Source organism: Rossellomorea orangium (assembly GCF_019334305.1).
Classification (GTDB): Bacteria; Bacillota; Bacilli; order Bacillales; family Bacillaceae_B; genus Rossellomorea.
This window is the reverse complement of record NZ_JAHWGH010000007.1, coordinates 1-57,671: the sequence shown is the minus strand read 5'-3', so window position 1 is coordinate 57,671 and position 57,671 is coordinate 1. Positions and strand designations below refer to the sequence as shown.

At 44.4% G+C, this 57,671-nt stretch carries 51 protein-coding genes and 3 riboswitches (1 of these 54 running past the window's edge); of the genes, 48 read left to right on the top strand and 3 right to left on the bottom strand.

Annotated features, from left to right (window positions below; all coding sequences use genetic code 11):
* The 36 genes from KYJ26_RS03290 to KYJ26_RS03115 all read left to right on the top strand — a co-directional run.
* A protein-coding gene (locus tag KYJ26_RS03290; RefSeq protein WP_219165906.1) for an ABC transporter permease crosses the window boundary here: on the top strand, positions 1 to 243 show its end. The gene continues 513 nt to the left of window position 1, outside the view; 243 of the gene's 756 nt are visible here — the last part of the coding sequence; the start codon falls outside the window, past its left edge; it ends in the stop codon at positions 241 to 243.
* 168 nt (positions 244 to 411) lie between these two features.
* Positions 412 to 606, top strand: coding sequence for a hypothetical protein (locus KYJ26_RS03285; RefSeq protein ID WP_219165904.1), 195 nt, complete (start codon positions 412 to 414; stop codon positions 604 to 606).
* Between the two features lie 84 nt (positions 607 to 690).
* On the top strand, positions 691 to 1,236 hold the full coding sequence (locus KYJ26_RS03280) for a transposase (RefSeq protein WP_219165902.1): 546 nt from the start codon (positions 691 to 693) through the stop codon (positions 1,234 to 1,236).
* 436 nt (positions 1,237 to 1,672) lie between these two features.
* Positions 1,673 to 2,251, top strand: a complete 579-nt coding sequence (gene hpf, locus KYJ26_RS03275) for a ribosome hibernation-promoting factor, HPF/YfiA family (RefSeq protein ID WP_257474867.1) — start codon at positions 1,673 to 1,675, stop codon at positions 2,249 to 2,251.
* A 118-nt stretch (positions 2,252 to 2,369) separates the two neighbouring features.
* On the top strand, positions 2,370 to 3,479 hold the full coding sequence (locus KYJ26_RS03270; protein ID WP_219165901.1) for an aminopeptidase: 1,110 nt from the start codon (positions 2,370 to 2,372) through the stop codon (positions 3,477 to 3,479).
* A 14-nt stretch (positions 3,480 to 3,493) separates the two neighbouring features.
* Positions 3,494 to 4,330, top strand: coding sequence for a DUF1028 domain-containing protein (locus tag KYJ26_RS03265; protein WP_219165899.1), 837 nt, complete (start codon positions 3,494 to 3,496; stop codon positions 4,328 to 4,330).
* Between the two features lie 130 nt (positions 4,331 to 4,460).
* Positions 4,461 to 5,576 carry a YecA family protein gene (locus KYJ26_RS03260; protein ID WP_219165897.1) on the top strand — a complete coding sequence of 372 codons (1,116 nt, stop codon included), beginning with the start codon at positions 4,461 to 4,463 and terminating at the stop codon, positions 5,574 to 5,576.
* A gap of 383 nt (positions 5,577 to 5,959) precedes the next feature.
* Complete coding sequence (gene secA, locus KYJ26_RS03255) at positions 5,960 to 8,470, top strand: preprotein translocase subunit SecA (protein WP_219165896.1); 2,511 nt, start codon at positions 5,960 to 5,962, stop codon at positions 8,468 to 8,470.
* Positions 8,471 to 8,827: 357 nt separating this feature from the next.
* A protein-coding gene (prfB, locus tag KYJ26_RS03250; RefSeq protein ID WP_219165895.1) for a peptide chain release factor 2 occupies positions 8,828 to 9,929 on the top strand; the annotation gives its coding sequence in 2 pieces (ribosomal slippage) (positions 8,828 to 8,899 and positions 8,901 to 9,929; 1,101 coding nt in all).
* Positions 9,930 to 10,339: 410 nt separating this feature from the next.
* Positions 10,340 to 11,212 carry a YitT family protein gene (locus tag KYJ26_RS03245; protein ID WP_061810140.1) on the top strand — a complete coding sequence of 291 codons (873 nt, stop codon included), beginning with the start codon at positions 10,340 to 10,342 and terminating at the stop codon, positions 11,210 to 11,212.
* A gap of 81 nt (positions 11,213 to 11,293) precedes the next feature.
* Positions 11,294 to 11,608, top strand: coding sequence for a cytochrome c551 (cccB, locus tag KYJ26_RS03240; protein ID WP_219165893.1), 315 nt, complete (start codon positions 11,294 to 11,296; stop codon positions 11,606 to 11,608).
* Between the two features lie 564 nt (positions 11,609 to 12,172).
* Positions 12,173 to 12,859, top strand: coding sequence for a cell division ATP-binding protein FtsE (gene ftsE / locus KYJ26_RS03235; protein WP_098351957.1), 687 nt, complete (start codon positions 12,173 to 12,175; stop codon positions 12,857 to 12,859).
* Positions 12,849 to 13,733, top strand: a complete 885-nt coding sequence (gene ftsX / locus KYJ26_RS03230) for a permease-like cell division protein FtsX (protein WP_219165891.1) — start codon at positions 12,849 to 12,851, stop codon at positions 13,731 to 13,733. The genes ftsE and ftsX overlap by 11 nt, the downstream gene beginning before the upstream one ends.
* A 39-nt stretch (positions 13,734 to 13,772) precedes the next feature.
* Positions 13,773 to 15,101 carry a murein hydrolase activator EnvC family protein gene (locus tag KYJ26_RS03225; RefSeq protein ID WP_219165889.1) on the top strand — a complete coding sequence of 443 codons (1,329 nt, stop codon included), beginning with the start codon at positions 13,773 to 13,775 and terminating at the stop codon, positions 15,099 to 15,101.
* Positions 15,102 to 15,245: 144 nt separating this feature from the next.
* A riboswitch (cyclic di-GMP riboswitch) is annotated at positions 15,246 to 15,333 on the top strand.
* A gap of 127 nt (positions 15,334 to 15,460) precedes the next feature.
* Positions 15,461 to 15,697 (top strand): hypothetical protein, encoded by a 237-nt coding sequence (locus tag KYJ26_RS03220; RefSeq protein ID WP_219165887.1) that lies wholly within the window; start codon positions 15,461 to 15,463, stop codon positions 15,695 to 15,697.
* Positions 15,698 to 16,472: 775 nt separating this feature from the next.
* Entirely contained in the window at positions 16,473 to 17,048 is a 576-nt protein-coding gene (locus KYJ26_RS03215; RefSeq protein ID WP_219165886.1) for a class I SAM-dependent methyltransferase, read from the top strand.
* An 18-nt stretch (positions 17,049 to 17,066) separates the two neighbouring features.
* Positions 17,067 to 17,681 (top strand): hypothetical protein, encoded by a 615-nt coding sequence (locus KYJ26_RS03210; protein ID WP_219165885.1) that lies wholly within the window; start codon positions 17,067 to 17,069, stop codon positions 17,679 to 17,681.
* Positions 17,674 to 18,255 carry a peroxiredoxin family protein gene (locus tag KYJ26_RS03205; protein ID WP_219165884.1) on the top strand — a complete coding sequence of 194 codons (582 nt, stop codon included), beginning with the start codon at positions 17,674 to 17,676 and terminating at the stop codon, positions 18,253 to 18,255. The genes KYJ26_RS03210 and KYJ26_RS03205 overlap by 8 nt, the downstream gene beginning before the upstream one ends.
* Before the next feature lie 74 nt (positions 18,256 to 18,329).
* Entirely contained in the window at positions 18,330 to 18,710 is a 381-nt protein-coding gene (locus KYJ26_RS03200) for a DUF302 domain-containing protein (RefSeq protein WP_219165883.1), read from the top strand.
* A 129-nt stretch (positions 18,711 to 18,839) separates the two neighbouring features.
* The gene (locus KYJ26_RS03195; protein ID WP_219165882.1) at positions 18,840 to 19,979 is read left to right on the top strand and encodes a trans-sulfuration enzyme family protein; all 1,140 of its coding nucleotides are present in this window, start codon (positions 18,840 to 18,842) and stop codon (positions 19,977 to 19,979) included.
* 88 nt (positions 19,980 to 20,067) lie between these two features.
* A riboswitch (SAM riboswitch) is annotated at positions 20,068 to 20,186 on the top strand.
* Positions 20,187 to 20,436: 250 nt separating this feature from the next.
* Positions 20,437 to 21,732, top strand: a complete 1,296-nt coding sequence (locus KYJ26_RS03190; protein ID WP_219165881.1) for an O-acetylhomoserine aminocarboxypropyltransferase/cysteine synthase family protein — start codon at positions 20,437 to 20,439, stop codon at positions 21,730 to 21,732.
* Positions 21,733 to 21,930: 198 nt separating this feature from the next.
* Positions 21,931 to 23,004, top strand: coding sequence for a homoserine O-acetyltransferase MetX (gene metX, locus KYJ26_RS03185; RefSeq protein ID WP_219165880.1), 1,074 nt, complete (start codon positions 21,931 to 21,933; stop codon positions 23,002 to 23,004).
* A 153-nt stretch (positions 23,005 to 23,157) separates the two neighbouring features.
* The gene (locus tag KYJ26_RS03180; protein WP_219165879.1) at positions 23,158 to 24,615 is read left to right on the top strand and encodes a S41 family peptidase; all 1,458 of its coding nucleotides are present in this window, start codon (positions 23,158 to 23,160) and stop codon (positions 24,613 to 24,615) included.
* A gap of 249 nt (positions 24,616 to 24,864) precedes the next feature.
* Positions 24,865 to 25,527, top strand: coding sequence for a sugar transferase (locus KYJ26_RS03175; protein WP_307513548.1), 663 nt, complete (start codon positions 24,865 to 24,867; stop codon positions 25,525 to 25,527).
* 30 nt (positions 25,528 to 25,557) lie between these two features.
* On the top strand, positions 25,558 to 26,904 hold the full coding sequence (locus KYJ26_RS03170) for a tyrosine-protein kinase domain-containing protein (RefSeq protein WP_219165878.1): 1,347 nt from the start codon (positions 25,558 to 25,560) through the stop codon (positions 26,902 to 26,904).
* A 25-nt stretch (positions 26,905 to 26,929) separates the two neighbouring features.
* On the top strand, positions 26,930 to 27,709 hold the full coding sequence (locus tag KYJ26_RS03165) for a tyrosine-protein phosphatase (protein WP_219165877.1): 780 nt from the start codon (positions 26,930 to 26,932) through the stop codon (positions 27,707 to 27,709).
* Positions 27,710 to 27,753: 44 nt separating this feature from the next.
* Positions 27,754 to 29,094 carry a lipopolysaccharide biosynthesis protein gene (locus tag KYJ26_RS03160; RefSeq protein ID WP_219165876.1) on the top strand — a complete coding sequence of 447 codons (1,341 nt, stop codon included), beginning with the start codon at positions 27,754 to 27,756 and terminating at the stop codon, positions 29,092 to 29,094.
* Complete coding sequence (locus tag KYJ26_RS24160) at positions 29,081 to 30,286, top strand: O-antigen ligase family protein (RefSeq protein ID WP_219165875.1); 1,206 nt, start codon at positions 29,081 to 29,083, stop codon at positions 30,284 to 30,286. Before KYJ26_RS03160 ends, KYJ26_RS24160 begins: the two co-directional genes overlap by 14 nt.
* Entirely contained in the window at positions 30,252 to 31,400 is a 1,149-nt protein-coding gene (locus tag KYJ26_RS03150) for a glycosyltransferase family 4 protein (RefSeq protein WP_219165874.1), read from the top strand. The genes KYJ26_RS24160 and KYJ26_RS03150 overlap by 35 nt, the downstream gene beginning before the upstream one ends.
* Positions 31,400 to 32,362 (top strand): NAD-dependent epimerase/dehydratase family protein, encoded by a 963-nt coding sequence (locus tag KYJ26_RS03145; protein ID WP_257474865.1) that lies wholly within the window; start codon positions 31,400 to 31,402, stop codon positions 32,360 to 32,362. The genes KYJ26_RS03150 and KYJ26_RS03145 overlap by 1 nt, the downstream gene beginning before the upstream one ends.
* Positions 32,328 to 33,401, top strand: coding sequence for a polysaccharide deacetylase family protein (locus KYJ26_RS03140; RefSeq protein ID WP_219165873.1), 1,074 nt, complete (start codon positions 32,328 to 32,330; stop codon positions 33,399 to 33,401). The genes KYJ26_RS03145 and KYJ26_RS03140 overlap by 35 nt, the downstream gene beginning before the upstream one ends.
* Complete coding sequence (locus KYJ26_RS03135) at positions 33,358 to 34,161, top strand: peptidoglycan bridge formation glycyltransferase FemA/FemB family protein (RefSeq protein WP_219165872.1); 804 nt, start codon at positions 33,358 to 33,360, stop codon at positions 34,159 to 34,161. The genes KYJ26_RS03140 and KYJ26_RS03135 overlap by 44 nt, the downstream gene beginning before the upstream one ends.
* Before the next feature lie 217 nt (positions 34,162 to 34,378).
* Positions 34,379 to 35,140, top strand: coding sequence for an SDR family oxidoreductase (locus KYJ26_RS03130; RefSeq protein WP_219165871.1), 762 nt, complete (start codon positions 34,379 to 34,381; stop codon positions 35,138 to 35,140).
* Between the two features lie 12 nt (positions 35,141 to 35,152).
* A complete protein-coding gene (locus KYJ26_RS03125) occupies positions 35,153 to 35,353 on the top strand; it encodes a hypothetical protein (RefSeq protein WP_219165870.1) in 201 nt (66 codons plus the stop codon).
* Positions 35,354 to 35,374: 21 nt separating this feature from the next.
* Complete coding sequence (locus KYJ26_RS03120) at positions 35,375 to 36,403, top strand: alpha/beta fold hydrolase (RefSeq protein ID WP_219165869.1); 1,029 nt, start codon at positions 35,375 to 35,377, stop codon at positions 36,401 to 36,403.
* A gap of 872 nt (positions 36,404 to 37,275) precedes the next feature.
* Complete coding sequence (locus KYJ26_RS03115) at positions 37,276 to 38,472, top strand: PDZ domain-containing protein (RefSeq protein WP_219165868.1); 1,197 nt, start codon at positions 37,276 to 37,278, stop codon at positions 38,470 to 38,472.
* Between the two features lie 41 nt (positions 38,473 to 38,513).
* Here the strand turns inward: KYJ26_RS03115 and KYJ26_RS03110 are convergent, their stop codons facing one another.
* Both KYJ26_RS03110 and KYJ26_RS03105 read right to left on the bottom strand, forming a co-directional pair.
* Positions 38,514 to 39,731, bottom strand: coding sequence for a dicarboxylate/amino acid:cation symporter (locus KYJ26_RS03110; RefSeq protein WP_219165867.1), 1,218 nt, complete (start codon positions 39,729 to 39,731; stop codon positions 38,514 to 38,516).
* 469 nt (positions 39,732 to 40,200) lie between these two features.
* The gene (locus KYJ26_RS03105; protein WP_219165866.1) at positions 40,201 to 41,064 is read right to left on the bottom strand and encodes a DUF1206 domain-containing protein; all 864 of its coding nucleotides are present in this window, start codon (positions 41,062 to 41,064) and stop codon (positions 40,201 to 40,203) included.
* 200 nt (positions 41,065 to 41,264) lie between these two features.
* A riboswitch (cyclic di-AMP (ydaO/yuaA leader) is annotated at positions 41,265 to 41,404 on the top strand.
* A 134-nt stretch (positions 41,405 to 41,538) separates the two neighbouring features.
* On the opposite strand from KYJ26_RS03105, the gene KYJ26_RS03100 reads away from it, so the two are divergent.
* From KYJ26_RS03100 to KYJ26_RS03075, 6 genes are all read left to right on the top strand, one after another.
* Positions 41,539 to 42,195 (top strand): potassium channel family protein, encoded by a 657-nt coding sequence (locus tag KYJ26_RS03100; RefSeq protein WP_219165865.1) that lies wholly within the window; start codon positions 41,539 to 41,541, stop codon positions 42,193 to 42,195.
* Between the two features lie 2 nt (positions 42,196 to 42,197).
* Entirely contained in the window at positions 42,198 to 43,520 is a 1,323-nt protein-coding gene (locus KYJ26_RS03095) for a TrkH family potassium uptake protein (RefSeq protein ID WP_219165864.1), read from the top strand.
* 199 nt (positions 43,521 to 43,719) lie between these two features.
* A complete protein-coding gene (serC, locus tag KYJ26_RS03090; RefSeq protein ID WP_219165863.1) occupies positions 43,720 to 44,799 on the top strand; it encodes a 3-phosphoserine/phosphohydroxythreonine transaminase in 1,080 nt (359 codons plus the stop codon).
* Positions 44,800 to 44,801: 2 nt separating this feature from the next.
* Positions 44,802 to 45,977 (top strand): phosphoglycerate dehydrogenase, encoded by a 1,176-nt coding sequence (locus tag KYJ26_RS03085; RefSeq protein ID WP_219165862.1) that lies wholly within the window; start codon positions 44,802 to 44,804, stop codon positions 45,975 to 45,977.
* A gap of 325 nt (positions 45,978 to 46,302) precedes the next feature.
* Positions 46,303 to 46,944 (top strand): HD domain-containing protein, encoded by a 642-nt coding sequence (locus tag KYJ26_RS03080; RefSeq protein WP_219165861.1) that lies wholly within the window; start codon positions 46,303 to 46,305, stop codon positions 46,942 to 46,944.
* 36 nt (positions 46,945 to 46,980) lie between these two features.
* A complete protein-coding gene (locus tag KYJ26_RS03075; RefSeq protein ID WP_219165860.1) occupies positions 46,981 to 47,247 on the top strand; it encodes a CsbA family protein in 267 nt (88 codons plus the stop codon).
* Positions 47,248 to 47,311: 64 nt separating this feature from the next.
* On the opposite strand, the gene KYJ26_RS03070 is transcribed toward KYJ26_RS03075, so the two are convergent.
* Positions 47,312 to 49,303 (bottom strand): N-acetylmuramoyl-L-alanine amidase, encoded by a 1,992-nt coding sequence (locus tag KYJ26_RS03070; RefSeq protein ID WP_257474864.1) that lies wholly within the window; start codon positions 49,301 to 49,303, stop codon positions 47,312 to 47,314.
* Between the two features lie 582 nt (positions 49,304 to 49,885).
* On the opposite strand from KYJ26_RS03070, the gene uvrB reads away from it, so the two are divergent.
* The 6 genes from uvrB to KYJ26_RS03040 all read left to right on the top strand — a co-directional run bounded on the left by uvrB (position 49,886) and on the right by KYJ26_RS03040 (position 57,157).
* On the top strand, positions 49,886 to 51,868 hold the full coding sequence (gene uvrB, locus KYJ26_RS03065; RefSeq protein ID WP_219165859.1) for an excinuclease ABC subunit UvrB: 1,983 nt from the start codon (positions 49,886 to 49,888) through the stop codon (positions 51,866 to 51,868).
* A gap of 7 nt (positions 51,869 to 51,875) precedes the next feature.
* On the top strand, positions 51,876 to 54,749 hold the full coding sequence (uvrA, locus tag KYJ26_RS03060) for an excinuclease ABC subunit UvrA (RefSeq protein WP_219165858.1): 2,874 nt from the start codon (positions 51,876 to 51,878) through the stop codon (positions 54,747 to 54,749).
* A 368-nt stretch (positions 54,750 to 55,117) separates the two neighbouring features.
* Positions 55,118 to 55,432 carry a magnetosome magnetite crystal formation protein family gene (locus KYJ26_RS03055; protein ID WP_219165857.1) on the top strand — a complete coding sequence of 105 codons (315 nt, stop codon included), beginning with the start codon at positions 55,118 to 55,120 and terminating at the stop codon, positions 55,430 to 55,432.
* Between the two features lie 22 nt (positions 55,433 to 55,454).
* Positions 55,455 to 56,576: a DUF4097 family beta strand repeat-containing protein gene (locus KYJ26_RS03050; protein ID WP_219165856.1), complete on the top strand. Its 1,122-nt coding sequence runs from the start codon at positions 55,455 to 55,457 to the stop codon at positions 56,574 to 56,576.
* Positions 56,577 to 56,597: 21 nt separating this feature from the next.
* The gene (locus KYJ26_RS03045) at positions 56,598 to 56,801 is read left to right on the top strand and encodes a PspC domain-containing protein (protein WP_219165855.1); all 204 of its coding nucleotides are present in this window, start codon (positions 56,598 to 56,600) and stop codon (positions 56,799 to 56,801) included.
* Entirely contained in the window at positions 56,801 to 57,157 is a 357-nt protein-coding gene (locus KYJ26_RS03040; protein ID WP_098351986.1) for a phage holin family protein, read from the top strand. Before KYJ26_RS03045 ends, KYJ26_RS03040 begins: the two co-directional genes overlap by 1 nt.
* Positions 57,158 to 57,671 lie beyond the last annotated feature (514 nt).

The following is a 57,671-nucleotide window of genomic DNA, read 5'->3' as shown; positions in this document are numbered from 1 at the left end:
ATTGGTTCTACGATCTTTCTGACCTTTTCTGGCAGCACGTTTTTGATGCTGATGAACGAGCGTGGGCTGGAGTGGGGGAGGTATCTGTTGTTTGCGAATACTGACTTGCAGCAGTATTTCTTTGGGACTCCTCCGTTTGAGGGGATGACGTTTTGGTTTTCGGTTGGGGTGATTGTGGTTTATTTGGTTGGGTTTGGTGGATTGAGTTGGTGGAGTTTTGGGAAGAGGGATGTGGATGTTTAGGGCAAGATCCTTTTTGGTTCAGCTGCTGAATAATTGGGGTTTTTCACCTGCTGATAATGGTGTGAAAATCAGCAGCTGAATATCATGATTTTTTCAGCAGTCGATATCTAATCCTTAACTAGATAGAGATGTTGTTACATTCCAAAGCAGAAAGTAGGAGGTGATAGATTGAAAACGTACAAAGAGCTGTCCTACACACAAAGAGCAAAAAGACTAATCATCCCTACCTGCCTGTTAGCATCCTTCATCATCATCCCTCGCTATCCTATTTGGATATATGTGATGGTCATGTCGTTTATGGTCGGAAGCATAGGTTACAATTTGAAAAAACATAGAGAAAGTAAAAAAGATACCGGTCTCTAAGTAGCTGTTAGACTGGAGTTTGCAGGAATTTCAAAAAGAATGTCGAATAACAAATTTACACCAAACAAAAGAAAGGAAGTTGCTATGTATAAGAAGAGAGAATGGTCTCCAGGCTTCATCTACCATATCACTGCACGTGGAAACCGGAAGTATACCATCTTCCGCAATAAGGACGATCGATTGAAATACTTAGAAATAGTGGAAGCCGCAAAAGAAAAATACCCCTTTATCCTACACTCCTATTGTCTCATGACGAATCATGTTCACCTCTTGATCGAAACTCAGAATCATCCTCCAGGAAAAATCATTCACTACATCCATTACCGGTATGCTAGATATTTTAACAAGAAGAACGGCTTTAACGGGCATCTTTTTGAGGGGCGGTTTAAGTCTGTTGTGATAACGAATAACAAACAGCTGATCGACACCAGTTGTTACATCCATCTTAATCCTGTAAGAGCAGGCATGTGTCCCTCGCCTGAAGGTTATCAATGGTCCAGTTACCGATCATTTGTATCCAGCCGTCCCAGCAAGTATGTCGATACAAAAAGGATATTATCTTATATGAGTGACGGTTCTAAGAGTCATTATAAGTTTTATGTAGAGGTTAAATTACATCAATTTTTATGATGGTTTTTGAGTTCAGCTGCTGAATAATTGTTTTTATTCAGCAGCTGATTTTCTTTTGAAATTTAACTGCTGAATATGGAAGGAAATTCAGCAACTGAATTCCACCTATTATTCTCCTGCTGAAAAAACGCCAAAAATCAGCAGCTGAACCATTCACAAATCCGCCCCAAACTCTCCACAAAACCTCCACAACCCCACAGTCTAATCCCCCAAAAAAAGTGAGATAATAATACCATAAAGAGTGCTAGGTGACCCCAAACACTCGCAACCCTCACCTCACTCTTAAAAACCTCCAACCCCTGATATACCAACACCTTCGACACCACATTACAAACTTTACGAAAAATTGACAAAATTTTAAGAAAGTTTAAGAAGGATAAATGAAGGGAATGGAGAATATATAAACATAGCTTTATTTTTAAAAGGAGGAGTTTACATGTTGAACTACAACATTCGAGGCGAGAACATTGAGGTAACTCCAGCGATTCGCGAACACGTGGAGAAGAAGATTGGCAAGTTAGATCGTTACTTTAATGAAACTCCTGATGCAAATGTACATGTTAATTTAAAAGTGTATCCTGATAAAAATACGAAAACTGAAGTGACTATTCCAATGCCGCATTTAGTGCTACGAGCAGAGGAACGCAACACGGATATGTATGCGGCCATTGATCTGATAGTAGATAAATTGGAGCGTCAAATTCGCAAACATAAGACTAGAGTGAACCGTAAGATGCGTGAAAAAGGCAGCCCGAAGGAGTTCTTCGCGGCTCAGGAAGACTTGAATCACGTTTCTCCTAATGGTGCAGCTGCCGTTGAACTGGAGGAAGAGGACGATCAGGAAGTAGTAAGAACGAAGCAGTTCAACCTGAAACCGATGGACAGCGAAGAAGCCATCCTGCAGATGAACATGCTCGGTCATACATTCTTCATCTTCACCGATGCAGAAACAAACGCGACAAACATTGTGTACAAGCGTCGTGACGGTAAGTACGGTTTAATTGAAACAAACTAATTTGATAACCAAGGAATCCTGCGGTCACGATGATGACCGCAGGATTTTTTAATTGATAGGAGGATTTTACCATTTTTTGTCGAAGTTTGAAGGTAGGCAAAAAATAGGGGGAAATGAAATGAGAGATCCACGATTAGAGAAGTTAGCAGAGGTGCTTTTAACCCACTCACTGAAGGTGAAAGAAGGGGAAAAGCTTATGATAACAGGGGAACATTCAACGCAGCCTCTTATAAAGGAGCTCATGAAAAAATCATATGAAATGGGAGTCATTCCTTATTTTGAATTAAGCGACCTTGAACTCAATCGGATTATGGTCAGTCATGCCGAGCCGGAGCAGGTTATTATTCGAAATAAATGGAATATGCAACAGTATGAAGATCTGGATGCGGTCATCCATATTGCCAGCGATGCCAATGACGCAGAAATGAGTGAAGTTCCACCAGAACAATGGCAGGAGCTTATGCCTCATATGAAAGAATCCAACGACTATCTTATCCAAAACAAAAAATGGGTTCTTTTAAACTATCCAAACTTCTCACTCGCCCAGAAAGCGAAGATGAGCTATGAAACGTTCTTCGACTATTTATTGGAAGTCTGCACAGTCGACTACAAACAGATGGAAGAAGCCCAGAAGCCTTTGAAAGAGCTGATGGACAAAACCGATAAAGTGCGCATCACCGGTGAAGGGACGGACCTTACATTCTCCATCAAAGACATTCCGTCTGTCATGTGTTTCGGTGAGCGGAACATTCCGGATGGAGAAGTGTATACGGCTCCTGTGAAGGATAGCGTGAATGGGACGATTACCTATAACACTCCGACACTTTATAGGGGATTTTCGTTTAACAATGTTTCCTTGACGTTTGAGGACGGCAAAATTGTGAAGGCGACTGCAGATAATACGAAGGAATTGAACGACATCCTCGATACCGATGAAGGTGCCCGTTTCATCGGTGAGTTTGCTCTTGGTGTGAACCCGAAGATCAATGAACCGATGCTGGATATTTTATTTGATGAAAAGATTAACGGCAGCTTTCACTTCACCCCGGGACAGGCATATGAAGAGGCAGACAACGGAAACCGCTCCAATGTTCATTGGGACATGGTGTGCATCCAGCGTCCCGAATACGGCGGCGGGGAAATTTACTTCGATGATGTTTTAATTCGCAAAGATGGGTTATTTGTAGTAGAAGAGCTAAAAGGATTGAATCCTGACGCTTTAATCTAAAGGAGGATTTCATCATGACGTATTCCATTGTAGGTTATGACCCGGAAGAGAAAGAATGGGGGATAGCGGTACAATCGAAATTCCTCGGTGTTGGATCGGTTGTGCCTTTTGCAAAAGCGGGTGTCGGCGCAGTCGCGACCCAGTCTTATGCGAACACTTCTTACGGTCCGCACGCACTTCAACTGATGTCACAAGGAAAGACGGCGGAAGAAGCCCTTGAAATCATCACAAAGGACGACCCAGAGCGTCCGTTACGCCAGGTGGGATTGATCGATGCCGGTGGAAACTCGGCCACGTTCACTGGTGAAGGGTGTTATGACTGGGCTGGAGGACAGACAGGAAAACACTTTGCCGCGCAGGGAAATATATTAGTAGATAAGAACACAGTGAAGGCGATGGCGGAATCGTTTGAATCGACGACCGGATCACTTGCCGAGAGATTATTACAGGCTCTCGATGCCGGGCAGGAAGCAGGCGGTGATTCCCGGGGCATGCAGTCCGCGGCACTTTTAGTCGTAAAGGAAAATGGCGGGTATGGCGGATTCAACGATCGGTATATCGATCTGAGAGTGGACGATCACGCCTCTCCAATCAAGGAACTAAAGCGAATCTATCAACTTCATCAGCTCTACTTTAAAGAATCAGATGCCGGCAGAGTGGTATTGCTGGAAGGAGATATTCATAATGAAGTGGAACGGGAACTGACCCGACTTGGCTATGCGAAAGACAAGCAGTCCCTCTATCAGAATCTGAAAGACTATCTTCATACGGAAAACTTTGAAATGCGTGAGCAGGAAGAGAATTATATCGATTTGGACGTATTGGATTATATGAAAAAGCAGGGAAGATAATTGGGAAAAGAACCAGTCGAAAATCGATTGGTTCTTTTTTCTTGTTTTAAAACAGTTTAATGCTTGCTTGAAATGTTATATAATGAACATTTGTGTACGGGACTCAGAGAAGTTGGAGGTAAATACAAACATGAGTACAGTCGGTAGAAATGAACCATGCCCATGCGGCAGTGGAAAAAAATATAAGAAATGCTGTGAAAACGTTGTGAATATAGATACCCTGGTGAATCAGGAGCTGGATGTGCTTCAGGCTCAGCTGTATGACTTTATCGCTACGGCCCAGTCTGCGGAGATGGAAGAGAGCTACCATCACTACTTGTCTAAGATGGACTTGATGCAGGCGGATCCGGATATTTACGAAATGGCATTTGTCAGCTGGTACGGAGCGACTCAGAAGGATGCTGATGGTGTTCGTTTAATTGAACGTTTTGTCGATAAACAATTGAACACGGTGACCCGTCCTCAGACAGCTGAAGTATTGGAATCATGGAAGAACATTCGCGTGACAGCCGGTACGGTTGAGAAGCTGAATGACAATACGCTTCGTGTCGAGGAAGCCATCTCAGGGGATACACTTGTTGTAACGGAGAAATTCGGTAAGCTTGATGAGAATAGCTTTTTCTTAGGTTTACTATTACCAAATGGAGAGAAGTATCTTCCATTTGCTCAATACTTTATTTATCCTGCGATTGAAAAGGCCGCGATGGAATTAGTGAAGATCCGATATGAACAAGGTGAGTTTGAAACTCTACATGATTACTTATCAGGTCAGTACTTGGAAATCGCTGATGTCGGATTTGTTCTTTATAGTGCGGAGAAGAAGAAGGCAGGAAAAGCGACTTCTAAATCAGAAAAGGCAGAAGCAGAACAGGATTCTGATAAGAAAGCCGAAGACTCCATTGAAGGAGTGGAAATCTGGAAGACACCGGAATACAACGAAGCGATTACTTCCCTACAAAACTTCCTGTCTGAAAAAGAGGAAAACAAGAAAGAAAGTGAGCTTCTCGTAGCCGTATTGGAAAAATACTTCTACACAGAACGCCCGACCATCCGCAACCCGAAAATCTACTCAGGGGCAATGGTCGACATGGCGAAAAACATTGACGAAATCAGTATCCGCCACGTTCAAAAAGAACTTGCTGAATACTTCGATGTCTCTGCCAACAGCATCTCAAGACGAAGCAAGCAAATCTGGGAAAGCTACCAGGACACCGTCTACGAACTGCTAAAAACAGTGAACGCCTAACCAGAACTGAAACACTGTCCACAAAAGTCGCCTATCACAGGCGGCTTTTTTTTTGAGGGACGGACCTCCCAATTCATGACCATTTAGAATAGAAAGCTTGATATAATAGCATTCACTTCTTCCAAAGACTGAAAAAGGGAGGTCCGTCCCTCAAAGGCTTAAGTTGTATCCGATATGGGATAGTGGTAAGATTGATAGGGAATATATCGTGTTTTGGTGGGAGGATTATTGCGTTTTGTAGCGAATCATAATGTAGAGTGATGGGGATGGATTTCCTGGGATTTTACAGGGATTTCACATATTTCTCATCGGAATCTCATTTTCTTTCGTTATACTTGTGACGTTTGGCTCTCATTCCAACACAGATAAAGGAGCGTTTATACATGCTTGGTCTATTAAATAAAGTGTTCGATGCAAATAAAAGAGAATTAAAGAGGCTGGAGAAACTGGCCGATCAAATAGAAGAACTGGGCCCCGATATGGAGCGTCTGACGGATGACGAAATCCGCGAAAGAACAGAGCGATTCAAGGAGCGTTATCAAAAAGGCGAAGATTTAGAGGACATGCTCGTTGAAGCATTTGCTGTCGTTCGTGAAGCGGCTCGACGTGTACTGGGACTTTACCCGTACCGCGTTCAGCTTATGGGTGGTATTTCCCTTCATGGCGGAAACATCTCCGAGATGAAAACCGGTGAAGGTAAAACCCTGACGGCTACCATGCCTGTTTACTTGAATGCGATCACAGGAAAAGGCGTTCACGTTATCACGGTCAATGATTATCTTGCCAGCCGTGATGCCGAGGAAATGGGTAAACTGTACAATTTCTTAGGCTTAACTGTAGGGCTCAACCTCAACTCTATGTCCAAAGATGAAAAACGCGAAGCCTATAGCGCAGACATCACGTACGGTACGAATAATGAATTCGGATTCGACTACCTACGAGACAACATGGTTCTGTACAAAGATCAAATGGTTCAGCGCAGCCTTCATTTTGCCGTCATCGATGAGGTCGACTCCATTCTGATCGATGAAGCACGTACACCATTGATCATTTCAGGTAACGCTCAGCGTACGCCTCAGCTGTACATCCAGGCGAATGCGGTCGTACGCACACTGAAAAAAGAAGAGGATTACACGTACGATGAAAAAACAAAAGGTGTTCAATTAACAGAAGACGGAATCAGCAAGGTAGAAAGAGCCTTCCATATTGATAACCTGTTTGATATTTCACACGTAACTCTCAACCACCACATCAACCAGGCGCTGAAAGCCCACGTTAGTATGCACCGTGACGTTGATTATGTGGTTCAGGAAGGCGAAATCGTCATCGTTGACTCCTTCACAGGCCGTCTGATGAAGGGCCGCCGTTACAGTGACGGTCTTCACCAATCAATCGAAGCCAAAGAAGGCCTTGAAATCCAGAACGAAAGCATGACGATGGCAACGATCACGTTCCAGAACTATTTCCGTATGTACGAAAAGCTGTCCGGTATGACGGGTACAGCGAAGACGGAAGAAGAAGAGTTCCGTAATATCTACAATATGAACGTTATTGTCATCCCGACGAACAGACCGATCGTTCGTGATGACCGCGCCGATCTGATTTACGCTTCCATCGAAGGGAAGTTCAATGCGGTTGTGGATGATATTAAAGAACGAAACGATAAAGGACAACCTGTACTGGTCGGTACGGTTGCCGTAGAAACGTCAGAATTGATTTCCAAGCTCCTTACGAAAAAAGGCGTACGCCATAATGTATTGAATGCGAAAAACCATGGCCGTGAAGCCGAAATCATTTTAGAAGCGGGTCAACCTGGTGCTGTCACAATCGCGACAAACATGGCCGGTCGTGGTACGGATATCAAGCTTGGGGAAGGCGTCATCGATCTTGGCGGTCTTGCCGTTATCGGTACAGAACGTCACGAATCACGCCGTATCGATAACCAGCTCCGTGGACGTTCCGGACGTCAGGGAGATCCAGGGGTGACTCAGTTCTACCTCTCAATGGAAGATGAATTGATGCGTAGGTTCGGCTCTGACAACATGAAGAGCATGATGGAACGCCTTGGAATGGACGATTCCCAGCCGATCCAAAGTAAAATGGTTAGCCGTGCTGTTGAATCAGCTCAAAAACGAGTGGAAGGAAACAACTTCGATGCTCGTAAACAGCTTCTTCAATATGATGATGTCCTACGTCAGCAGCGTGAAATCATCTACAAACAGCGTAATGAAGTCATCGATTCCGAAAACCTTCGTGAAATCGTTGAAGGCATGATCAAATCAGCCATCGAACGCCAAGTAGCGGCACATACGTCAGAAGAAGAGATGGAGAACTGGAACCTCCAAGGCATCGTAGATTACGTCAATGCCAATCTCCTACCTGAAAATGACGTGACAGTCGACGATCTTCGTGGAAAAGAAGCGGATGAAATGACAGCTCTTATTTATGAAGACGTTCAGCACCGCTATAATGAAAAAGAAGAGCAGCTGACGCCTGAGCAAATGCGTGAGTTTGAAAAAGTCATCCTGCTTCGCGCAGTTGATACGAAATGGATCGATCACATCGATGCCATGGATCAACTTCGCCAGGGTATCCACCTTCGTGCATACGGTCAAAACGATCCGCTGCGTGAATACCAGCATGAAGGATTCGCCATGTTCGAAAGCATGGTCCTTGCCATCGAAGAAGACGTGGCCAAATACGTCATGAAAGCGGAAATCCGCAACAATCTGGAACGCCAGGAAGTGGCCAAAGGCCAAGCGGTAAACCCGAAAGAAGACGGAGCCAAAGCCAAAAAACAACCAGTCCGCAAACAAGCAGACGTAGGCCGCAACGACCCATGCCCATGCGGAAGCGGCAAAAAATACAAACACTGTCATGGCATAACCGGATAACGAAAAGAAATGAGATGATACCTGGGACTTATTTTGCTAAAATAAATCCCAGGTACTTTTCCGTTTTTTATAGGTAGATAAAGTAGATGGTGTTAGTAGTGGATGATTTTGTGAAAAGACTTATGAAAAAGCACAGTTGATTGAAGCGGAGGGTGCTCGACTCCTGCGGGAAACGCGTGGAAGTTGAGACCCCACAGGGCTTTAGCCCGAGGAGGCTCAACCCACGCCCCGCGGAAAGCGAGCACCTGCAGCGGAAATCAACCACTACTTTCTAATAAAAACTCCACCCCACTCTACTTCCGAACCATCTTAATAAAATTATATCAACAACCCAAATAACTATAGAGGTGACCACACATGGAACTATCAGAAATCAGAGCAGAGTTAGAAAAATCAGCTAAGACATTAGCGGACTTCAGGGGGTCTCTTTGACTTAGAAAACAAAGAGGCAAGAATCCAGGAACTGGACGAAATCATGGTCCAACCCGACTTCTGGGATGACCAGCAAAAAGCACAAGGACTTATCAATGAAGGGAACGGTCTGAAGGATCTCGTCAATGAATACAAATCATTGCTTGAATCCCAGGAAAACCTGGAGTTGACCCTTGAACTAGTCAAGGAAGAGCCGGACGAAGAACTTCAAAAGGACCTGGAAGAAGAACTGGGTGACCTGGTCAAACGTCTAAATGACTACGAGCTTCAGCTTCTACTAAGTGAAGAACACGATAAAAACAATGCCATCCTTGAATTGCATCCAGGTGCAGGCGGAACCGAGTCACAGGACTGGGGTTCCATGCTTCTTCGTATGTACACGCGTTGGGGTGAAAAACGTGGATTCAAAGTGGAAACTCTGGATTATCTTCCAGGGGATGAAGCAGGAATTAAGAGTGTTACCTTAGCAATTAAGGGCCACAACGCATATGGTTACTTAAAAGCTGAAAAAGGCGTACACCGTCTTGTTCGTATTTCACCATTCGATTCTTCGGGACGTCGTCATACTTCATTCGTGTCTTGTGAAGTGATGCCGGAATTCAATGAAGAAATTGAAATCGACATCCGTACGGAAGATCTGAAAATCGATACGTACCGTGCAAGTGGAGCCGGTGGACAGCACATCAATACAACCGACTCAGCTGTCCGTATCACTCACTTACCAACTAACGTCGTGGTGACATGCCAATCAGAGCGTTCCCAAATCAAAAACCGTGAGTCAGCAATGAAAATGTTAAAAGCGAAGCTCTACCAAAAGCGGATTGAAGAACAAGAGCAGGAGCTTGCCGAAATCCGTGGAGAGCAAAAGGAAATCGGATGGGGAAGCCAGATCCGTTCCTACGTCTTCCACCCGTACTCCATGGTCAAAGACCACAGAACCAACACAGAATCAGGAAACGTACAAGGCGTCATGGACGGCGACATCGATCCATTCATCAACGCCTACCTGAGATCAAGAATACAATAAAATGCCAAACTGCCCTCCCGATTACCGGAAAGGGCAGTTTTTTTGAGGGACGGACCTCAAAAAGGCATAGATCGAACATCTTACAGCCCTTCACCGAGGTCCGTCCCTCAAAACGTCCCTTCCAACGAACCTCATCCCATTAATGCTTTAACACGTTATTGGGCTGTTATTTACACCTCTATGTGCCCATGCTATACTCTCAAAGGTTGATGCAGAGGGAATTAGTGCTCGATATGCATCACGATAACAACTTGTATTTCATTAGAATTGAGAGTGCAAATTCGTCATGGATTGTATAATTCTTCACAAGAAGGATGTCCTGATTTAGAGGTCCGTCCCTGAAGAGTTGTGCATCAAAGAAAAGATTTGTACTCATACTATTAATACATAGGTTAAAGGAGTCGTACTGGATGGGTTTGAAGGAAAGGCGTCGTGAGCAGGTAGTTAATCCACGGAAAGAAAAGTTGTTAGAGTATTTGTTTGTTGTGTTTGGGTCGACGATAGTGGCTATTGCGTTTAATGTGTTCTTGCTTCCGAATGAGGTGGCCTCCGGAGGGGTGAGCGGTATATCGACCATCCTGAATGGACTGTTCGATTGGAAGCCGGCATATGTACAATGGGCATTTAACATACCGCTATTCATAGCAGGGTTGATCTTCCTGGGTCTGCAATTCGGTGTTAAAACGGCCATCGGTACGGTGTTTTTACCGCTTGTCGTATTCTTGACAGAAGACTGGAAACCATGGACGGAAGATCCGCTTCTTGGTGCACTCTTTGGCGGAATCGGTGTAGGACTTGGTTTAGGGATTGTGTTCCGGGGAAGAGCCTCAACTGGAGGGACGGACCTAGCTGCGCAGATTGTTAATAAGTTTACGGGGCTGTCTCTTGGGACATGTGTCGCCCTTATTGATGGTATGATCGTTCTTTCGGCAGCCATCGTTTATGATATTGAGCGAGGGTTATATGCCTTAATCGGACTGTATGTCACAAGTAAAACCATCGATCTCGTGCAGGTCGGAATAAGCAGATCGAAAATGGCCTTGATTATCACGAATCGCCAGGAAGAAGTTCGTGAAGGAATTCTGAATAAAATCGACCGCGGAGTGACAAAACTATCTGCATACGGTGGATATACTGATGATGAGCGCCCGATCCTCATGTGCGTTGTCGACCAAACAGAATTCACAAAACTGAAACAACTGGTGAAAACCATTGATCCTTCTGCATTCGTCGTGACCATGGACGCTTCAGAAGTATTGGGAGAAGGTTTCAAACGGGTTTAAACTTGGTATAATTATGTAAGAGAGGGACGGACCTTGTATCACATCCGCGACTCTGATAAATGTTTCCGAGGGGGATTAAAGATGAAGAAAAAGCTGCTAGGTGTTCTTTTTGGCGCTTCATTGGTACTGGCTGCATGTGGCGGTGACGGTGGCGACAGTACAGAAACTAGCTCCGGCGGAGTGGACCCTGAAAAAATCGTAAATAATAAGTGCACCAGCTGCCATGGGGGAAACCTTGAAGGCGGAATGGGGCCAGCCCTGAAAAATATCGGTGCTGAGCTAAGCAAAGATCAAATTCTTGAAACCATCAAGAATGGTAAAGGTCAAATGCCTCCTGGACTCATTGAAGGTGAGGAAGCAGAAGCAGTAGCTGAATGGTTATCCAATAAGAAATAAGATCAGGAGAAGAATCCACGTTGGGGTTCTTCTTTTTTTTGCAGGCATGAATTCAGTCCGTCAATATCAAATATCCACCATTTCTGACTGCTGAGAGTTTATCCACAAGTTTTTTCTAGTACTTCTTTAAGTGTTTATTACAGAAGTTTTTCGTATTAACCCCTTAAATCGTTGGTTATTTAGATGTACACATTTATAACCTAGTAACTTAATCAGAATAGCATCAGCTTAACGTTTATCATTTTATTAACCTAAAACTTTAGAGTGTAGTATTAGTACCTGTTATTAGATAAAAAGTACTATTTTTCCATCGAAAAATAGGTAAAATCGACAACAAAACAGGTAAAAAATTCACATTTTTTCACGTGCTGAAATGAAAATGTAATAATTTTTTTCCTTAACTTACTATAAAGTGATGTTATAATTATTTTCGGAAGCGTAATTCGAGTTTTTTCACCATTTTTTGTCTAACGGTGGTAAAGACGACTAGGGTTACGTGCCGTGTACATATGTCGATAACAGCCAAGAGGGTAACTACATAAATACAAATTAGGTGATTTTAAAATGATAGAAATGAAAGACGTCTACAAGCAGTACAGCAACGGTGTCATGGCTGCTAATGGCTTTAACGTCCACATTAAGCAAGGTGAGTTTGTGTATGTGGTGGGTCCAAGTGGCGCCGGGAAATCTACGTTCATCAAAATGATGTACCGCGAAGAACGTCCTTCTAAAGGAGATATCATTGTTAATGGTATTAATCTCGCAAAACTGAAGAATAGTAGAGTTCCATACTTACGAAGAAATGTTGGAGTCGTGTTTCAGGATTTCAAGCTGCTACCATCGCTGACAATCTATGAAAACATTGCCTTCGCACTTGAAGTAATAGAAGAACATCCAAAACAGATTAAGAAGAGAGTCATGGAAGTACTGGACCTGGTCGGGTTAAAGCATAAAGCAAGAATGCTGCCGAATGAGTTATCGGGTGGGGAACAGCAGCGTGTATCGATTGCTCGTTCCATCGTAAATACGCCGAAGCTTGTGATTGCAGATGAGCCGACAGGTAACCTTGATCCGGAAACGTCCTGGGATATTATGAACATCTTTGAAGAAATCAGCAACCGTGGAACGACGGTCATAATGGCTACGCATAACCGTGAAATCGTAAATACAATCAAGCACAGGGTAATCGCCATTGAAAATGGCCGCATTGTCCGGGATGAACAGCGAGGTGATTACGGTTATGAAAGCTAGAACGTATGGCAGGCATTTTAGGGAGAGCTTCAAGAGCATCGGCCGTAACGGCTGGATGACTTTCGCATCAGTAAGTGCGGTTACCGTAACACTGCTACTTGTAGGTGTGTTTATCGTATTGATGTTAAACATGAACAAGGTAGCGACTGATATTGAGAAAGACGTTGAGGTTCGTGTATTACTTGAAATTGGTACTGAGAAATCCCAGATTGATCAAATAGAGAAGAAGATTCAAAATATAAGTGGAGTCGAATCTGTAGAATACTCTTCTAAAGAGGAAGAGCTTCAGAACCTAGTCAAGGACTTGGGTGACGATTTCAGATTATTTGAACAGGATAATCCACTGTATGATGTGTTTATTGTAAAAGCTGAAAACCCACGTGATACGGGAAAAATAGCTGGACAAATCAGCTCATATGACGGTGTAAATGAAGCACTGTACGGTGAGGCGAAAATCGAAAAACTATTTAATGTGCTGGAAATGAGTAGAAACGTAGGACTTGTACTAATTATCGGTCTCCTGTTCACTGCCATGTTCCTCATTTCAAATACAATCAAAATTACCATTGTCGCGAGAAGAAGGGAAATCGAGATAATGAAACTCGTGGGTGCAACCAACTGGTTTGTGCGCTGGCCATTTATTTTAGAAGGTTTATGGCTGGGTGTTTTAGGTTCTATTATCCCGATTGCTCTTGTCACCACAGGTTACTACTATGCCTATGGATTTATTAAACCGAAACTACAAAACAATTTTATTCAGATATTAGATTTTACCCCCTTTATCTATCAAGTAAACGGATTGATTTTACTGATGGGATGCCTGATCGGTGCCTGGGGAAGCTTTATGTCTGTGCGTAAATTCTTAAAAGTGTAAAATTTGATAGGTTGATAGAAGCTGAAAGGAGCATGCCGCTTGAACAGGAAGTATTTTATATCATTATCACTTGCAGCAGCATTAACAATCGGGGGTCTACCAACGTTCGCTACAACTGCTAGCGCTAACTCCTCTGTGCAGGACTTAAAGAAACAGCAGGGCGACGTTTCTTCTAAGAAGGAAGAGGTCAATGGAAAGATAAATGAGAAAAATTCACAAATTGACCAAAATATCAACAAGCAAAAAGATATTCAAGCTCAAATTACTGAAATCAGCACGAAGTTAAAAGATACAGAAACCAAAATCACAGAAAAAACTAAAGAGATTAATGAAACAACTGCTAAAATCAATAAGCTTAAGGCAGATATTGAAGAGTTAAAGAAAAAGATCGCAGAACGTAACGAGCTTCTAAAAGAACGCGCTCGTGCGATTCAAGAAAAAGGCGGCTCAGCCAATTATCTTGACGTACTTCTTGGAGCGGAAAGCTTCGGAGACTTCATCAACCGTGTAACAGCAGTAAATACAATCGTAAATGCAGATAAAAAAATCATGGACGAACAGAAACGCGATCAAGCTGAATTAGAGAAAAAGCAGGCGGAAGTAGAAAAAGAACTTGCTGACCTTGAAGCTTCAAAAGCGAATCTTCAGTCCCTGAAAAAAGATCTAGATAGCCAAAAAGCTAAAAAAGCAGAATTATTCAAGCAGTTAGAAGCTCAACAGGCTACGTTAAAAGTAGAAAAAGCCGATCTTGAAAAAGAGTCAGACGAGCTTGCTAAGATGGAGCAGCAGCTTGAAGGAGAGATCCAGGCAGAACAAGCACGACTGGCAGAACTAGCCCGTCAGCGTGAAATCGAACGCAAACGTCAGGCTGAAGCTGAAGCAGCTAAACGTGCAGCGGCTACGTCAAGCAATAGTGGTGGTGGCTCGACGTCACCAGCGCCAAGTGCCCCAGTAAGTTCAGGAGCATGGACAGCTCCAGCACATGGAACGATCACTACCAACTTCGGATGGGATGTACTAAATGGTGAGAGAAGATTCCACTATGGTACAGACATTGCAGCACGTGGAAGTGTTCCAATCTCAGCTGCAGCTGATGGATATGTCATCAAAAGCCATTACAGCTCAAGCTACGGTAATGTTGTATACATTACTCACTCTATCAATGGCCAAACGTTCACTACTGTATATGCTCACATGTCTTCTTCATTAGTAAGCACTGGGCAAGCTGTGAATAAAGGCGACCAAATCGGATACATGGGTAACACCGGTTTCTCATTTGGACAGCATTTACACTTTGAACTTTACAGAGGATCTTGGAGTGCATCACATGCAAATGCTGTAGATCCACGTCAATATATCAACTTTTAAGTTTTGAAACCCCGTTCTCTAGTAGAATGGGGTTTTTATTGTATGCTTTCACTCTATATTAGGATAAAGGATTCACCAATGAATTACGGTATTGTGTTTTCATATCATCATTCTTTTAGTATAATGACAATATATTTAATTGATTTTCGAAAAAGGCAAACTAATTGAAAAATTAGGACGCAAAGCCACGGGTCTTCCATTTTATTAAAATAATGATCGCCGGGTTACCGAAATAACGGAAGCAATGAATACTAATGGTAGCATTTTGCTAGTATGATCATGCCTGCCGATTCGTGGGGTGTTTTTTTACTAGAGATGCTTTATTAGTAAGGATTGAACCTGTAAGAAGGATGATGGTATTGGAGTTAGCTGATATAAAGAGACAATTAAGAAGTTTCTGCAGAAGAAATCGTACAGCACTAAAGTATACCCATATAGGACAGTATACAGCCGAAGAAGTCAGTGACATGTTCCTGGAATGTGTCGGTCCTGAGGAACTTGAAAAGATCCTACATGACATTGAAATAATCAATCAGCGCGGTGGGGACAGCGTTAAATATTTCATGCTCATCTTGGAAGGTTTGAAAGCGGCCTAGTTTTCATCAATACTTATGGATCACCCTTTATTTAATCGGGGTGGTCCTTTTGTTTTTTTAAAAGGCTGTTTTCGTAAAGATTGTTGCTATTCATATACAAACTAAGATTTACGATGCTCTGTCATTTAGGTTGTGGTGCAGGAGGGTGAAGGGAACTGCTCCGCTTTCCACGGACGTTCGGCCGAGCCTCCTCAGCAAAGACCGCTTCCGGGGTCTCGACACGCCCGTTTTCCGTAGGAGTCTACGCAGTTCCCTTCACCCTCTAACGTAGTAAGTAGTTGACAGAGCAAAATGGTTTGTGATCATCATTTTAAAAAGAGTAAAGGGCTATGAATTAAAATCAGTCACTGCAACAAATGAAAAAGCAGTGGCATAAGCAATCTCCACATATTCTGTAAGGTTGTAAAACATAGTTGATTCTCGCTGCAGGTGCTCGACTCCTGCGGGAAACGCTGGACAGGTGAGACCCCGCGGGGCGAAGCCTGAGGAGGCTCACCGCCAGCCTCGCGGAAAGCGAGCACCTGTAGCGGAAATCAACCGCCACTCCCTACATCCAAAAGCAACAATGTTTACGAAAACAGCCTATTTTATTTAAAAGATGAATCGTATCAGGGCAGGTATAGTTCTTATTTGTTCAACGGTCCGACACACATCCAGCGTACAAATCTGTAATAATTCAACTAAGGGATACACTATGAGTAAATAACTTGATTGTGGGCTTGAGATTTAAGATACTAATACATAATAGGGTATATATTTGAACGGAGGAATTTCAATGACTGGACATTTATTTGAACATCATAAAGCTTCAAAGCTGCTTGATCCAAAGCGGCAAGCCATAGTGCCTGTAGACAAAGTATTAGAGATGCTTCAATTAAAACCTGATGATATTGTGGCAGACCTGGGGTGTGGGAATGGCTATTTAACCCTTCCAATTGCTCGAAAGGTTGAAACGAATGTGCAGGCAGTAGATTTACAACAGGAAATGCTTGAGTACCTGAAGCATCGTGCTGGGGAAGAAGATATAGACAACATCGTATATGAGAAATCATCCCTTGAGTACCTTAGCTTCAATAAGAAAACGTTAGATAAGGTTGTTTCTGCTTTTGTCCTGCATGAAGTTCCTGATTTGATCAAAGTCTTTCAAGATCTTCATGATATGTTGAAAGACGATGGAATCTGGTTGATTCTTGATTGGGAAGCTGTAGAATCCGAAATGGGACCTCCCATGGAGGAAAGGCTTGCTTCAGAGGACTTGGACCGTCAGCTTACTTCAGCGGGCTTCACGACAACAGTCGGGCATCTTCATACGTCCGTCTACTATATCGTTGTGAGAAAGAACGCTTGTTAGTGAAGGGAGTAGTGACCGATGCCTGAAATGTGGTACTCTATAGGTTCATTCACGTTCCCCTCTTCCTGGGGAGCAATCATCGCCTCCTTCGTCCTGACGTATCTGTTTCTCTACTTCTGGAATAGAAAGGCAAGCGATTGGTATTCGAGTGCGGTCTTTTATTTTATTCTTACCTGGAAGCTGAGTGTCATAGTGGTAGATTTTCAAACGGTCATCGATCATCCCCTTACAATCCTGTATTTTCATGGAGGAAGGGTTGGTTACTGGCTGGGGATCCTGGCAGCACTTTTATACATAACCTTAAAAAGGGGAGTAAGCCCATCCATTGTAGTCATCGCCTGGGTCAGTACGGTGGTTTCATTTGAATTTGTCCATCATGTATTAGAACTGGATTTCCTTTCAGGAATCTTCCAACTTATCATCAACGGGACACTCTTTTGGTTTCTATTAAAAAAATCAAGTGGACTAAAGCGGGAAATATGGATAGTGCAATTAGTGGTTGTTTTCACACTGCTTCAACTGCTGTTTCATTCGTTAAATACAGGTTTTACGTTCACTACCGTTACATGGACGTATGTAGTGGTGATGATCTATCTAATTGCTTTAGGCGGGAGGAGGAACCATATTGAATAAACGGAATTTTGCCCTGGCCATCGTTGCCCTGCTGATCGGGATTTTTCTAGTGAATCTGTTTCAGGATCAACAGGAAAAAAAGGCGAAGGAAGAGGCAGCACAATTAGCCAAAGAGTCCATGGATTTGACCAACGCCAAGCAGGGGCTGACTAAAGGTGACCGTGCGCCGGATTTTGAGTTGACCACTTTAAATGGTGAGAGCATTAAACTGTCCGACTATCAGGGAAAAAAAGTGATCCTGAATTTCTGGGCCACCTGGTGCCCGCCATGTAAAGCCGAAATGCCCCATATGCAAAAGTATTATGAAAAAAATGCGGATAAAGAGAATGTCGAAATTCTTGCCGTTAATCTGACTTCCCAAGATGACGGAAAAAAAGCGGTCCAGCAGTTTGTCGATGGATACGAGCTCACCTTCCCGATCCTCATGGATGAAAAAGGTGATATCGGAGACGAATACCGAGCTTTTACCATTCCGACCACCTATATGATCGACACCAACGGCCTCATCCAACACAAAATCGTCGGCCCCATGAACGAAGAAATGATGGGTAAAATGGTCGAACAGATGGAATAATGTGAGGGACGGACCTGGTTTCATTACATACGCTATGAGGTATAAGTAACCATTACTCAAAAAGGAGGATCAATATGTTTCATTACACAAAAGAAGTTTCAATGAATGTGAAAGAAGCGGTGACGGCCGTCGAGAACGCACTTAAAGAGGAAAGTTTCGGTGTTCTTTGGAATCTTGACCTTGCCGGGAAGCTCCAGGATAAGGGTCTGGACTTCAATGAAGAAGTGGTCGTGCTCGAAGTATGTAATCCGCACGAAGCAAAGAAAGTGCTGGAGGAAAGCATGCTCGTAAGTTACTTCCTGCCTTGTAAAGTGACGGTATACACAGAAGGCGGAACAACCAAGATTGGTATGGCGAAGCCGAGCAAGCTGATTGAGATGGTTGATAATGATGAACTGAAAGAGTTGGCATTGGATATTGAAAATCGCTTGATCGGTTGTTTAGAAAACGTTTGAAGGATGGGAACCTGTTGCAACAAAGCGACAGGTTCTTTTTTTATGGAAACTAACATCTCTCACTCCTCACAATCTTCTGAATATGATACACTTTTTAAAATACATAGATAAAGGAAGGATGACGGAAATATGAAATTCACCACCAAGGTTGTACATAGTCAGCTTAAGGGAACGGAGGAAATCCGCAGTAAGACGACGCCGATCTACCAGACGTCTGCATTTTCTTTTACCTCACTGGAGGAGCTGGAGGGCTTTTATGAGGGGAAGTCTCCTTATCTCTATACAAGAACGGGTAACCCCAACACCGATGAGCTGGGGAAGATGGTGGCAGACCTGGAAGGAGCACCAGCTGGTGTCGCCACATCTTCCGGTTTATCCGCCATCCTCGTGGGAATCCTGGCTGTGGTTCGATCAGGAGACCATATCGTAGCAGCAGAGGATTTGTACGGTGGTACCTTCCACATGTTAAAAGCAGAACTGAACTCGTTCGGCATTTCCACATCATTCGTTGATTTTACAAATGAGAAGGAAGTAGAAACAGCGATCACTCCGCAAACCAAACTGCTTTACAGTGAAACCGTCACAAATCCATTTATGCGTGTTGAAGATATCGCTAAAATGGTCGCTTTGGCGGAAAAACACGGCTTGAAAACGATGATTGACAATACGTTTGCCACGCCGTTTCTGCGCCAGCCTTTCCTTGAAGGCGTAGACTTGGTCGCCCACAGCGCGACGAAATATATCGGTGGACACAGTGATATCACGGCAGGGGTGGTCGTAGGTCACGAAGAGCTTGTCCAAAAAGCAAGAGAGAAAGTGGTCAATATTGGTTCGAATTTAAGCCCTTTCGAAGCCTGGTTGACCTGCCGTGGTGCCAAAACGCTGGCACTGAGAGTCGGGACACAGGCCCGTAACGCAGAGACCCTTGCAGATGAACTGCGAAACAACAGAGGAGTGAAATCGGTCTATTACCCAAGCAACCTATCAGAAAAAGGAAACGGTGCAATCGTGACGATTGAACTTGAGCCAACATGTGACATCAGTACATTCTTCAAGTCCCTTGGCTGGATCAAAATCATCCCGTCCCTGGCCGGTGTGGAAACGACGGTATCGTATCCACTTGGAACATCCCATCGTGCCCTTCCGAAAGAAGCTCAGGAGAAACTTGGCATCAACACCCATGTGGTGCGCATATCGTTAGGTATCGAGGATGGGGAAGACATCGTCGCTCAGTTTACAGATGCCATTGTAGCTTCTGTTAAAAAATAAAAAATTCTGAAAATACTCTTGACGATGGTGCTCCTTACCCTTTATAATTCATCTCAACGCAAGAATTTTTCACTTTGACAACTATATGCTCTTATCCAGAGAGGTGGAGGGACTAGGCCCGATGAAACCCGGCAACCTTCATGTACGCTAAAGGCGTCGCATGAAAAGGTGCTAATTCCTGCAGGCGATTTGCCTGAAAGATAAGAGGAGGACCCTATTCATTTAGACCCTCTTCTTAGGAAGAGGGTTTTTTGTTTTTACCTCTTCTATCTTCTCAGTTTTTGTGTTCAGCAGGAGAATGTTTGGAGAAGTTTAGCTGCTGATATTCTTTGAAAATTCAGCAGGTGAATTCATCCCAATAATCAGCAGCTGAAAAAACCACCCTTTTCAACAGCTGAACCAAACCAACCGTAAACCAATCCAAAGCCCAAATCTAAAAAACCAGGAGGAATTCCCAATGACCAAATCATTCGATTTCGACACTCTGCTACTTCACGGCGGCCAGGAGCCCGACCCATCCACAGGATCAAGAGCGGTACCGATCTATCAAACTACTTCCTACGTATTCGATAACAGCGATCATGCAGCCAAACTATTTGCCCTTGAAGAGCCTGGCAACATCTATACACGCATCATGAATCCGACAGTCGACGTTTTGGAGAAGCGCCTTGCCTTGTTAGAAGGAGGCATCGGGGCCCTTGGGGTGTCATCGGGAATGGCCGCCATCTCCCTGTCGATCCTGAATATTGCTGGAGCAGGAGATGAAATCGTGGCAGCCACAAATCTCTACGGTGGAACGTATAATTTGTTCTCTACGACTCTGCCGAAATACGGGATCAAGGTTCATTTTGTGGATCCGACTGATCCTGAGAACTTCCGTAAAGCAATTACGCCGAAAACGAAGGCGGTATTTGCCGAAACGATTGGAAATCCAAGCCTTCACGTTCTGGATATCGAGGCGGTCTCAAAAGTGGCGCATGACAACCACATTCCACTTATCATTGATAACACCTTTGCCACTCCGTACGTGTGCAAGCCGATCGAGTGGGGAGCGGATATCGTCATCCACTCTGCAACCAAATGGATCGGTGGTCACGGGACGGCAATCGGAGGTGTCGTCATTGACGGAGGGAAGTTTGACTGGAACCATGAGAAATTCCCTGGATTCACGGAAGAGGACAGAAGCTATAATGGACTTCGCTACGCACAAGATGTTGGCCCGGCTGCATTTATCACCAAACTTAGAGTGCAGCTTCTCAGGGATCTCGGTGCCTGCTTAAGTCCTCAAAACGCATTCCTGTTGCTGCAGGGACTTGAAACCCTGCACCTCCGTATCGAACGTCATACGGAAAACGCATTGAAGATTGCGGAGCATTTAAATCAGCACAGCGGGGTCGCGTGGGTGTCTTATCCTGGACTGCCTCAGCATCCATCCCACGCACTTGCTCAAAAATATTTAAAAAACGGAGCAGGCTCCATCGTCGTCTTTGGCATAAAAGGGGGCAGGGATTCAGGGCGGAAAGTCGTTGATAATATTTCCCTATGGTCCCATGTTGCCAACGTCGGGGATGCGAAATCACTGATCATTCATCCAGCTTCCACGACGCATCAGCAATTAAATGAGCAGGAAATCCGCGCGACCGGGGTAACCGAGGATCTTGTAAGACTTTCCGTCGGCTTGGAATCTGTGAAAGACCTGATCGAGGATTTGGATCATGCGATTGAAGTGGCGTTGGAAACGTCGAAGGTATAAGATTTAGGTTTATTGAAGATAAATCCAGGGCTGGATGCTAGTAAAAGGGCATCCAGCGGGTTACTGTATACAGATATCAGCGAAACTGCTTCTTGCAGTCAAATTTAAATGAACCTTTAATACTAATCGGGACATATGGTCGGTGGAAAAACTCAACCCATCGATCACCCCAAACAACACCAAAAAGGAGGTGGAGGAATGGAGAATTCATATTCGTACGAAGTAAGCTCCATTACCATCCCATCCCTCACGTTAGAATCAGGCATCGAGTTGAAAAATGTTCATCTTGCATATGAGCGTACAGGTCGTAAAGATGGGCCTGTCATCCTCGTATGTCATGCCCTCACTGGAACCCATATTGTCAAAGGTACCAGTGAGGACCGCGGCTGGTGGGCTGGACTGATTGGCCCCGGGTCGTATATTGATACGGAGCGATTCAATGTGGTTGCTTTCAATGTATTGGGAGGGTGTGAAGGAAGCAGTGGTCCAACGGCCGTCAATCCGGATACCGGAGAGCGATACGGTCCGGATTTCCCCCACATCACGATAAGAGATATGGTCCATGCCCAATATGAGGCGCTGCAGCAGCTATCCGTCCAGCACGTAGAAGCCGTGATCGGAGGTTCACTCGGTGGTATGCAGGCGCTTGAGTGGGGAGTGCTGTACCCTTCCTATATCAATAAGGTGTTCGCCCTTGCTGTCTCACCGGCACTGAATGATTATGGTCTCGCGTTCAATCATATCGGGATCACGGCGATCGAAGGGGATCCCGAGTTTCATAACGGACACTATCCCCAGGGAGCCGGTTTAAAAGGGCTGGAGATCGCAAGGATGGTCGGGATGGTGACGTATCGGACCCAGGAATTATTCGATCAGCGGTTTCAGCGGGAGAGGACGAATGAGCAATTTAATGTAGAGAGCTATCTGGATTATCAAGGAAAGAAATTAGGAAAGCGTTTTGATCCCAACAGCTATCTTACCTTGTTGAAAGCCATGAATACCCATGATATCGGAAGAGGAAGGGAAGGTGTGGATAAAGTCGCTGAATCCTATCGGTGCGAGCTGATATCCATCAGCTACGAGGGTGATTTGATCTATTCCCCTCAATACTTAAAAGACTTCACGGAACAAGTATCAAATGGAGAGCACTACTATATCCCAACCTCATTCGGTCATGACGGATTCCTGGTGGAATTTGAGAAATGGGGAGGGATCATCTCTTCCCATCTCAAACACCATCAGGTTCAAAGAATGGCGACGAACATCAAATAATCTCCATCCAATCATAACTCGTCCCCTTCCGGCATATAGTTAGATAAGCAAAGACATCGCACCGCCTTAGCGCGTTTTTGTGTGGTGTCTTTTTTCGTTGGGTGGAAGATTTTCATCCAGACCATAAACAAACGACTAGCTGGAGGGGAATATATGGAGTGGACGGGCAGAAGGCTCATCATCACCATCATCATTAGCATGCTGATCGGTGCAGGAGGAATGTATGGAGGTTTGGAGTGGGCTGATTTGGCAGGGGACGAGCCTGCTCAGTTCAATGGAAAAGGGGAGCTTAATGATAAGCTTCACAAGGTAGAGGTTGCTTATGATCTGATCAGCGATAAGTTTTTTCAGGATGTAGACAAAGGGCAGCTTGTGGAAGGTGCGATCCAGGGGATGCTGAAAACCCTCGATGATCCGTACTCTGTATACATGAACGCAGAGACCGCGTCCCAATTCAATGACGCCTTGGATTCGTCCTTTGAAGGAATCGGTGCGGAGGTCACGATCATGGACGGGAAGCTTGTCATCGTGGCACCATTTAAAAATTCACCTGCCGAGAAAGCAGGACTGAAACCGAATGACCGCATCATCAAGGTGGACGGGAACAGTATCGACGGCCTCGACCTTTACGAGGCAACGTTGAAAATACGAGGGAAAAAGGGTACGGAAGTGAAGTTGGAGATCACGAGAGAAGGACTGTCGGATCCGATCGAAGTGTCCGTGAAACGGGACGATATCCCGGTTGAAACGGTCATCTCGGATGTGAAGGAAGTCAATGGTAAGAAAACGGGTTATATTCAAATTACCACCTTCTCGGAAAATACAGCCATCGATTTTAAAAAGCAGCTGGCAGAACTTGAAAAGAAAAAAGTGGAAGGATTGGTCCTGGATGTGAGGGGCAACCCTGGAGGGCTCCTGTCGAGTGTGGAAGAAATCCTGAAACAATTCGTCACTGAGAAAAAACCGTATGTCCAAATCCAGGAACGAAGCGGAGAGGTGCTGAAATCCTTCTCGAACAGTAAGGAAAGAAAAGCGTATCCTGTCGTCGTTCTTATCGATGAGGGCAGTGCATCTGCATCTGAAATCCTTGCCGGTGCGCTGAAAGAGGCAGAAGGCTATCCCCTGATCGGGACGAAGAGCTTCGGGAAAGGGACCGTACAGCAGGCAGTGCCGATGGGGGACGGCAGCAACATCAAGCTGACGATGTTCAAATGGCTGACGCCGAACGGGAACTGGATCCATAAGAAGGGAATCAAGCCGGACATCCCGGTCAGACAGCCATCCTACTTCTATGCCCATCCCCTTCAGGTGGAGAAGCCATTGGAAGAAGGCATAAACAATGAACAGGTGAAAAATGCCCAGGAAATGCTTCAAGGGTTAGGCTTCACACTTGATCGGGTCGATGGATATTTCAGCAAGAAAACCGCTAAGGCCGTCAAGGACTTCCAGATCCAGGAAAGCATGGATGTCACGGGAATCATCGATGCCAAAACTGGGGAGAGACTACAGGAAGAAATAGTAAAAGCGGTGCAGAATGAGCAGAATGATCTGCAGCTGCAGGCGGCTTTGGAGTATATTGAAAGAACAGCAAAAGGAACTGATAAAGAATAGTCTGCTAAAGAGAAAGGTTCTTAGTGAAATGAACCTTTCTCTTTTTTTAAGTTTTATTCGTGAAAAAAGAGGGGATATAGGAATGGATGTCGAATAATATAACTTAATTTACCAATTAAGGGTTCTAAATGACTAAAAGGAGGTGCAAGATTGAAAAAATAGATAACAAGTAATGAATATATAGTCCTTATCCTCAATATAGTAAATTAACATTATTTCTAATTACTTTTTTTAAGGAGGTGAGGAATATTGATAGAACCAAGTAAAATGCATGAAGAGAGCGTTGCACTGGAGCAGGTGGACATTAAGACTCGAATAGATAAGTTGAACAGCAAGAGGATGATGGATATCGTCATCAGTTTGATTTCTATGATTCTATTAAGCCCGATCTTTCTCCTGATATACTTGCTCATTATGATGATGGATGGTCGCCCGGTTATATTTAAACAAACCCGGACAGGCATCAATCATACTCCCTTTACTATTTATAAATTCCGAACCATGAGGGAATCCAATGAAGTAGAGTACGGCTGGAAAGATAAAGTCCCTGATGACTTCGTGTTCAAAGGGGAACACAATCCGGATATTACCACCCTGGGAAAGATTCTTCGTAAAACAAGCCTCGATGAATTACCACAACTATTGAATGTTCTAAAGGGTGATATGAGTATGGTAGGTCCACGACCGGAAGTGCCACGCATCACTCGATATTATGATGAACAGCAGCGACAGAGATTATTTGTAAAACCCGGAATGACCGGATATGCCCAAGTAAATGGGCGCTCTGATATGAACCACGGACAGAAGATATTCTACGATTTATATTATGTTTATAATCAATCTCTCCGGTTGGACCTCAAGATCCTGTTGAAGACAATCGGTACTGTTTTGCGGCGTAGTGGTTCTTATTAGAGAACAACGGAGGTTGAAAGGAGTGTAGGGGTGGAGCAATCATTTAATTATCAAGCTATATTGAAAGAGCTAAAAAACGGTTTGAAATTCATTATCCTGACCACAATACTCACGACGGTCCTGGGGGCCATCATCACGTTCTTCTGGCTCTCTCCTATGTATGAATCCAAGACAGATCTGCTGGTCAATGGTACGGTCGTGAAAGGGAATGGGGAAGACTTATCACTTAATGAAGTGGAAATCAATATCCGTTTAATTGAAACCTACAGTATCATGATCAAGAGTGACCGGATCATGGATAAGGTCGAAGATAAGCTTGACCAGCGCATCAGTAAGGAAGAGCTGGTTAAACAAACAAGTGTAGTCACGAACGAAAACTCCCAGATCATTTCCATCATCGCTGAGAGCTCGAATCCTGAAAACGCAGCAGAAATTGCGAATGAAGTAGCTCTGACGTTTAAAGAAGAAGTAAAGAAAGTGATGGATATCGATAATGTTCATGTTCTTTCATCTGCCAGTCCAAGTGATAAGCCGGTACGCCCCAATAAAATGATCAACATCCTTCTGTCTATGGTCATTGGGTTTATTTTGTCTGCTACATGGGTTCTCTATAGGAAACACTTCGATATGAAATTAATCACCATCCATGAAGTAGAAGAGGCATTATCCCTTCCGGTGTTGAGTGGGATTCCTCATATGAAGAAGTCTAAAAAGGTGGGCGGGGGCTTATCTCAACATCTATTAAAAGCCGGAGAGGTTCATTCCCCTCTTGCTGAGGCTTATCGTTCGCTAAGGACGATTGTCCAGTATAAAACGAAGAACAATGCTGCTTCTGCATTAATGGTGACAAGTAAGCATCCAAATGAAGGGAAGTCATTGACCAGTGCCAACCTTGCGATCGTCATGGCACTCGATAATAAGAAAACCGTTTATATCGATTGTGACTTAAGGAGACCTGATGGACAATTCCTCTTTGGTGTCAGCAGTAGAAAAGGGGTTACTTCCTATCTAGAAGGATATTCTACAGCGAAGGAAATTGTATCAGGAACACATATTCCGAATCTCTCGGTCATCGTCGCCGGAATCATACCTCCGAATCCTACAGAACTTCTTTCATCAAAGAGAATGGACCAGTTGCTGCAAGAGCTTAAGAAAGAGTATGAATATATCATTATTGACAGTCCGCCGATGGTCGTATCAGATTCTTTGGCATTAGCCAACAAAGTGGATGGATGTATATTCGTCGTGAATGCCCAAAAATCCAAACGTGATGAAGTGTCCGATGGAATTCAGCAACTGCAGCAGGTGAAAACGGAAATCCTCGGTACCATCCTGAATGAAATCGCTCCATCCAAGAAAGTTCAGTATTACTATTAATCGTTATAACAGAGGAGGAATCAGTGTGATTGTAGATATACACAACCATATCTTACATGGTATTGATGATGGCCCCGTGACACTTGAAGAATCGATTTCAATGGCAGGACAAGCGGCGGAAACGGGTATTTCACATGTCATCGCCACTCCCCATCAAGGGAACGGACTCCATTTTAATAAAGGGCATCGCATTGTCCATCAGGTAATGGAACTAAATCGTGAATTGAAGAAGCGTCAGATCCCGCTTACGATACTTCCGGGAATGGAAATCCATTTATACGGAGAAGTTGCGGAGGATTTGCAGAAATTGGACTCCATTTTGTTGACTCTGAATGAAACGAATAAGTACGTGCTGATCGAGCTCCCTAATAGTCATTTCCCCTCCTATACGGAGATGATTCTTTATAAGCTTCAATTGGTGGGGTACGTACCGATCATTGCCCACGTTGAACGTAATGAAGAATTGAGGAAAAAGCCGGAGCTGCTGTATTCCTTATTTCAAAAAGGAGCCCTATTCCAAGTGAACGCTGGTAGTATCTTAGGTAAGTTCGGAAAGAGTATTCAAAAGTTTGCCTATGAATTGATCAAATACAATCATGTTCATGTTGTGGCATCTGACGCTCATAATCATCATTCCAGGACGTTTACATTAGGGGAAGCCTATCAAGCGATCCAACATGAATTTTCGGCTATGTATACCAATTACTTTCGTGCCAATGCCGTGTATATTGCCAATGGCATGGATTTCACCAGCTTTACACCAGAGAAAATAAGGAGAAAACAGAGATTGATCGGATTTAAGTGATGCCGCTCCCATGAAGTCATACGTGATTAAGGTGGTACAAGGAGATGAAATTCATAAAAAAATTAAAGGCTCTTATCCTTAAAGGAAACTTCTATCGTAACGTCTCCATTCTCGTTTCAGGCACAGCCATATCTCTCATCGTCATCGTATTGACGACTCCATTGTTGACTCGATTGTACACACCTGAAGAATTTGGTGGATATTCCATTTATGTATCCATCCTGTACACGACATCGGTGATGGCTTCCTTATTATATGAATCGGCTATCCCGCTGCCAAGGGATGAGGATGATGCGGTAAATCTCTTAAGTCTTTCATTGATAATTGTATCTGGAATGAGTGTTTTAAGCTTGATTGGGGTCTGGTTGTTCCGGCATTTCATGGCATCCATCGTGAACATTCCCCATTTAGAAGAGTACTTATGGCTACTGCCTTTGAGCTTATTCGGTTTTGGCGTCTTTCAAGTATTGAATACGTGGCTCATTAGGAGGGAAGCCTACCCCTTCATGGCTAAAGGGAAAGTGTTTATGAACATGAGTCAAGTATTCTCGCAAATCAGCCTGGGTCTTCTTCATTTTGGCCCGGTTGGTTTGGTTGCAGGAGAGGTAGTTGGAAGGATGGTAGGCAGCAGTACAGTACTCAGGCTGTCTTTTAAATCCATTAGAGTCCGCCTTCCTCAAATCAATCTAAAAAAAATGGGGATGTTGGCCAATCGCTATAAGTACTTTCCACTTATATCAAGCTGGTCGTCCATATTAAGTGTTGCCAGTGGTCATTTGCCTGTCTTCTTCATCGCCGCAACATTCGGGTCGAAAGCTGCAGGCCTTTATATGCTCGGTCAGCGGGTACTTTCGATTCCAGACGCCCTGATCGGGTTCTCGGTTAAACAAGTGTATTTTGCCAGCGCCACAAAACAGAAGCGTTCCACCACTACTCCATTGAACTCCCTTTTTTGGCAGATGGTGTGGAAGCTGTCTGGTGTAAGTTCCTTGATCATATGCATCATTGTAGTAGCCGCACCATGGACATTTGGACATGTGTTTGGCGAAGGGTGGATTGAATCAGGGACCTACATCCAAGTGATGGCGATTCTATTTTTCTTCCAGATGGTCGTTAATCCCATTACATCAAACTTTTATGTCTTTGAAGCCCAACATTTACATCTTATTGGGGAATTCGTTCGTTTTGTTCTCTTGTTGGCTGCAGTATTGGTTTCGATCCATTCCCAATTCTCATCCATACAGTCCCTGCTTTGTTTAAGTGTTCTGGGTTCCGCAGGATATTTGGTTGTTGCTTTTCTTGCCTGGTATGCAATGAGAACAAAAGGTGTGACCCAAGATCAATTGAAATGTGAAATAGGAGTTGAAGCCAGTGAAGCTAAATGAATTTCTTCCCGGTTGGCTGAATTCGTTTCTTTATTTTACATTGGCTTGCAGCTCAATCGTATTTGTTGAGCCTTCTCCCTATGATGTTCTGTTAATGATCCTTATCGCATTGATGTTGAAGAAAATGATCCCCTTTTCGATGGAGCTCCCTGCTCCAATGCTTCTGCTGATCATATTTATAACGTGTAATTTGGCTTCACTCTATTTTGCAAAGGATCCTGTCCATGGTCTCAACTATAGCGTCATCACGTTTTACCTCGTACTGACATGGATCTGTATCGGGAGCGTGGTCTCCATATATAAAGAAAAGGCTCTTGAGACCATATTTAATGGATACGTAATTGCTGCAATGGCAGCGGCCGTAATCGGTCTCGGTTCCTTCTTCAACCTACTTCCGTTTTCAGATCTATTTATGTGGTCGGGAAGAATAAAGTCGATGTTTAAAGATCCGAATGTGTTCGGTCCCTTTGTGATTCCTGCGGCACTTTTCTTGCTACTGAAGATTGAGATGGTGACTGGGAGAGAAAAAGTGAAAGTATGGATGTTCATCAGTTTCATTGTCCTCTCTTTAGCCGTCTCATTAAGCTTTTCCCGTGCTGCCTGGGGGCATCTTGTCGTCGCACTTTTCATTTATTTTATGTTTTTTAAAGGGAATATCAACAAACGAATCGGTATTATCATTCTCCTTATTCTTTCTTCTCTTCCGATTCTCTACTTTGTTATGGCATCTACTGATCTAGTCGATCTGTTTCATGAGCGGTTAGGATATCAGGAATACGATAATACCCGGTTTGATAAACAGAAGGAATCGTTGGAAGCCGCATTGACCCATCCTCTGGGAGTGGGGTCGGGGCAATCGGAGATGATGTTCAATCATTCTACTCATAGTTTATATGTGAGGATACTCACTGAAAATGGATTTCTGGGGTTTATCTCTTTTATTGGTTTTGTGGGGATGAGTATGCTGACTTGCTTCCGGAATATCAGGAAGACGGAAGGAGTGTATCAGGGTTATTTTGTTGTGATTCTTGCATCCATCATCGGCTTACTTTTCAATAGTTTCTTTATCGATACACTGCACTGGCGCCATTTCTGGCTGCTGCTTGCCTTACCCTGGTGCACTGTCGACAGTATTCCTAAACAAGAGGGGGGAGTATATGAAAGTCATACAATTCATTACAAGAATGGATGATGTAGGGGGAGCTCAAGTTCATGTTCTCGATCTCTCCCTGAGCCTTATGAGAGCGGGACATGAAGTAGTCGTCCTCTCCATGGGGAGCGGACCTGTCACCGATGAGCTCCAGAAGAAAGGAATTAGATGCGAAGAGTTGATACATCTTCAATTAAAGATCCATCCACTACAGGATTGGTTTGCATTGAACGAGCTTTGCAAGTGGTTGAAGAAACTAAAACCTGATATTCTCGCTACTCACTCTTCGAAAGCAGGTATGCTGGGACGTATCGCTGGAAAGATCTGTCGAGTCCCAACTGTATTTACAGCCCATGGATGGGCCTTTTCTGAGGGGGTGCCTGAAAGGAAAAGAAGAATGTATGCCATTCTTGAAAGGGTTGCAGGAAAGATATCCAATGGGATCATAACCGTTTCAAACTATGACTATCAGTTAGCTAAAAAGCACCGGATCATACACGAATCAAAAATGAAGACGATCCATAACAGTGTTCCAGATGTTCCCGAAAATCTCCGAAGGAATCCATCGGGGTCCAAACCCAAATTAATCATGGTAGCAAGGTTTGCCTCCCCAAAGGATCACCGACGCCTTCTCCTCACACTGGAAAACATCCGGGAGCTCTCTTGGGAGCTGGATCTGGTGGGGGACGGACCTTTAGTAGAGGAGATAAAGGATATGGTTGCAAGGAGTTCCATTGCACATCGCGTCCATTTCCTTGGGAACAGACGAAATATACCCGAACTATTGGCAGACTCACATCTATTTGTATTAATCTCAAGGCATGAAGGGCTTCCCATCAGTGTCATTGAAGCAATGAGAGCCGGGTTACCCATCGTTGCATCGGATGTAGGAGGAATGAGAGAACTTATTGATGAAGGGAAGAACGGTTTTCTGATCCCAAGGAATGACTCAGAGACATTAAAGGAAAGGTTAAAGACGCTGCTCATTGACCCACAATTGATGAATAAAATGGGGCAATGCAGTAGAACGAGATATGAGAGTCACTTCTTATTTGAACATATGAGTGATCAAACGATAGAGATGTATAAGGCAGTTCAGCTAAATGGTATTGGAATGAGACCAGTCGGACTTCCAAATAAGAGTAGAGAGGTGTAATGATGAAGGTATTGGTAACGGGCGGAGCGGGATTTATAGGGTATCATGTTACAAAAAATCTACAAGAAAAAGGACATTCTGTTATAATGATCGATTCTCTTATCACTGGCAAAGAAGAAAATATTCCAGATGGTGTTGCATTTTACAAAATGGATATCACCAGTCCGGAAATTGAAACAGTATTCATAAAGGAAGAGCCGGATGTCATTATCCATTTAGCAGCACAGATTTCTGTGTCCTATTCAATGAAGAATCCGCAGGAGGATGGAAAAGTCAACATTATCGGGACCATTAACCTTCTTCATCTGAGTGCAAAATACCATCTGAAAAAATTCATCTTTGCTTCTTCTGCGGCAGTGTATGGAACTCCTCTGAACCTGCCGATCGATGAACGTCATCAGCTTATGCCTACCTCATCCTATGGTTTATCCAAGATGACATCTGAAAACTATATTCAAATGTATTACCAATCAAATTCCTTACCTTATACGATCCTCCGATTTTCCAATGTGTACGGACCAAGACAAACATCAGAAGGCGAAGCGGGCGTAATCTCTATCTTCCTGAACAGTGCGTCACAGGATAAACCCATCCAGGTTTTCGGTAATGGGAATCAAACCCGGGACTTCATATATGTGAAGGATGTTGCTGAGGCTTGTGTCCAGTCACTTGAACACGGCGAGAACAAGATCATCAATATTGGTTCAGAAACACAGCTGAGCATCAATCAACTCATACACTCAATATCCAAAATTAGCGAAAAACCTTTATCAGTCAAGTTCGAATCTGCAAGGGAAGGTGATATCGAACATAGCTCCCTGGACTATTCAAAAGCAAGGGCGCAGTTGGAATGGTCTCCTCGATACTCATTGGAACAAGGCCTTCGTGAAGCATTGAATGAAATTCAAAGAAAGAGAAGGAGGAGTCATGAAACTGCTTGGGAAAAAAGTCACTCCATTTAATAAAAATCAACCAGGAACTCTAGTTATTTCATTGGATTTTGAGCTCTATTGGGGAATGCAGGACCAGCTTCCCTTTAAAACGTATAAAGATCAATCTGAAGAAGATGCTGAACATGTGGTTTCATCCATATTGGAAAGCTTCAATCGATATAATATCCATGCCACATGGGCCGTTGTCGGCTTTATGTTTTATCAAAATTTCAAAGAGTTGAGAAAAGATTTTCCGGCAAAACTGCCCGGTTATCATGATTCACAGCTTTCGCCCTATGTGTATCTTAATTCTATAAAAAATGATAGAGACCATTATGAATTTCACTTTTCCCCCTCAATGATCAGTGAAATAGCAAAGGCAAAAAACCAAGAGATCGGCACCCACACCTTTTCCCATTATTACTGCTTAGAAGAAGGTCAGACAATAGAAGAATTTAATGCTGATCTCAGTAAAGCCATAGAAGTAATGAAAAAGGTGCGGCAGGAACCGAAAAGCATTGTTTTTCCCCGTAACCAGATAAAGAAGGAGTATGTCCAGCTTTGCAGAAGTAAAGGGATCACTTCCTACCGGGGTACTGAAAAATCTTGGATTTACGATTTGAAGACGGGTGAAAATAAGAGGTATGTGAAGCGCGCTCTCCGTTTTCTTGATGCCTATTTCAATCTCACTGGACACAATACGTATTCCCTAAAGGAAAGTGATGGGTCTATGCCATTGAATATACCATCAAGCAGGTTCCTCAGGCCTTATTGTCCAAGATTAAAAAGGCTTGAATCCCTTCGTCTTAAAAGAATTCTGGACGATCTAACGTATGCTGCGCAGAACGGCCAAACCTATCATTTGTGGTGGCACCCACATAATTTCAACTCGAACTTGCGAGAAAATCTTGAATTTCTCAATCGAATTTTTGAAGTATTCTCTGGATTGAAGGAAGAGTACGGGATGAGAAGTCTAAATATGACAGAACTACAAAGGGAATTTAATTATAATAGGGGGATTTGTGATGAAGCCGATTTACTGGAAGAAATGGATGTTAGATATAACTGATTTATACGGAACAATTGAAACGGATAGACCTCATAAAAAAACAGACATCACGATCGTTTCTCAACTTCCTAAACATATGTCTGATGACAAATACCATATGCTAAAAAAATTTAAGACCCTCCATCTGAATCTTGAGCAAACAGAAGAAGAATTATTCAAGGGAATGAATCGAACCACCCGGTATCAGATTAACAGGGCCTCTAAAGATTCTTTTGAAGTCACAATCATAGATCATCCCTCTCCAAAAGACATTAAGGAATTTGTTCAGTTTTTCATCCCGTTTTCAAAGGAGAAAGATATCCCATCCTGCAGTTACAGTAAACTGAATTCCCTAGGTGAAGAAGGAATGCTTGTGATAACGAAAGTGATGGATGAGCAAGGGCGTAAACTGGCTTCTCATGCGTATTCCCTGACAGAAGGAAAAGCGAGCATGATTCACTCATGTTCCGGACGGTTTGAATTCGGAAATAATCAAGAAAGAAATCGAATCGGAAGGGCTAATCGCTTTCTTCATTGGAACGATATCTTATACTTTAAGGAGCAAAATTATCAGATTTATGATTTTGTCGGTATATCATTCGATGATGATGAGGATGAAGCCATGAAGAATATTTCTGACTTTAAAAAGGGTTTCGGAGGAAGGGAAGTAATAGAATACAAATATTATATAGCCCATAGCCTTCCGGGAAAAATAGTATTATTTATCTTAAGTCAAAAATGGAGAAAGAGGCCGGATTTCTTAGAGTATAGCTTTAAATAGAAATATTTTTATCAAATATAACCGAACATCATTAGACCTCCTGTTTTCAGAGAGGTCTTTTTGTATGGAAAGAAATTATTGTTTCAGCTGTGCATATGCCATTTTGATAAAGGCATTTCATTCAATTTTACTGAAACTCTGAAATAGTAATCACTCATTCCCCCGTTCTATCTATTATAATAATGACCCTCAATTTACTAGAAAGGAGATTGATAGAATGTTCTCAGTTAAAAACAAAGTCGCCATCGTCACAGGCGGTGGACGGGGTCTTGGGAAAGAGATGGCCATGGCGCTGGGAGAAGCGGGGGCGCATGTGGTCGTATGTTCGAGGAACCTCCCGGCGTGTGAAGAAGTGAAGAAGGAGCTACTGGATCTAGGCGTACAGTCACTCGCCATCCCTTGCGATGTGACAAAGAAATCAGATGTTGTGAACGTAGTCGAAATGGTGATGAAAGAGTTTGGCAGAATCGATATCCTGATCAATAATAGCGGGACGTCCTGGACCGGCCCTTTTGCCGACATCCCTGAAGATAAGTGGGACAAGGTGATGGATGTCAATGTGAAGGGGGTTTTTTTGTTTTCACAGGAAGTATCCCGAATCATGGTGGGTCAGAAAAGTGGGAAGATCATTAATATTGCTTCCGTGACCGGATTTGGCGGGACGAATCCCATGCTGATGGATACCGTTCCTTACAATACGAGTAAGGGGGCGGTCATGACCCTGACGAAGGATCTTGCAGTGAAGCTGGCACCTCATAATATTCAGGTGAATGCCATCGCACCCGGTTTCTTTCCTACGAAAATTACAAAGGAATTATTCGCCAGTCAGGGAAACATGATCAAGCAGCATATACCTGCGCGGAGATTTGGGCAGCCAGAAGATTTGAAAGGTGTTGCCGTCTTCCTTTCCTCTGCTGCCTCGGATTATATCAATGGACATATTCTGATCGTGGATGGCGGCATCCGTGCACAGGTTTAAGGAGGGGAAGACATGGATCCATTTTATGAAGATTTGAAAAAGCTGTGGATGAGTGTGGAGTATGAGCTGAATCAAGCGATTAAAGAGAAATTGGACGACCCGGTGTTTGTAGAATCCGTCAAGCAATGGCTGCAGCTATTCCACGTTATCGTGAATTTATTTCAACTTCTGCTCTTTCCACAGGCAACGACATTAGGCAACGACATTAAATGAATAAAGAATAGAGGTAACACGATGAAAGAAGAGAATAATCAAAAAGAAGTCGCAAGGTGGAAAGGCTTCATTGATACATTGCAAAATGAAAGCGAGTGGCAGCCGAACTTTCCAAGGGAAGAAATCTGGAATCGATACAACAGTAAACTATGGTACTATCATTCCGAAAATAAAAATGGTCTGATCCCCGTATTTTTACTATATTCACATATCAACAAACCATCCATTCTTGATCTGACCAAAGAACATAGTATGATAGGGGGATTTCTGAAGGAAGGATATGATGTCTACCTTCTCGAATTTGGTGAACCTGTAATAGAAGAAAGAGGAATCGGTTTGGCGGAATATCTTTCTCTTTATGTGGACCCGTGCATAAAGGAAACGCTTAAACATAGTGGTGAAAATCAGCTCTCCCTTTCCGGCTTTTGTTTAGGAGGGACGTTAGCCGTCATCTACGCAGCGTTACACCCTCAACTCATCAAGAATCTAATGCTTTTTGTCACCCCCATCGACTTTAATCAAATCCCGGATTATCGCAGTTGGGTCGAAGCCTTGAAAAAAGATGAATTGGATGTCCCGGCTTTCGTGGAAGAAATGAATATCATCCCCGCACCCTTCGTCCGCTATGGAATGAGGGCATTGACCTCGCCTATTTACCTTTCTCCCTATTTTTCACTTTTAAACAGAGCCTACGATAAGGAATATACGGATTACTGGCTTCGCTTCAATCAGTGGACCAATGATCATCTCTCCCTAACCGGTGCGATGGCAAGGGATATCCTCACATATTTCATTAAAGAAAATGTTTTAATGAAGGGGGAGTTCACACTCTCCGGGGAAAAGGTCGATTTAAAAACAATAGAATCCAACACTTACATGATTTCTTCTCAATATGATCATTTGGTGCCAACACCCATCAGCACTCCATTATTAGACCTGATTTCGAGTGAGGATAAGCAATTATCAGAGGTGGCAGGGGGACATGCCAGTCTTATTAAATATGGAATTTCAACCGGACTTAAAGAGTGGTTACACGCTCACTCGAAATAAAGAAAGGAGGGAAACATGACGATGATGGATTGGGAAGTGGATTACCCGTTGGAATATTTAAGTTTTGCTTTCTTTGTTTTTAAGGATTTTATTTTATCTTATTTTAATTAAAAGGCTGTTTTCGCAAAGATTGTTGCTATTCATATACAGACGAAGATTTGCGAATGCTCTGTCTTATAGGGTGTGGTGCAGTCGGGTGAAGGGAACAGTCCCGCTTTCCTCAGACGTTCGGCCGAGCCTCCTCAGAAAAAACCGCTTCCGGGGTCTCGGCACGCCCGTTTTCCGTATGAGTCTACGCAGTACCCTGCACCCTCTAAAGTAGTAAGTAGTTGACAGAGCAAAATGGTTTGATGGTTTGTGACCTCAGTTTAAAAGAGTAAAGGACAAAAAATCAGTCAATGAAATTAATGTAAAAGCAGTGGCATACACAATTTCCACATTTCCTTTATGATCGTAAAACTTTTCATCTGTCTAGTTGATTGGAGCGGAAGGTGCTCGACTCCTGCGGGAATAGCGTGAAAGTTGAGACCCCACAGGGCAAAGCCCGAGGAGGCTCAACTCACGCCCCGCGGAAAGCGAGCACCTGTAGCGGAAATCAACCGCCACTCGCTACATCCAAAAGCAACAATGTATTCGAAAACAGCCAAATGAAATAAGAGACGGTCGGCAGTTAAGCCTGGTCGTCTCTTTTTTGCAATGATAGGGAATATTTCCGTCTAATCGACATCATTTCCCGGGAAAATATGAGGAATGCTGTCGGAAATGACATCGAAACGTAAAATGAACGAATAAAATTGCAATAGGTTTTAACCGCTTCTTTTGATAAAATAGTAGATAATGCAAATTTTCTTACAAAAGGTGGTGAGTGATCATTGGTTGAGCTTTGGTTGCTGGAGATCCTGAAAGGATTCGGTAAATTATTTCTGCATCCTGTTTTCTATCTCTCTGTGTTCTTCTCTATTATGACGGGCTATTATCGTGTGAAGAGGGAACGAAAAGATTTCAATACGAGATTGTTGGATGGGTACCATGATATGAGGGTATTATTTTCTTACGGAATCGTACTAGGGTTGCTGTTTTCAATCGTTACGGTAGGAGTGGGAATGGTGATTCCTATCGCCGGCGTTATCCTGATCGGGGCGGTGTCGATCCTGTTTGCGCTGACGGGTCGTTTTCAGCTTATGTCCGCTACCATGACTGTAGGTTTTTCCTATTTCATATTAGTGTTGTTGGATTATTTTCAATGGGACATCCCCTATGTGAATACATATGTGGAGAACGTGAACCTGGGACTGCTGAGTTCCATCGTCGTACTACTGGGTGTGCTGACGATGATAGAAGGCATCCTTATTCGACTGAATGGTTGGAAGCATACTTCACCCCGTTTATTCAAGAGTGCCCGCGGCCTGAAAGTTGGGGCACATCTAGGGAAGAAACTGTGGCTGGTCCCGATGTTCATCCTGATTCCAGACGGGAGCTTGACGCTTCCATTTGACTGGTGGCCGGTGCTTACTGTTGGGACGGAAACGTATTCTTTGCTATGCGTACCGTTTCTCCTTGGTTTTCAGCAGCTTGTGAAAAGCACGTTGCCGGAAGTGGCGATTAAATATACGGGATCCCGGGTTTTCTGGTTGGGTGCATTCGTTTTGACGTTGGCCGTAACAGGTTTTTGGGCACCTATGTTTTCAATCGGTGCAGCAGCCGTCGCCGTCATTGGACGTGCATGGATCGCATACCGCTACAGAAGTACGGAGGATTCAAAGCCTTACTTCTTTAAACGTCAGCCGAAGGGAGTCATGATTCTGGGTATCCTCCCAGGATCGCCTGCCAAGAAATTGACCCTTGAAGTAGGTGAAATCGTCCTGAAGGTGAACGGAGTCGAGGTAAATACGGAAAGAGCGTTTTATGAAGCCCTTCAAAAGAATGGGGCTTATTGTAAGCTGGAGGTACTTGGGACGAACGGAGAGAACCGTTTCACTCAAGGAGCTCTGTATGAAGGTGATCATCATGAATTGGGGATCATTTTTGCAGATGAGGCTTCTGGATGGGAGCATCACCAGGTTTCATAAAATAAGAAAAAAGGATAGCCGCGGCTATCCTTTTTTTAGTGCTACTCACTATCCTTCTCAGTCTTATCAATAATCGACGTACCGACTAAATCTCCGGTCACATTCAGGGCAGTGCATCCCATTCCGACAAGGGCATCAATCGCCGTCAACAGAGCGACGGTTTCCATCGGAAGGCCGAGCTGGGCGAATACCGTTGCAATCATGATGATACCTGCTCCAGGGACACCTGCTGTTCCGATTGAAGCCAATGTTCCTACGAGGACAACGACCAGCATATCGGTCAGAGATAACGGGTCCCCGACGACGTTGGCGGCGAATACGGCAGACACGGCAATCCGGATGGCAGCGCCGTCCATATTAATCGTTGCACCGAAGGGTAAACTGAAGCCGTACAGGCTTTTCGGCAAACCGAGATTTTTGGCTGCATTCAGTGTCAATGGCAGTGTTCCAGAGCTGCTTTGGGTGACGAATGCGGTCACCATTGGTGTACGGGCTTGAGCAAAGAACCGGCGCGGGCTGATTTTGAAACCTGCTAGGGCGATAATATATATAGCGATTTGGACAAACAAAGCAATATACAGAACGAGAATCATATTACCTAATGAGAGCAGCGTGTCCAGTCCCTGATTTCCGACTGTATTGGCCATGATGGCAAAAATCCCGACCGGTACATATTGAAGAATCACCTTCATGATGGCCAGGGTGGCTTCGTTCAAACCATTTACGACCTTATACACATGGTCGCCCAGTTCACGATACTCCGCTTGCGACCGTAAATACGAAATCCCAATACCGAACACAATGGCTGTAAAAATGATCCCCAGAAGGTTCATTTCTGTGAATGCCGTGACGATATTCTCCGGAATGATATTCAGGAGCACGCTTGTGACGCCGGGATTTTCCGGCACCTTGAATTTCTCCGTTGTATCAAGGGTCATGCCTGTACCTGGTTTAAAGATACTGGCAACGGCGATTCCGACGATGATGGCTAAAGCAGATGAAAATAAATAGTATAAGAACGTCTTTCCGCCCATGCGTCCAAGCTTGCTTACATTCGTCTGATTCACACCTACCATCAAGGTGAACAAGATGAGGGGGATGATCAGGAACTTAAGCAGGCGAATCAAGATGTCGCCAAGGGGTGAAAGGACGGATGCATCCTTTCCAAAGATTAGACCGGCGGCAATCCCCAGTATGAGAGCCACGGTTATTTTGATGATCAGGGATGTATTGAGATAACCTCTCCAGAGAGATTTCATGTTTTGACGCCTCCTTTATTCTTATAGTCCCCAAAGTTCTAAAACATAACATTTATATAAATCTGATAGGTTTAGTGAGGATTCATTTTCATAAGATACAATAGATCTTAGAAAGTGTCAAAGTCGGTGATTATTTGAGTGAAAAAGACTCTTATATTTCAAATAGATCCCCTGAACAGATGGTCTTTTAGCATCCGCTTGTTATACCGCTGTTGATTTCCGTGCAAGACTTCGCTTTCCTCGGGCGTCCGGCTGAGCCTCCTCGTCGCTTAAGCTCCTGCGGGGTCTCAGCCAGTCCGCTTTTCCGAAGGAGTCTTCGTCTTGCACTCCAATCAACAGCTGGAACCTGCTAAATACAGGGGTTAAGCTTTAGCACTTAAAAAAATCCGAACGAGATTGACTTTTAATCAAATCACTCGTTCGGATTTTTCTTTAGTTGGAAACCTTTTGTCCCAGTCTCTTTACATGATTAATAAATGGTCATATGACGGTTCTTTCCTTTCAGTATCTGAAAAACTCCATATAAGAATAATCCAACGGCTACGATTCCAAGGAGCCATTGTCCGAAAGGCTGCTGGGCGAGTTTGGATAATGCCCCGTCAAGTCCCTTTGTTTTATCCGGGTCGGCGGTGATGGCCGTCTGGATGAAGAAGTAGCCAATGAGTAAAAAGACGATCCCGCGTGAATACAGCCCCAATTTCCCAGTTTTTCGTCCAAGCTCCCATTCGTTCTCTGTCATTTCATGTCGCTTGAATTTGTCGGTGTATTTCTCTGTATAAGCTTTATGAATTTCATAGAGTGCGAAACCAATAATGACAAGTCCGACAATTCCGACGATCCATTGACCGAAAGGCTGGGCCAATAGCTTGGCTGAAAGGGTCTGTTTGGAACCCGAACCGGATCCCGAGCTTTTGGCATGCATGGCAATGGCAAAGGCGTTGTAGGTTAAGGACCCATAGGCGATGCCGCTGATGAGGCTTGCGAGTCTCCTGAACATGGACTTCCCGTCATTCTTTACATGCTCCGGATCTTTGATCACCTGGATGAGGCGCCAAAGGACGATTCCGATCAATCCGACTCCAAGGACCCATAATAGGACTTCCCCAAAAGGCTTGCTTGCCACGGCCGCAAAGGCCCCGCTCGAATCCGAGGTGCTTCCGCCTATACCGAGTGCAGCCATGACGGATAATGCCCCAATAAGCATATACACGATGCCCCTTGAGATATAACCAACCCGTGCAAATCCTTTAATCCATGGTTTTATATCATTCGATGAAACGGATGAACTGCTTTTATTCCCGTTTGAAGAACTAAGGGATGAAACTCCTGCCATAAACGTTTCTTCCTTTCTAATTCAATTTTCGTAAGACTTATGTATGCTATTCCCCTGATAACGAATTAACAAACCTTTTTAACGAACAGTAAATGTTGGATGTATTGAGACAATTTTGCCTGTTTTTCTTTAAGAATTTTTTACAAATAATCTATTTACAACCCATGTGGAGAGGAGTAATATATCTATCATCAAATGAATATTCTTTATCGCTTAATTCATGAATTGAAGCGGGGGAACCATTAGTACTATAGGGGTGAATCCTTTCTATTGAAAGGTAGGGCTACTTCCATGACCCGAATCCGTCAGCTAACCTCGTAAGCGTAGTGGGAGAGGATGATACTTGTGATCTTTAATGGATAATGACCACAGGCTTAGTTCCTGGTGGTCTTTTTGCGTTGTTTGATATGGGAATTAAGTCATGAACAAGCATTAGATGGTTAAGCTATAAAAAAGGTTTTGGAGGATTTCATCATGAAAAAGCAGTTTGCCGTTATTGGATTAGGGAGATTTGGAGGGAATTTGGTCCAGGAGTTGGCTGATCTGGATGTTGAGGTGTTAGCCATTGATATTCATCATGATGTGGTGCAGAAATATATTGATATTGCAACTCATGCTGTGCAGGCGAATGCCATGGACGAATCCGTTCTCAGGTCACTTGGTTTACGGAATTTCGATCACGTGATTGTATCCTTCGGGGATAATATAGAAGCAAGTATTCTTACGACGCTCCTTCTTAAGGAATTGGGAGTGAAGGAAGTATGGGTGAAGGCGTCAAATTCCTATCATCAGAAGGTGCTTGACCGGATCGGGGCAGATAAGGTCATTCATCCTGAAAGGGACATGGCCAGAAGGATCGCCCATCATATCACATCTGAAAAGATCATCGATTACATCGAGTTATCGAAGGAGCACAGTATTGTAGAAGTATGCGCTTCAAAGAAGGTAGCCAACAGAACGTTGAATGATCTTGATGTACGGGCAAAGTTCGGATGTAACATCATCGCCATCCATCGGGGAGAAGAGGTCATTGTATCTCCTTCTGCCGATGAAGTGGTCGAAATTGAGGATCTCCTGATCGTCATAGGACATAATCGGGATATTAACCGATTTGAAAAAGAAGGTGTATAAGGATGAAGCAAAAGGTCATTCGGTTAAGTCCACCGCAGCTTCTTGTTGTGACCTTTCTATTTTTTATCATATTGGGGATGGGACTGTTAAAACTTCCTTTCGCCACTACTGAACATATCACCTGGCTTGAGGCCCTGTTCACGACTACATCAGCCATGACTGTGACGGGTCTTGCTGTCGTGGATACGGGGAGCGTCTACACGCTCTTCGGGGAAATCGTCGTCATGAGCCTGATCCAGATCGGAGGACTTGGGATCATGTCCTTCGCGGTCTTGATCTTTATGATGCTAGGTAAAAAGATCGGATTCAAAGAACGATTGCTTCTCCAACAAGCCCTGAACCAAACGTCAGTGGGCGGGGTCATCAAGCTTGTGAAGTATTTATTTGTCTTTTCTTTTATCGTTGAAGGGTTTGCCGTCCTTTTATTAGCGACGGAATGGGTGCCGGAGTTTGGGTGGAAGAGGGGATTATATGTCAGTGTCTTTCACTCCATATCCGCTTTTAACAATGCAGGTTTCTCCCTATGGTCCGACAGTCTGATGGGCTATGTGGGAAGTCCGGTCATCAACTTGACGATTTCATTTCTGTTTATATTGGGAGGAATCGGGTTTACGGTTCTGGTGGATATGTGGAAATCCAAAACGATCCGTCAGTTATCCCTTCATACCAAAATCATGGTACTTGGAACCTTCCTGGTGAATGTCATTGCCTTCATCATGATATTCGTACTGGAGTTCAATAATCCGAATACCCTGGCTTCACTCCCGATTTCAGATAAGATATTTGCTTCCTATTTTCAGGCGGTAACACCACGGACTGCGGGGTTCAACTCACTTGATTACGGGAGCATGGAGCGTTCCACTTTGCTCTTTACGATCTTATTAATGTTTATCGGAGCAGGGAGTGCTTCCACTGGAGGGGGTATTAAGCTGACGACCTTTGTTGTCATTTCCCTGAGTATGATTGCCTTTTTAAAAGAGAAAAAAGAGATTCGGATTTTCAGGAGAACGATTGATCAAACGCATATTTTTAAAGCATTGGCTTTATCCATGATCAGCGTGCTCCTGGTCTTCACCGCTCTTTTCTTCCTTGAAATGACGGAAAAGAATGTGTCGTTCCTTTCCCTTGTGTTTGAAGTGGTGTCTGCCTTCGGGACGGTAGGGCTGTCCATGGGGATTACGGGCTCCCTTTCGGTCATAGGAAAATGGATCATCATCATTGTGATGTTCGTCGGTAAACTCGGACCCCTCACATTGGCTTTCTCCCTTTCCCGACCTGATAAAGAGAAGATCCGCTATCCGAAAGAAGATATTCTTACAGGCTGAAAATCGGCTTTCCTGCTTTGCCCATCCAGGGCATGTGGGAAGGCCGATTTTTTTATAAATCAAGCAAAAATCCATCCATGACCTCGCATAAGGCTAAAAACACCGTTGTTAAGCGTTTTCATCATATGTTTTTGTGATTGACTTAAGCATTGCACGGGATTATACTGTTGAAAAATTCTGACTTTTGGTGGTGCTGTTGTTGAAGCGTGTGTATAACTTTTCTGCTGGTCCTGCTGTGTTGCCTGAGCCTGTATTACAGAAGGTACAGGCCGAGTTATTGAATTATCGTGAAAGTGGCATGTCTGTGATGGAATTAAGTCATCGGTCGGCCCCTTTCCAAAATATAATAGAAGAAGCACAAGGCCTACTCCGTGAACTGCTTTCGATCCCTGACGATTATCAGGTGATTTTCATGCAGGGGGGAGCATCCCTGCAGTTCTCCATGATCCCCCTGAATCTTCTCGGTGAAGGACAGGGAGCGGATTACATCGTGACAGGAAGCTGGTCGAAGAAAGCCGTTAAAGAGGCAGAGAAAGTCGGAAAGGTCCAAACACTTTCCCTCAAAGAACCCTTTGAGATCCCGTCCTACACATCAGAAGATTTTTCATCACAATCGAGCTATGTACATATCACATCCAATAATACGATCGAAGGGACCCGGTTTCATGAATACCCTGATACAGGGGGTATTCCCCTTATCGCCGATATGTCTTCCCATATTCTCTCTGAGAAGGTCGATGTTTCTTCATTCGGACTCATTTATGCCGGCGCACAAAAAAATCTCGGACCTTCCGGTGTGACGGTTGCCATCATCCACGAGAGCCTGATCGGGAAGGCGCATGTTCAATGTCCGACCATGTTGAATTACGAAACATATGTGAAGCATGATTCCCTCTTCAATACACCGCCGACCTTTTCCATTTATGTCCTGAAGCTTGTACTGGAATGGGTGAAAGAGAATGGTGGGGTGGAAGGGATGCAGGAGCATAATGAGAAGAAAGCGGCCCTTCTATATTCCTGTATCGATGAATCATCGTTATTCCATAACCCCGTACCGGTGAAAAATCGTTCACTTATGAACATTCCGTTTTCTACGGGAGATGATGAGTTGAATGCCCAATTTTTAAAGGAAGCCAAAGCGGAAGGGTTTGAGTTCCTGAAGGGCCATCGTTCCGTTGGGGGAATGAGGGCAAGTCTTTACAATGCTATGCCACGTGAAGGTGTAGAAGCACTTGTCGATTTCATGAAAAAATTTGAAGTGAAGCAAGGAGGACAATGAACATGATCTCAATCAATACGTACAATGCCATCAGTCAAAGCGGATTATCCCTGATCGAGGATGATCTCAACTATCATTTGAACGGAAATGGGGATCCGGATGGAATCCTAGTCCGGTCAAAGAACCTCCATGATTATGATTTTCCGGCTTCCGTCAAAGCCATCGCCCGTGCAGGGGCGGGAGTCAATAATATCCCCATCGATCTCTGTACGGAAAAGGGGATCGTCGTTTTCAATACACCCGGTGCCAATGCGAACGCCGTCAAGGAGCTTGTCCTCGCCAATTTGATTGCTTCATCTCGTAATCTGTATACGGCCGTTGGCTGGACAAACTCATTAAAGGAATCGGAAGAAGATGTACCCGGAGTCGTGGAAGCAAAGAAAAAAGAGTTCGTGGGAAGTGAAATCAAAGGGAAGAAGCTCGGAGTCGTAGGCCTCGGAGCGATTGGTGTCCTGGTGGCCAACGATGCCCTTGCACTCGGCATGGATGTAGTGGCGTACGATCCGTTTATCTCCGTCGATGCTGCATGGCGTTTATCGCAGGATGTGAAACGGGCCCATCAAATTGAAGAAGTGTGGGCAGAGTGTGATTTCGTCACCCTACACATCCCTTTGACGGATAAAACAGCAAGCTTCGTGAGCCCGGAAGCTTTCTCGAAAATGAAAAAAGGGATGACGATCTTGAACTTTTCACGAGGTGAGCTTGTGGAAGAGGATGCCATGGCCGGAGCATTGGATTCAGGGGTTGTCCGGAAATATGTGACGGACTTTCCGAATAAAAGGGTACTCGCCATGAAAAATGTCGTTCCTGTTCCTCATCTCGGTGCTTCTACCGTTGAGTCGGAAGAGAACTGTGCCATCATGGCCACCAAGCAGTTGAAAACGTATCTTGAAACCGGGAATATCAAGCACGCCGTCAATCTGCCGGATGTAGAGCTGCCGTACAGCGGGAAAATGAGAGTGACAGTCATGCATCAGAACATCCCGAACATGGTGGGACAAATTGCCACGGTCCTGTCCGGATACGCCGTCAACATCGCCGATATGATCAACCGCAGTAAGCATACGTGGGCCTACACCATGATCGATCTTGATCAAAAGCTAAATGAAGAGGAACAGTTGGATGTCAAACAAAAATTGAAAAACATTTCAGGCGTCGTTTCCGTGCGCCTTATCTGATCCATATAACACTCCCTCATTCAATGAGGGAGTTCTTTTTATCAGCACATCCTATCCTGAAAAAATGTGGACGGGCAATCAGCACGTATCATTACAGTGTAAAATACCATATTAGTAAGAGAAGTAGAAATGGTTGCGCTAGTGGAAGAACCCGCCAGCCCCGCGGAAAGCGAGCACCTGGAGCGGAAATCAACCGCTACTCGCCCCATTAAATGCAACCCGATATATGAAAAAAGCCAAAGGAAAAGCCACGGATTTTTGCATCGGCGGACTCTCCTTGATACTATTTTCATAAAGTAAAGATAATCAGTGAGAGGAGAATACCATGGGAATTCATCATTATTTTAAAAGCTTATCAGATCTCGAGACCCTCATCCGCTGTCCGGGTCGATTCAAATACCATGAGCATAATGTAGCCAGTCATTCCTTCAAAGTGACGAAAATCGCCCAGTTTCTCGGGACGGTGGAGGAACAGAACGGAAAGGAAATCGATTGGAAGTCCCTTTACGAAAAAGCGCTGAACCATGATTATGCAGAATTGTTCACGGGCGATATCAAAACCCCTGTGAAATATGCCTCAGGCAAGCTGCGGGAGCTCTTCAGCCAGGTGGAGGACCAGATGGTGAATAAATTCATCACGACGGAATTTCCACCTCAGTTCCAGGAAGTGTACCGGGAACGTTTCAAAGAAGGGAAGGACGAGACCCTTGAAGGGAGAATTCTCTCAGTTGCGGATAAAATCGATTTGTTGTACGAATCCTTCGGTGAAATCCAAAAGGGAAATCCAGAACCGTTATTTATTGAAATCTATCAGGAAGCGCTGTCTACCATTGTGAAATATAAGGACCTGGAATGCGTACAATACTTTCTCGAATACGTCCTTCCGGATATGCTCTCAGAGAAATTCATCCCTCATAGTGAGCTGAAGGAACGGACCCGGAAACTGATCCGGGAAGGTGACGAGTAAGAACCCCTTTCCAGAATGGGGAAACTTCGGTAGAATATGTGGTATTCCCTTATCTTTCAAGGAGAGTTGAACGTGTCCAAAATTATTTTAGGCTTATTTTTACCAGGATTGCTTGTCGTACTGTTCACAAGGGTGACGTATAATCATTATGTCGGCCTGGTCCTGACCGTTGCCCTCATCGCGGCTTCGGTGTCAAAGGGCTATACGGATTCTTGGTTGCTCATAGTCATAGACGCGGCTTCGCTGACCGCCGGATTCTGGTATAGTGACCGGATGATGAAAAAAGCGAAGAGAAGTGCATGAGTATAAAGCTCATAAAAAACCAGGTCCCTATAAGGGGGACCTGGTTTTTTAGTGATTATTTTTTCTATTTTGGGGCAGCGACTACATCAACATCATTCGCTCTTACAAAGGCAAGGCGGTGATTAAGGTGGATGAGGTAAAACTCATCGTCCCCCCAAACAATCTTGTGAGTCGTCGCTGGGTTATACGTGTAGACCGGTGCGCTGTAGAAGCTTCCCTTCACTTTATCAGAGGCGACATATTTCTGTCCCGGGGTAAGGGTATATTGAAGCTCAGTCATGCCTCTTACCGGAATCCCTTCAGGGAAGGCTTCTGCTTCCGGATAAGCTAATCCGTAAACCGGGATACCTGTTTTTCCTTCTTTTGGTGTGATGACAATGCCTGAGCCTTTGGTAGTATTGGTCCCTTTCGGATTATAGAACCACGCTTTTTGAGCTCCATACCAAATCGCGGTCCAGTCCCCTTCTTCTTCAGCCTTATAAAAAGTTTGACCTGTTACGGCTTTATTTCCCCAATTAGACGCATCCAGTGGACGAGCATTTGGAAGTGCCGCATCTTTGATAAGTGGGGCATCAAAGCTCGGAGCTGAATACAAATACACAAAGTTTGCCGATTGTTTCGGCACAAGTTCACCGGTCGGTGTCTGAAGATCCGGCATATTCGTGCTGAAATTAGGGCTGATTTGCACAACGTCTTTTTGCTTTTTCCCTGATTCGAGCGGTGCTCCTAAGATCTGCATATAATGTGCCCAATCCCAGAATGGACCTGGATCCCAGTGCATGGCCGGCTGTCTGGCGGCGGATGTTCCCGGCACTTCGTCATGTGCGATGATGTGATCTCGGTCCAGCGGAATATTGTACTCCTTGGATAGGTGCTTTACCAATCGCGCAGATGCATGATAAAGCTGTTCGTTATACCAGGCTGCCCCTTCAATCGCGATTCCTTCATGTTCGATTCCGATGCTCTTGGAGTTGAAGTACCAGTTACCTGCATGCCACGCTACATCTTTGTTATCGACCATCTGGGTAATATCACCGTCCGAAGATCGGATTACATAGTGGGCGGAAGCCTGGGTCGTTTCCCGTTGAAATACCGTTTTCGTTAGATCATAGCTGATTTCCGTGTCGTGGAGGACGATGTACTTGATTTCCTGATCATCATATGGACGATTGGCTTTGTCGTAGTTGCCGTATGACCATTCATATACAGTGCCATCATGATCGATCTGTTTGTAGGCTGCCGGGACGTAATGGCAGGCAAGGCCATTCGGACAGTCTGCCTTGTTCTCGTCGTTGTCGGATTTCAAATGTAGGCTGTTGATGGTTTCTTTATTAGGTTGGGTTTGTTTAGCTGCCAGCTTGACGGAATATCCATCTTCAGTCTGCTTCACTGCACCATTGTTGATCGTATCATACACCCGATCGGCAAAATCCCTTGCTCCTGTATTGTCAGATGAACCACTGTATTTGGCAACAGCCCCATACCAATCATTGAGGTCAGTCGAAGCTTGTCCCACCGTTTGTTTCGCATACTTGGCGAGTAGTGCAGCAGCGCCGCGGATGTTCTGCTTTTCATCATGCTTCAACGTTTCTGTTGAAAGGGAAAGCAAGTCAGCTGCCGTATTTAATGTGTGGAGAGTGGGGTCGGTAATGGACAAGTCGGAGACCCTTTCAGTTGTCACCGCTTGCTGTCCGGCTGCTTCTTCCTTCCCTGATAGATACATATGAAGGGGTTCATCTCCGTGCGGCTCTTCCATAGAATCAAGGTCGACATCAGTCAGATGCATCAGTCCGTAGCCGCCGGAAGCACTCGGTTTCCCGTCATGGTGTTCCCATAAGGACATGTTATAACCGACTGATAGCAGGATTTCGACGGGTACGTTAAACTCCTTGGCGGCTTCTTGAAATGCTTCCTGCAATTCTAGTGAATCGACCATTGCTGCCTGTGCGATTCCTTTATAAGAACTGGAAGGAGATACGGGGGATATGGCAGATCCCAATAGGAATCCTGTCATACTTAGACTGCCGGCAACTTTTAACCATTTCGCTTTTTTCATACATTCCTCCTGTTGTGAAGTATTTTAATAGAACACATAAAAAAGCTTAATGAAAAATAGACTGAATAGTCAATCAATTATTGGATATATGCCTAGATGAATAATTTCGGGGAAGATAATTGAATTGTGGATAAAGAGTGAATTATGTGAATAAGATACTGGTTCTATTGGTTATTCACAGTTTGAAACCGTGTACAAAAGGTTTGTTCACAAGAAAATTGACGAAATGTGCATAAGTTTAAGGATTTTCCACAAGTGTTATCGAGTTATACACATGGTTATGCACAAGGTGTGTATAGAATTGGTCGCATTCTGTCGAAAAAAGACGGTCGTCCCGCAGTTCCTTGTCGAAAATTCTATTCTATCACCAAATAAATAAGAACGTTGAAGTTATCCACAATGCTGAGAAAGAAAAAAGGGAAGGTCCGTCCCTTGAATGAATTAAACGAACTTTTGTTCGCTTATTGTTGGTTAATCCTGAAGGAAATGTGGTAGAATGTGTATAGAAGAATGTACAGTGTTTAAGATGGGTATATGTAGGTAAATACAAGGTAGCAGTCCTTTATTATAGGAGGTTTCACGGTGAAAGATCAATTTGAGCTCAAGTCTAAATATAAACCAGAGGGAGATCAGCCCCTGGCTATAGAGAAACTGGTACAGGGTATAAATGAAGGGAAGCGTCATCAAACTCTACTTGGAGCAACAGGGACGGGAAAGACATTCACCGTCTCCAATGTGATCAAGCAGGTTGAGAAGCCGACCCTTATCATTGCCCATAATAAAACCCTGGCAGGACAGCTCTACAGCGAGTTTAAGGAATTCTTCCCTGATAACGCAGTTGAGTATTTTGTCAGTTACTATGATTACTATCAGCCCGAAGCGTATGTTCCACAGACCGACACCTTCATCGAAAAGGATGCAAGCATCAATGATGAAATCGATAAATTAAGGCACTCCGCCACCTCGGCTTTGTTCGAGAGGAAGGATGTCATCATCATTGCCAGCGTATCCTGTATTTATGGTTTGGGTAATCCGGAAGAGTACCGCGAGCTCGTCCTTTCCCTCCGAACGGGAATGGAGATCGAACGGAATCAACTGCTCCGTAAGCTTGTGGATATCCAATATGAGCGAAATGATATCGACTTCCAACGCGGAACCTTCCGAGTACGTGGAGATGTTGTGGAAATTTTCCCTGCTTCCCGTGATGAGCACTGTATGCGTGTAGAATTTTTCGGTGATGAAATCGATCGGATCCGTGAAGTGGACGCCCTGACAGGGGAAATCATGGGAGATCGAGACCATATCGCCATCTTCCCGGCCTCCCACTTCGTTACCCGTGAGGAAAAAATGCAGGTAGCGATCAAAAATATTGAGAAAGAACTGGAAGAACAGCTGGCGATCATGAAGGAAGAAAATAAATTGCTAGAGGCACAGCGCCTGGAGCAGCGGACACGTTATGACCTGGAAATGATGAGGGAAATGGGCTTCTGTTCAGGAATCGAGAACTATTCCCGACACCTGACATTGCGGCCGTCCGGATCGACTCCGTACACGCTTCTGGATTACTTTCCTGATGACTTCCTGATCGTAATCGACGAGTCCCATGTAACGTTGCCTCAGATCAGGGGAATGTTCAACGGGGACCAGGCACGTAAAAAAGTGCTCGTGGATCATGGATTCCGTCTGCCTTCAGCCATGGACAATCGTCCTCTCCGCTTTGAAGAATTCGAGAAGAAGACCCAGCAGCTCCTTTATGTTTCGGCAACTCCCGGACCATATGAGCTGGAACATAGTCCTGAAATGGTCGAGCAGATCATCCGGCCGACGGGACTTCTGGATCCGATCATCGAGGTACGTCCGATCGAAGGGCAGATTGATGATCTGTTAGGTGAAATCAATGAACGGATCGAGAAGAATGAAAGGGTACTCGTCACTACGTTAACGAAGAAGATGTCAGAAGATCTCAGTGCTTACTTGAAGGAAATCGGGATCAAGGTCCAATATCTCCACTCAGAGATCAAAACGTTGGAGCGTATTGAAATTATCCGGGACCTCCGATTGGGGAAATATGATGTGCTGGTCGGAATCAACCTGCTCCGGGAAGGGCTGGATATTCCGGAAGTTTCACTTGTCACCATCCTTGATGCTGACAAGGAAGGCTTCCTGCGTTCAGAACGGTCCCTGATCCAGACGATAGGCCGGGCTGCCCGTAACAGCAACGGGAGAGTCATCATGTATGCAGATAAAATCACGGATTCCATGCAGAAAGCACTCGATGAAACCGAGCGTCGCCGTACGATACAGCAGGAATACAATGCAAAACACGGCGTGACCCCGACGACGATACAAAAAGAGATCCGTGATGTCATCAGGGCGACTCATGCCGCTGAAGAAGCAGGGGTTTATGAAGGAGAACAGACAAAGGTTTCGAAAATGTCTAAACCGGAGCGACAAAAACTTATTGCTAGCCTGGAAGTGGAAATGAAGGAAGCGGCCAAGGCACTCGATTTCGAACGTGCCGCACAGCTTCGCGATACCATTCTTGAGCTCAAGGCGGAAGGATGAACGAATCATGGCGCAGGACCAAATAATCGTACAAGGAGCTAGAGCTCATAATTTAAAAAATATAGATATTAAAATCCCACGGGATAAACTGGTTGTTTTAACAGGGCTGTCAGGGTCGGGGAAATCTTCCCTTGCCTTCGATACCATTTATGCAGAGGGCCAGAGACGTTATGTCGAATCCTTATCCGCTTATGCCCGTCAGTTTCTGGGGCAGATGGATAAGCCGGACGTCGACGCCATCGAAGGGTTATCGCCTGCAATTTCCATCGATCAAAAAACGACGAGCCGCAATCCCCGTTCAACAGTGGGGACGGTAACAGAAATTTATGATTACCTGAGATTGCTGTTTGCCCGTGTCGGAAAACCGATCTGTCCGAATCATGGGATTGAGATCACTTCCCAAACAATCGAACAGATGGTTGACCGGATTCTGGAATATCCCGAGAGGACCAAACTGCAAGTCCTGGCACCGGTCGTGTCGGGCCGTAAAGGAACTCATGTGAAGACTCTTGAAGACATCAAGAAACAGGGATTCGTGAGGGTACGCATCAATGGAGAGGTACAGGATCTCGGTGAGGAGATTTCGTTAGAGAAAAACAAGAAGCATTCCATTGAAGTGATCATCGACCGGATCGTTGTAAAGGAGGGAGTCGCGGCACGACTTTCGGATTCACTTGAAACGGCATTGCGGCTCGCAGATGGACAGGTGATCATCGATGTCATAGGGGAAGAAGAGCTTCTATTCAGCGAGCATCACGCATGTCCTTACTGTGGATTCTCCATCAGTGAACTCGAACCGCGGATGTTTTCCTTCAACAGTCCTTATGGTGCATGTGTAAGTTGTGATGGGCTGGGAACAAAGCTTGAGGTGGATAAGGAGCTTGTGATCCCCAATTGGGACCGTACCCTTGCTGAGCATGCCATTGCTCCATGGGAACCGACTAGTTCTCAATACTATCCCTCTCTTCTGAAGGCCGTATGTGACCATTATGAAATTCCAATGGATATTCCCGTTAAGGATCTGCCGAAGCACCAGATGGATAAGATTCTTTATGGATCCGGGAAAGATGAGATTTACTTCCGTTACGAGAACGATTTCGGACAAGTGAGGGAAAACTATCTCCGTTTCGAAGGCGTCATCCCGAATGTGGAGAGACGCTATCGTGAAACGAGCTCGGATTATATCCGTGAGCAGATGGAAAAGTATATGGCGCAGCAGGACTGTCCTACATGTCACGGCCACCGTTTAAAAGAAGAGAGCCTGTCGGTGAAGGTGGATTCCCTTCACATAGGGGAAGTGACGGCTTTTTCAATCGAGGAAGCGGAGCAGTTCTTCCATCGACTCCAACTTTCCGAGAAAGATATGAAGATCGCCAACCTTATTATGAGGGAAATCAAAGAACGTCTTGGCTTCCTGGTGAATGTTGGACTGGAATACCTCACATTGAGCAGGGCGGCCGGTACGTTATCCGGCGGGGAGGCACAGCGGATCCGCCTTGCCACTCAAATCGGTTCGCGGCTGACGGGGGTCCTTTACATCCTCGATGAACCATCCATTGGTTTGCATCAAAGGGATAATGACCGTCTGATTGATACATTAAAGAATATGCGTGAAATCGGGAATACGCTGATCGTCGTGGAGCATGATGAAGATACGATGATGGCAGCGGATTATCTGATCGATATTGGACCGGGTGCGGGGGTACATGGTGGTGAGGTCGTTTCAGCGGGGACACCCCAGGAAGTAATGGACGATCCGAACTCATTGACCGGTCAGTATCTGTCAGGTAAGAAATTCATCCCCCTTCCACAGGAAAGGCGCAAACCCGATGGCCGTTACCTGGAGATTGTGGGGGCAAAGGAAAACAACCTGAACAACGTCAAGGTGAAGCTGCCACTGGGGATCTTCACAGCCGTAACCGGCGTATCGGGATCCGGAAAAAGTACCCTGATCAACGAAATCCTGCATAAATCCCTGGCTCAAAAGCTTCATAATGCGAAGTCTAAACCAGGTGAGCATAAAGAAGTGAAAGGTATCGACCATCTGGACAAAGTCATCGATATCGATCAGTCGCCTATCGGACGTACCCCTAGGTCCAATCCAGCAACGTATACCGGGGTATTCGATGATATCAGGGATGTATTTGCGACTACGAATGAAGCAAAAGTCCGCGGCTATAAAAAGGGCCGTTTCAGCTTTAACGTAAAAGGCGGCCGCTGTGAAGCGTGTCGCGGGGACGGAATCATCAAGATTGAAATGCATTTCCTGCCGGATGTGTACGTTCCATGTGAAGTATGTCATGGAAAACGATACAACCGTGAAACCCTTGAAGTGAAATACAAAGATAAGAATATTTCAGACGTCCTTGAGATGACGGTAGAAGATGCAGTGAAGTTCTTCGAAAACATCCCTAAGATCAAACGTAAGCTGCAGACCATTTTTGATGTCGGCCTTGGATACATCACTTTAGGTCAGCCGGCCACCACATTATCAGGTGGGGAAGCCCAGCGTGTGAAGCTAGCATCCGAATTGCACCGACGTTCAACGGGTCGTTCCCTCTATATCCTGGATGAGCCGACCACTGGACTACATGTCGATGATATCGCACGTCTCCTCGTCGTCCTTCAACGACTGGTCGAAAACGGAGACACCGTCCTTGTCATCGAGCACAACCTCGATGTCATCAAGGCAGCCGATTACCTTGTGGACCTTGGTCCCGAAGGTGGAGACAAAGGCGGAACGATCGTCGCAAGCGGAACCCCTGAAAAAGTAGCCGAAGTACAAGGCTCCTACACAGGCAAATACCTCAAACCCGTACTCGAACGCGATCGTGAACGGATGAAAAAGAAAGTTCGGGAGAAAGAAGAAGTAACAAATTGATAATGAGGGGAGATGTTTAATGCATCTCTCTTTTTTTATTATTAATATGAACAGGGCATTGGTTTTTACTTCACCTTTAATTCGGAGGGCTGGAGGCTTTTTGTGTAAAAGTTATGTAATTGATTGTGAATGATCGAGTATCATGTTGGATAATAAATGCTTGAAAAGTTGATTGGAGCGGAAATCAACAAGCTACTTGCCCATATAAAATGTTCATCAAAAACCAAAACCACACCTCCATACCTACCCAAATTCAGCCTCCAGATGGAGTGAAGCACACATCCCATATGTGAAAATAAGATTAGTAACAAATGCATTGAAACTTTTTGCCCAGCGTATCGTAAATAATAGTAGAGGAGATGATGAAGATGGACACCAATAAGGTATTATCAGCCCTATGCTATTTTAGTATATTTTTTGCCGGCTTCCTTTTTCCTTTGATCGTATATTTTCTAACGGATAATCCATACGTGAAAAAGGATGCAAAAGCAGCATTTCTATCTCATTTATTACCGGTCATTGCGGTCCCTCTTGTGATTGCGGGTCTGTTTATGGATATGGGGGTTTTCGCCACTGGTGCGGGACTGCCTGTCTTTACCTTCGTCATGATCGGTTTAGCTATATTACTCAGTGTTGTTGTAGTCATTTGGAATGTGTATAAGGGCATCAAAGTACTTTTATAATCGATAAAGGGGATGAAAGAGTATGAATGAAGAACGCAAACGCATTTTGGATATGTTGGAGAATGGAACGATTTCGGCACAGGAAGCACTGGCATTGTTGGAAGCGCTCGAGAAGCAGCCAAAAACATCGAAGACTAAAGAAAAAGATTTTCTTGATGATTTTGTATCCATCTTTCAAGACGAGAAAAAGGATGGGAAGGATCAACATTCGGGAAATCCGAAAGATAAGCTTCTTGACTTCATGAATTCGGCGCTGAATAAGATCAAGAATTTCGACTTTGATTTCCAATGGAATCAATCAGTAGAGTTGTCCCATGTTTACCAGCAGCCCAATACGGATTTTGTGAAAATTGACGTGGATGTGGCGAATGGGAAGGTGGAACTGATTCCATGGGATGGAGAGGAAGTCCGTGTAGAATGTGAAGCCAAGGTGTATCGCACGGAAGATCACGAAGAAGCGAGAAAGCAGTTTATGGAGAATACATCCTTTGCCGTGGATGAAGATACGCTCTATTATTCGACCCAATTAAAGTGGATGAAAGTGGATTCCAAGCTCTACATTCCGAAGCATCAATATAAAAGGATTTCGGTCCGCTTATTCAATGGTGGATTAAAAGCCAGTAATCTGGAAGTTGAGGATCTTCGTACGAAGGCGGCAAATGGGAAGATCGAAATTGACCGCCTGTCTTCGAAAAAAGTAGAAGTTGAAACGTCCAACGGGGCGATTACCATCAAGAACGCAAAAGCAGATCATGTAGAGGCGGAGTCCATTAATGGGAAGGTCCATGTTGAAGGGGATATTTTGTACTCTGATGTTCAGTCTCTGAATGGAAACATCGTCTGTGCCCTTACGGGGGAGAAATCCGATACGGTGCATGCCAAAACGGTAACGGGCAATATTGATCTGTTCGTACCTGAAAACATCAATATTTCAGGAGAAGCTAAATCGAATTTCGGTAGTTTCAAGGTAGAGCTGCAGGGTATTGATGTATTAGAGGAAAAAAACGAAGTGGTGCAGAAATCGATCCGTTTCAGTCGAAAAACCGACTCGGCGGATAAGCTTCATCTTTTTGCGGAAACAAAAGCAGGATCTGTCCTCATAAAAAAGCATGAACAGAAGAATGTTAATAAGGACAACGCATAAGATGAGAAAGAAGGTATAACGATGAAAAAACGATTAGCACGATCAAGGTCCGACCGTAAGCTGGCTGGAGTGATTGGGGGATTATCCCGTTATGTGGGGATCGATTCCACGATCCTGAGGGTGATTTTTATCATCCTGCTCATTCCAACGGGATTTTTCCCGCTGGGTGTCATTTATGGGTTATTGGCCTTCGTGCTGCCACATGAGGAGGAAGCCATCAGATAATGAGATGGATTATTGGAATTTTAATCAATGCAGTGATTTTTATTGCATTAGCCGGATTTTTTGAAGGATTCGAAGTATCGGGGATCGGAGCAGCCATCGGAGCGAGTTTTATCCTTTCGATCCTGAATGTTCTCGTGAAACCGATACTGATCATCCTTACGTTGCCGGTCACGATTTTATCACTGGGCCTGTTTTTATTCGTCATCAATGCCATCACGTTATTACTGACGGATGGTCTGATGGGAAGCAGTTTCGAACTATCAGGCTTCGGGATGGCATTTCTGGCATCGATCATTTTGTCACTGGCCAATCTGGTGATTCAAAAAGCGGTCCTCGAGCCAATGAAAGAGAAGTAAATAGAAAAGGACTCCGGTTTTCACGTGCCGGAGTTTTTTTGTTCGAAAAGTTTACTATTTTACAAGGGGTGTTTTCGTAAACATTGTTGCTTTTGGATGTAGCGAGTGGCGGTTGATTTCCGCTACAGGTGCTCGCTTTCCGCGGGGCTGGCGGTGAGCCTCCTCGGCTACGCCTGAGGGGTCTCACCTGTCCAGCGTTTCCCGCAGGAGTCGAGCACCTTCCGCTCCAATCAACTGACGAAAAGTTTGCCTATCAGAAAGGAAATGTGGAGAATGTGTATTCCACTGCTTTATCATTCGTTGCAGTGACTGATTTTAATTAATAGTCCTTTACTCTTTTTAAACTGATGGTCACAAATCATTATGCTCTGTCAACCACTTACTACTCTAGAGGGTGAAGGGAACTGCGTAGACTCCTACGGAAAACGGGCGTGCCGAGACCCCGGAAGCGATTTTTGCTGAGGAGGCTCGGCCGAACGTCCGTGGAAAGCGGGACTGTTCCCTTCACCCTCCT

Coding starts and splice junctions, on each gene's coding strand:
- KYJ26_RS03280 (WP_219165902.1), top strand. CDS start 691: ATGTATAAGAAGAGAGAATGGTCTCCAGGCTTCATCTACCATATCACT.
- hpf (WP_257474867.1), top strand. CDS start 1,673: ATGTTGAACTACAACATTCGAGGCGAGAACATTGAGGTAACTCCAGCG.
- KYJ26_RS03270 (WP_219165901.1), top strand. CDS start 2,370: ATGAGAGATCCACGATTAGAGAAGTTAGCAGAGGTGCTTTTAACCCAC.
- KYJ26_RS03265 (WP_219165899.1), top strand. CDS start 3,494: ATGACGTATTCCATTGTAGGTTATGACCCGGAAGAGAAAGAATGGGGG.
- KYJ26_RS03260 (WP_219165897.1), top strand. CDS start 4,461: ATGAGTACAGTCGGTAGAAATGAACCATGCCCATGCGGCAGTGGAAAA.
- secA (WP_219165896.1), top strand. CDS start 5,960: ATGCTTGGTCTATTAAATAAAGTGTTCGATGCAAATAAAAGAGAATTA.
- KYJ26_RS03245 (WP_061810140.1), top strand. CDS start 10,340: ATGGGTTTGAAGGAAAGGCGTCGTGAGCAGGTAGTTAATCCACGGAAA.
- cccB (WP_219165893.1), top strand. CDS start 11,294: ATGAAGAAAAAGCTGCTAGGTGTTCTTTTTGGCGCTTCATTGGTACTG.
- ftsE (WP_098351957.1), top strand. CDS start 12,173: ATGATAGAAATGAAAGACGTCTACAAGCAGTACAGCAACGGTGTCATG.
- ftsX (WP_219165891.1), top strand. CDS start 12,849: ATGAAAGCTAGAACGTATGGCAGGCATTTTAGGGAGAGCTTCAAGAGC.
- KYJ26_RS03215 (WP_219165886.1), top strand. CDS start 16,473: ATGACTGGACATTTATTTGAACATCATAAAGCTTCAAAGCTGCTTGAT.
- KYJ26_RS03210 (WP_219165885.1), top strand. CDS start 17,067: ATGCCTGAAATGTGGTACTCTATAGGTTCATTCACGTTCCCCTCTTCC.
- KYJ26_RS03200 (WP_219165883.1), top strand. CDS start 18,330: ATGTTTCATTACACAAAAGAAGTTTCAATGAATGTGAAAGAAGCGGTG.
- KYJ26_RS03195 (WP_219165882.1), top strand. CDS start 18,840: ATGAAATTCACCACCAAGGTTGTACATAGTCAGCTTAAGGGAACGGAG.
- KYJ26_RS03190 (WP_219165881.1), top strand. CDS start 20,437: ATGACCAAATCATTCGATTTCGACACTCTGCTACTTCACGGCGGCCAG.
- metX (WP_219165880.1), top strand. CDS start 21,931: ATGGAGAATTCATATTCGTACGAAGTAAGCTCCATTACCATCCCATCC.
- KYJ26_RS03180 (WP_219165879.1), top strand. CDS start 23,158: ATGGAGTGGACGGGCAGAAGGCTCATCATCACCATCATCATTAGCATG.
- KYJ26_RS03160 (WP_219165876.1), top strand. CDS start 27,754: ATGAAATTCATAAAAAAATTAAAGGCTCTTATCCTTAAAGGAAACTTC.
- KYJ26_RS03150 (WP_219165874.1), top strand. CDS start 30,252: ATGAAAGTCATACAATTCATTACAAGAATGGATGATGTAGGGGGAGCT.
- KYJ26_RS03145 (WP_257474865.1), top strand. CDS start 31,400: ATGATGAAGGTATTGGTAACGGGCGGAGCGGGATTTATAGGGTATCAT.
- KYJ26_RS03140 (WP_219165873.1), top strand. CDS start 32,328: ATGAAACTGCTTGGGAAAAAAGTCACTCCATTTAATAAAAATCAACCA.
- KYJ26_RS03135 (WP_219165872.1), top strand. CDS start 33,358: ATGAAGCCGATTTACTGGAAGAAATGGATGTTAGATATAACTGATTTA.
- KYJ26_RS03130 (WP_219165871.1), top strand. CDS start 34,379: ATGTTCTCAGTTAAAAACAAAGTCGCCATCGTCACAGGCGGTGGACGG.
- KYJ26_RS03125 (WP_219165870.1), top strand. CDS start 35,153: ATGGATCCATTTTATGAAGATTTGAAAAAGCTGTGGATGAGTGTGGAG.
- KYJ26_RS03120 (WP_219165869.1), top strand. CDS start 35,375: ATGAAAGAAGAGAATAATCAAAAAGAAGTCGCAAGGTGGAAAGGCTTC.
- KYJ26_RS03110 (WP_219165867.1), bottom strand. CDS start 39,731: ATGAAATCTCTCTGGAGAGGTTATCTCAATACATCCCTGATCATCAAA.
- KYJ26_RS03105 (WP_219165866.1), bottom strand. CDS start 41,064: ATGGCAGGAGTTTCATCCCTTAGTTCTTCAAACGGGAATAAAAGCAGT.
- KYJ26_RS03100 (WP_219165865.1), top strand. CDS start 41,539: ATGAAAAAGCAGTTTGCCGTTATTGGATTAGGGAGATTTGGAGGGAAT.
- KYJ26_RS03095 (WP_219165864.1), top strand. CDS start 42,198: ATGAAGCAAAAGGTCATTCGGTTAAGTCCACCGCAGCTTCTTGTTGTG.
- KYJ26_RS03085 (WP_219165862.1), top strand. CDS start 44,802: ATGATCTCAATCAATACGTACAATGCCATCAGTCAAAGCGGATTATCC.
- KYJ26_RS03080 (WP_219165861.1), top strand. CDS start 46,303: ATGGGAATTCATCATTATTTTAAAAGCTTATCAGATCTCGAGACCCTC.
- KYJ26_RS03075 (WP_219165860.1), top strand. CDS start 46,981: ATGTGGTATTCCCTTATCTTTCAAGGAGAGTTGAACGTGTCCAAAATT.
- KYJ26_RS03070 (WP_257474864.1), bottom strand. CDS start 49,303: ATGAAAAAAGCGAAATGGTTAAAAGTTGCCGGCAGTCTAAGTATGACA.
- uvrA (WP_219165858.1), top strand. CDS start 51,876: ATGGCGCAGGACCAAATAATCGTACAAGGAGCTAGAGCTCATAATTTA.
- KYJ26_RS03055 (WP_219165857.1), top strand. CDS start 55,118: ATGGACACCAATAAGGTATTATCAGCCCTATGCTATTTTAGTATATTT.
- KYJ26_RS03050 (WP_219165856.1), top strand. CDS start 55,455: ATGAATGAAGAACGCAAACGCATTTTGGATATGTTGGAGAATGGAACG.
- KYJ26_RS03045 (WP_219165855.1), top strand. CDS start 56,598: ATGAAAAAACGATTAGCACGATCAAGGTCCGACCGTAAGCTGGCTGGA.
- KYJ26_RS03040 (WP_098351986.1), top strand. CDS start 56,801: ATGAGATGGATTATTGGAATTTTAATCAATGCAGTGATTTTTATTGCA.